We start from the raw sequence: 57,245 nt of genomic DNA, 5'->3' as shown, positions 1-57,245 counted from the left end.
TGCCCAAGTTCCCCGAGGTGCGCCGTGACCTGGCCCTGCTGCTGGACGAGAGTGTCAGCTATGCCGACCTGCGTGCTGCGGCGTTTAAGCAAGCGGGCAAGCTTCTCAGACAGGTCGGCCTGTTCGATGTGTACCGGGGCGACAAAATCCCTGCCGGCAAGAAGCAGTATGCCCTCAGCTTTGTCATTCGGAGCGAAGACCGTACCCTTACCGACCAGGATACGGAGCGTCTGATGGACAAACTTCTGCAAATGTTCCAGAAGGATTTCGGTGCAGTATTGAGATAATGATGCGTTTTCGTCATATAGTGCTTGCGTGCCTGGCGGTGCTGCTCCTCTCCTCTTGTGCGGGGCGGCCGCGCATCATACCGCGCGGTACTCTGACGGATATTTATGCCGATTTCTTCCTTGCGGACCAGTGGCTTGCAGATCACAAGGAAGAGCGCTCGCGGGCGGACACGATGTTGTTCTATGACCCGATTCTTTCCCGCTACGGCTACACTTTCGAGGATTACGACGCCAGCGTACGCCACTACCTCAAGGACCCGGAAAAGTTCGCCAAGGTGTTCCGTGACGCGGCTAACAAGCTGAAAGACAAGCGCGATGAGTACCGCCGCAAGGTGGAACATCTTGAGAAAATCAAGGAGTTCAACGCCTCGATAAAGGGCTATTCGCAGAAAGATTTCTACAAGGACACCCTTATCTGGCGCACACGCTACAAGGATTCCCTTGCCGCGGCCCGTGCTGACTCCTCGCTCAGAGACTCTCTGTTGCGGGATTCCTTGCGGCTGGATTCGCTGCGTCTGGACTCCCTGCGCCTCGATTCCCTCAGGCGCGATTCCATCCGGGTGCACGGGCGCAAGCTTCGCATCAGGGAACGCAAAGCTTTGAATGTAAAACCAATAAATTAAGAATCAATATGGAATATTTGGAGAAATACGGGTACACTCCCGATGAAGAGAAGATTTCGGCCGCCATCCAGGCGATTGCCGGCAATCTTGACGGCCTTTGCACCCCTCAAGTGCTGAAAAGCTGCTTCTCGATGATGGATTTGACCACCCTCCATAGCAACGACACGCCTGCATCTGTGGCCAAGTTGGTGGAAAAGGTCAATAAACTGCCGGATTCTTATCCTGACTATCCGGCTCCTGCTTCTATCTGCGTCTATCCGAATTTTGCGTCAGTTGTACGCGAACTCAAGACGGACCCCGAGGTCCACGTGACCACGGTGGCAAGTTGTTTCCCTTCCGCCCAGAGTTTCCTGGAAGTTAAGGTCAGGGAGTGTGAGATAGCTGTGGAGCAGGGCGCGGACGAGATTGATATCGTGCTGGCTCTCAACGCTTTCCTCGCCGGAGACAAGGCCCGTGCCTACGAGGAGATTGTGGCGATGAAAAATGCCATCGACAAGGCGGCTGCCGCTCAGCAGCGCAGGGTGGTGCTCAAGGTGATTCTTGAGACCGGTCTGCTCGTGACCCCTGCCGCTATCGCAGAGGCTTCTTTCCTTGCGATGGAAGCGGGCGCCGACTTCATCAAGACTTCTACCGGCAAGGTTGACGTCAACGCTACTCCCGTCGCGGCATATGTGATGTGCGAGGCTATCAGGCGTTACTATGAGGTCAGCGGCAGAAAGGTGGGATTCAAGGCCGCCGGCGGCATTTCCACTGCCAAGGATGCTCTGTGTTACTACCTTATCGTTTCGAATATTCTCGGACACGAGTGGCTTTGCAGGGAGAAGTTCCGCTTCGGCGTGAGCCGCCTGGGCAACAGCCTGATGAGTGCAATCGAGCAGAAGACGGTATCTTACTTCTAGTAGGATTAAGCCGAAACGAAAAACCCTGCGCCTTTCGACGCAGGGTTTTCGTATATTCAGGAAAAATTATTTCTTGAGTTTGCCGAGACGGGCGGTAACCTTGATTTCAGTCCTGGTGTAGATTCCGGGGAAACCGGTGGTGTAGTCGGTAACCTGGGGATACATCACGAAATCGTAACCGGGGTTCTTCTCGAGGAGGTCGTAGATAGCATAGTACTGGCTGCTGCTGACGGGGATGCCGATGATAGGAGCCATAACGGTACCTGCCTTCACGTTGAAGAGACGGGCCCAGTCGATACCGAGTACGCGGACGACGGTAGCTTCGCCCGTTACCTGCTCGGAGAGGACGTAATCGTGGGAATTCAGCTCAAAATAAGCGAGGGGCTCTTTCATACTCTTGATGGTGGAAGAGCAGCTGGTGGCGCCGAATGCGAGGACCGCCAGAAGGATGACAAATAATGACTTTTTCATTTTACAAATATATTTGTTGCGCAAATGTACTATTTTTTTGTTAAAAAAACTTACATTTACCGATAGATTATGGATAGACGACATTTTTTTAAGGTTTCTGCGGCCGGAATAGCCGGCCTTTCCTTATCCGGCGGGTTCTCGCCGCTTCTTGCGCGGAAGTCCGCTGACGGGAGGTATTCGATTGTCATTTTGGGAGATACGCATTATGATGCTGCGGATCCCGAGAAGTATCACGCCGGCTACACGGACCCCAACCCCAAGCGCGAAGCCCTGCACCGCAAGGAATTCACGCGCAACGGCAATATGTGGGCCGGGCGTTGCAGGCAGCTGGTGAAACGCGCCGCCTGCCTCGTGGATGAGGAGACCAAGATGGTGTTTCAGATGGGCGACCTCATCCAGGGGGATACCGCAAGTGCCGCCATCCATACGCAGTTCCTTTCCGATGCGATGGACCTTTTCAAGTCCGACCTTGCTCCGGACCTGCCGTTCGTGACCGTGGCAGGCAACCACGACCTGCGCGGCAACGACGACGCCGTGGTCTCGAAAGCCTACGCCGACTATATGCCTGCGCGGCTTTCAAAGGAGCTGGGGCAGGAAATCAGCGGTACCAATTTCCAGTTCCGCTGCGGCCCGGACGCCTTCGTGTTCATCAACTTCTCCAAGCCGGACGTGCCTGAAATCAAGCGCCTGCTTGCGGAGACTGACGGAGCGCGTCATACGTTCGTGGTGGTGCACAGCCCAGTGTTCCCGTTCGACGATGCTAAGTACTTCTGGTGGTTCCTGCTCGGCGGCAGGAAGGACCCGAGGCCGGAGGAACGTCGGGAAATACGCGCCCTGCTTGCCAGGCACAATGCCATAGTGCTCTGCGGCCACACCCACAATACCGAGTTCCTCGACTGGAGGGGAGACGGCGGCCGGATCACCCAGATGACTATGAGCAGCGTGTGGGCTAAGCCTGAGCAGGGTTCATACACTGAACTTGCTTCCGGCCCCGAGGCTTATGGCACGCTTCTGTTCGAGAAGAATCCTGAGCTTCGCACGGAAGCCAACCTGGCTCTGTTTGACGAATATCGCAAGGGGCTTCAGGCCTACAGCACAGCCGATGCCGCAGGCTCCTACAAGCTCTTCGTCGATGGCAAACGTGTGTGGGTGGATTTCTACGCAGGCGATTCCCCGCGCCTCTCCAAGCGCTTCCAGTTGCGGTAGCAGCCCTGTTGCGTTGTCGCGTTGCCCGGCAGGCTTGCCTGTGCACCTGGGGCGGTATTGAGGATGTCAGTAATAATGTTTACATTTGTGCTGTTGACTTCGTAATACTGCATATGATTCTTTCAGATTTATCCTGGAGCATCCGCGGCACATTAGGGCGAAAACTCCTTGCACTTGCGCAGCAATATGATGACGTGGTGGACCTTACCCTTGGGGATCCCGATATTCCCACTCCGGACGGAATCTGCGAAGCTGCCCGCAATTGTATTCGTGAGCACCGTACCAGATACACGGCCAGTGCCGGCCTTCCTCAGCTGAGGGAGGCGATAGCGACCTATGAGTCGGGTAAAGCAGACATTGATATACACCCTGAAAACGTGGCGGTTACGGTAGGCGCGACGGAGGCAATTCATCTCGCTTTCCGTATGCTCCTGAATCCGGGCGACGAGGTGGTTATCATCGGTCCGAGTTGGGCACAGTGCCTGAACAACGTGCTTCTGTGCGGAGCTAAGCCGGTTCTTGCCGATAAATTCACGGAGGGATTTCTTCCCGACGTGGATTATCTGCGGACTCTCATAAACGACAGGACGAAGATAATCGTCGTCAATTCCCCTAACAATCCGACCGGTACCGTATATCCCCTTGAACTTCTGAGGGGTATTGCCAATCTGGCGAGAGAAAAGGGGCTGTATGTTTTCTCGGACGAGGTGTACTCCACCCTGGTCTATGACAGGCAGTATTATTCGATATCCAAGTTGTATCCCGCCGAGAACCTTGTCCTTTTCAATTCATTCTCGAAAGCGTTTTGTATGACCGGATGGAGGATTGGATATGTAATCGGAGAGCCTCATTTCATCAAGAGGCTGGTCAAGATGCAGGAGAACGTGGCGGTCTGCGTAAGTACTATTTCGCAGTGGGCCGCCCTGGAGGCTGTCTCCCACGCCGATATATATACCGCATCGCCACGAGACATATTCCGCGCCCGGAGGGATACGCTGGCAAGCTCGCTGGAAGGAGCGCCAGGCATCAAATACAGCATCCCTGATGCGACTTTTTATCTTTTTGCGGACATATCGGCCACCGGGATGGATTCGCGTTCCTTCTGTTTCTCCCTGCTGGAAAAGGAGCACGTTGCGCTAACTCCCGGGCTGTCGTTCGGTGACTCCTTCGACGGTTATGTGAGGCTTGCCTTCACGCTCGAAGTTCCAATGATTCTGGAAGGGGCAAGGAGAATAAGACATTTTCTTGAAAATCTTTGACGATGCGGACAAAAAAGCGGCTGCTTTTAAGCAACCGCTTCGTGCGCGAGATGAGACTCGAACTCACACAGGTTTTACCCCACTAGCTCCTGAAACTAGCGCGTCTACCATTTCGCCACCCGCGCTTTGGATTGGACTGCAAATATACAATTTTTTTAGAAAATGTACGATAAAGTGAGAAGAATATCGTTAGGGAGTACGAAAAATTTTTCTCCCCTGTCGATAATCCTGCCACATCTTAAGCACTCGTAGGCGGTGTATTTGTCCAGACCGCTCCACAGTCCAAGTCCGATATCAAGGTTCAGGTGTGTATTCAACATAAAGGTATAACCGGCCGCCAGACCGCCTCCGAAGCGGTCTCCCTCGCTTGCGAGGGGAGAGGTGATGCCGCCCTGGTTGTATTCCTGCCACTTCAGTTTCCCGGACATCCACCATCCGGAATAGATGTGCCAGGGCCAGAAGCGGGCGCCGGCTTCAAGGCTGCGCTGCTTGTCGGCCTTTTCCGTCCGGCCTTCACCCCAGCTGAAGGGGTTGTATTTCACTCCGGCCGAAAGGGTCCACTGTCGGGCAATGCCGCAGGACGCTTCCAGATTCAACGTCCCAAAATCTACATAGTCCAGCACATTTGTAGTCAGTGAGTAATTCTGTGCGCAGACTGTCGCCCACAGGAAAAGTCCCACGGCTGCCGACACGAAGTTTTTCATAGTTGAAGTTTTATCTCCCATATCTTGCAAATGCTTCATTTATAGTGCTTTTGAATGAAGGATAGTAGCTCAGCAACTTATTCTTGAGCCCTTCCAGGTCCACGACGTCGGCCGTGAACACCGGCGCAATCTTTTCCAGCCCCAGCCCCCTTTCGTCCAGATACATCAGGATTTGCGGTGAAAACCACTCCGAGGTGCCGAACACGGTGGTGCTGTCTTTGTAGCGCCTTTTGAAGAGTATGCTCTGGCAGTAGTATGCATACATATTGGCCGCCTCGCAGTAGCCGCTGTCATCATCGTCAGGCGCCCCGTAAGGGCTGACGAGTCCGGAGCCAAGCAGCGACAGGGCGGTGTATTCCACCAGCTTGCTCCACCAGCTCTTGCCGACCTGGGCGAAGTGGCCCGCCTTCGCGAATACGTGGAGCGCCCTTGCGTAGATTTCCGAATAGCTGCTCGTCTCGTGCAGGCCGAGGTAAATATCGGGATGCAGCAGCTTGATAAGCGGGGTGTACTCTCCGAGCAATGAGGAGATCGGCTCAAAAGTGTCCACTATCGTGCCGTGGTGCATCATAAGCTCGAAACTGCAGTCCAGTACCGGGATGTCCCATATCCTGAGGTCCTTGGGAGGCAGCGGTAAGGTCTTCCCGGATGCTTCACATTCCGCGCAGTAGTCGAAGCCGGCGTTGTTGACGACGCAGCGGGTGAAGAGTTTGCGGTCGGAGTTAAAGTCGATTTCGCAGTCGAAGCCTTCGGCCGGGTGCTTGCCCAGCGTGGATACGGATGCCGGGATGAGCACCAGGTTGATGCCCTGCTTGAAGCCGTTCACGTTCTGGAACACCAGCCTGTAACGCGGCTCCGAATTGAACCGGCGGGCTATTGTGTAGTAGCCTTCATCGTCGGTGTAGGTCACGGCAAACTTGACGAACGAGTTCACGAAAACCTTCACTCCTTTAACTCCTTCAGGCTCGTCGTCAAGCGCCGGGTCCACTATTGCTATTCGTCCTTTCGGGCTGCCGCTTTCGCCGGCTTTAGACAGCGGCGAGAGCAGATTCTCGTTCCCGCTCAGGCGGAATGCTTCCCGCTCCACTGCGTCCCAGTCGATGCCCGAGCCCTTGGTAGCAGGGTCGTGCTCGGCAATGTAGCAGTCGTCAAGCCGCTCGTAGCGCACGTCGGAAGGGAAGGGGAAGTCGACCGGCACGACCGCGTACTGCCAGGTGATGTTGCCTTCGGGCACATCCGGGTCGTGATACCAGTCCCCGTCGCGAATGATTCTGTAGTCCATAGGGTGGTCGATAAGTTCCAGGCCGGCGTCCAGCAGCTTCTGCAACTGGGCGTCGTCTTTCGGCAGGAAGCGCACGTAGAAATCGGTAGGCTCCAGCGCCGTTCTTCCGTTGGGCTGTATGTTTTGCAGCGCCTTTGTCATATATGAGACCGAATAGGGGTCCTCGAGTTGCTCTCCGAGGACTATCATTTCGTGTGAGAGTCCCTCTTCTTCCTGCCTTTCGGCGTCCGGCCCGCCCAGCCATCCCTGATTGCAGGACAGCAGTATGAATGGGACCGCCGTGAGTGTAAGCATAATCTTTTTCATAGTCTTTCGTTTTGTTACGGTGCAAAGGTGGAAGTATTTATCCGTTTAATAAGCGTTTACAACACTTATTTTCAAAATCGGCCCCAGACGGCGTTCAGACAGGGGTGGGGGAGAGAGGCGTATGAAAAAATACTGTTTTTTCCTGCCGCGTTGTGGCATAAAGAGAGCAAAATTGCTATATTTACGGAAAATAGCTAAGACAATGTACCAATACAAAGAAGTCTCTCCCCACCTTTATGTCCTCAGTCTGGACAACCACGTGGAGATAGTGGAGGCCCTCACGGCATTCTGCAAAGAAGTGAATATCCTCGCCGGCGAAATACGCGGAATCGGCGCTATTTCCGAGGCGACATTCCGTTTCCTGGATCCCGCGACAAAGCAATATGTCGATAAGACTTTCACGGAACAGATGGAGATAACCAACCTTACCGGCAACGTCTCCGGCCGGCCCGACGATCCGACCTTGCCTTACCTCCATATACATATTACTGCCAGCCGCAGGGACTATACCTGTGTCGGCGGGCATCTTCTGAGCGCGCGCATCAATGGAGCCTGCGAGCTTGTAGTGGAGGATTTCGAAGATGCGTGGCTCGGCCGCCGCAAAGATGAAGAGACAGGACTTAATCTATATAAATTCTGACAAGTATGAGTTTCGTGATGATAATCGAGCTTCTGATAGTGCTCGCCGCATTGTATGTGGGTTCGCGCTACGGCAGCCTTGCACTCGGCGCTATTTCTGGCATCGGACTTGCCATTCTCGTGTTCGGTTTCGGCCTCACTCCGGGTACTCCTCCTACTGACGTTATTTATATTATCATAGCTGCCGTAACCTGCGCAGGTACGCTGCAGGCTTCCGGCGGTATGGACTGGATGATTCAGATTGCCGAGAAGATGCTTCGCAAGCACCCTGAGCACATCACCTTCCTCGGCCCTCTCGTGACCTTCTTCCTGACTGTGCTCGTGGGTACCGGCCACGTGGTGTACACCATTATGCCGATTATCTGTGATATCGCGCTCAAGAAGAATATTCGTCCCGAGCGTCCTTGCGGCGTGGCTTCCATCGCATCACAGGTGGGTATCACCTGCTCGCCGATTGCGGCCGCCGTCGTGGCGTTCGTGACGATTTCCAATGCCAACGGCTATATGGTATCCATTCCGCAGGTGCTTATGGTCACCATCCCTGCCTGCGTGCTCGGACTTATGTGCGCCGCCATCGCGTCATACAAGCGCGGCAAGGACCTGGACAAGGATCCGGAGTTCCTCAAGCGCAAGTCGGACCCTGAGATGTATGCTTATATGTACGGCAGTTCCGCCACTACCCTGGACAAGGTAATCACTCCTCAGGCCAAGGCTTCGGTGTTCATCTTTCTGGGCTCGCTGCTTATCATAGTCTGCTTTGCGTTCTTCCAGATGATTCATACCTCTTCCGGCGAGACTCTTGCCAAGGCCGTGAACCTGCCGAAGATGAATATCTGCATCCAGATTATTATGCTGATGGCCGCCGCCGCGAATATAATGTTCTGCAAGGCTTCACCGAAGAAGGCCGTGGCCGGGGCGGTATGGCAGTCGGGAATGGTGGCCGTGGTGGCGATCTACGGCATTGCGTGGCTTGCGGATACGTATTTCGGCAACTATATGGAGGAAATGAAGCAGATGCTGACCGGACTGGTTACGAACTACCCGTGGAGCATCGCGTTCGTGTTCTTCCTGGTGTCGGTGCTAATCAACTCACAGGGAGCCGTGGTGGTGGCTATGCTGCCTCTTGCGTATGAGCTCGGCATCGCCGGTCCCGTGCTGCTCGGAGTCCTGCCCAGCGTGTACGGCTACTTTTTCATTCCGAATTATCCTTCGGATATCGCTACGGTCAACTTCGACCGTTCTGGAACTACGGTCATCGGCAAGTACCTGCTGAACCACAGCTTCATGCGGCCGGGCATGGTGAGCGTCATCGTCTCGACTATCGTCGGGACCGTGCTCGTGAAACTGCTCTACTAGGCTATTCTTCTTCGGACACGCCCATGAGTTTCATGGCGGCCTTCCAGGTTTCCCTGTTTTCGAAACCGTCTCGCTGGCCGCCACCGTAGCGGGCATGCGCAAATTCTTCTACGAGGGATTCCCAGCCTTCGAGCTTGCCGTCTTTCACAAGCGTTTCCAGGTTCACGCCGGCACCATTGTCCTCGGCGCCGAGCCCGAAACGTCGGGCGACATATTCCTTGCAGATTCCTTCCAGCTCCAGGAGCCATTCACGGCTGTCGGCGGAATTCACCCTCTGCTTTAGGACCATCATCTTTTCGCGCAGGGCGTTTTCTGCGGCGTTCCTGGCCGCCACGGCTTCGCGTGCGGCAGCACGACGGCGAGCCCGCCAAAGCCCGGCACAGAGCACGCAAACGGCAACAACGGCCCCCACGGCAAGAGGCAGCGGGTTGAACGGTTCGACCACGCGAACATCGACACTTTCGCTCCGCAAGTCCAGCGGCATCCCTGCCTGCGTCGGGATTTCGAACCGCAGCGCCGGAATATGAAGGTTGCCCGTATCCTGCGCCACGATCTTGTAGGTAAACGTAATGGACGCTACTTCCTTGCCGTCTTTTACCGACCGCGAAGATTCCTGAGACAGGCCCACCTGCATAAGCCCTTTCGCGTTCGCGGAGCCCGAAGGCACCACCAGAAGGGCACTGCCCTGAACGCTCCACGACACCGTTACCGGGAAATCAAAGGAATCCCCCACGGTTACCGATTTCATTCCGCCCTCGGGACCCGACGTTATAGAAATCCCGAGCTGTTCCGGAGTCGGCATCTGCAAAGCCGGTGCGGAATCCTGTACAACCGCACCCGAATCCGGCACGGCAACACCGACGGAATCCTCCGCCATATTCAAAGAATCATTTTCCATATGCGCGTAATATACAAAAACTGCAAAGCCGAGAGTCGCGGGCAAGTTTACTTGCACATGACCGAGGCGTACAGTTTAGAATCTGCGAAGCAAATACAAAACTGCAAAGCCGAGAGTCGCAGGAAATGGCCACATTTCCTATGACCGAGGCGCACTGTTTAGAATCTGCGAAGCAGAAAAAAAGCCCCGGCGAAGCCGGGACTAAAAATAGTGGAGAGCAGTCCTTTACTAGAACGGTCTTACGTACTTGCCGTTCAGCAGCTGGCTGTACATCATCAGGAGGATATCCGGGAAGTAGCTGCTCGCGGTGTTGCTCAGCTGCTTAGCGTTCACCAAAGTAGTGCACTTGTTCAACCAGTCCGCATTCGTTCCGATACCGGTCGCGCACCAGGCAGAAAGCCACTGAGAAGAAACGGCCGTGTTCCTGGTATCGTCTGCACCGAGAGCCGTATTCCAGGTGTAGTTCACGGAAAGCGCCTTCGAACCCGGATCGCCGGCGGCCTTGGTAGAAATGAAGTTATTCAACTTTTGCAGTACGGCAAGAGCGCGTTCATCCTGGTACCAGTAGTAGTCCCAAGCGATACGCCACGGAATACGGACGGATTCCTTGTTGAACGTGTAGTAGGTGAATCCGGTCTTGGCGTTTCCGGCGGCATCGTTCGGCGGGTTGACGGCAGTCGTCGCGTCGCTCCAGTCGGGGAACACGCCGGTTCCGGCAGCCTGGATATTGGCCATGTAGGTGTACATGGTGTTGAGCACGGAGGTCCAGTCATGGGCAGGATTGTTGTCATACTGTGCAAAGAGCTTCAGTGCCACCGGAGAGAAGTAGCTCAGGTTGTAGACGATAGTCTTGCCACCTGTTCCGTTCCACATCGGCGTATCGCCCGAAAGCAGCATGTTCGCCTTGACTTCCTTGTCCCAGATACCGGCCATGATGACACGGGCGTCCGCAAGGTAACCTTCGATATTGGTCTTCAGGTACATGATGATAAGCGACGTGGCAATATCCAAGTCGGCATCGGTAGCGCTACCGAGGTCAACTTCGTCATAATGGAACGTGAAGGTAATCCACGGCGTCAACGGCTGGTTTCCGTTATAGGCACGCATAGCCCTGGAATAGTTCCACAGGCTGTTGAAAGCTACCGCATCGTCCTGGAAGGCGGTAATAAGCATGCCGTAGCCAATGCCTTCCGACACGGTACAGGCGCGGGCCTTCATGGCGGGAACAGCGGAATCGTCGACAGTGCACTTCAGCTTATATGCGGACGAGCCGGCACTCTGCCAAATCACGCGTGCCGCAGGGAGGAATTCTGCACTGAACACGTAATGGTATCCGGCAGCCGGAGTCGTATAGTAAAGGGCTTCCGCATCGAGCGTCACGTAATGGTAGCCTTTCCAGCTATCGTACATCGTCGCAGGCGTGGTCAAGTTCGCCGAAGTACCAAGAGAGACTTTGCCCGAAGGAGGCGGCACGACAGAAGACGAACTGACGAGAATATCGCCACCCTGGCTCAAGGGAACCGTACTCTGGCTGCTCTGAGCAAAAGGATTGTTGTTCGGGTCAGCCTCGGCAGCAGAATCACCGCCGCACGCAGCAAGGCCAAAAGCCAAGCTACAGGCCATGGGAATCAATAGTTTTGTCGCTTTCATAATAACCTCTTTTTCCATGCTCTAATATACATTCATTTTCCGAAACTGAAAATAGGGCCGTTGAGCAAAATCACTTTTTTCAGCAAAAAAAGAAGGGAACTGCCCAAAAGCAGTCCCTTCCAAAATGTTTGTCAAGAATGATTACTTAACGATGATCTTCTGGCTGAAGTCGATGGACTTACCAGCAACGCGGACCATGTAGACACCGGCGTCGATGGAAGAGAGATCGAGAGAAGCAGAAGAGCTAACAGCACCCTTGAGCATCACCTGACCCTGGAGGTTCATCACTTCGGCGGTAGCAACGGACTTGATGCCGGCGAAGGAGAGGGTACGACCAGCGAGAGTAGCCTTGACAGCGGAAGCCGCTGCGACAGCCTTGATACCCGGAGCGTCATTCTGAGAAGACACGGCAGAGATGTTGAAGGAACCGGTGGTACCATCAGCAGCCTGGATCTTGAACTTCACAGAAGCGAGGGATGCAGAAGCTTCGTCACCAGTGACCTTGCCCTTGCCCCAGCCAGCCTGCTTGAATCCAGACCATGCAGTGCAGACCTGGTTCGGAGAAGCGGACTTCGGGAGAGCGACGAACGGGTTATCGTAACCGATAGCGGCGTCCTTTTCGTCACCAAGACCGAGTTCGAGGCTAGCAGCAACATCGACCGTATAGGTAATGCAGATGCCACCCCAAGCAGAAGCGTCAGCCGGAGTTGCGGCGCCACCAGTAGCGGTAGCAGTACCAGCAACGTTGAAGCCGATACCAACGAACGGCTTATAGGTCAGAGTACCGGCGTTGAGGGTGAACGTACCGCAGACACCACCGCAGTTGTCGATAACCGGGTCAAGAGCGTCTGTGGAATATTCGTTACCGAGCGGAACCGGCCATTCGATAGCAGACTGACCGCCATCAGCGTCGTCAGCGTAGCTATACCAATAACCAGCAGTTTCGGTACCATTATCAAGGCCAGTAGCAACAAAGTATTCACTGGCAGAGCCGTCCCAGCTAAAAGCCGATGCGACACTTGCGGCAGCCAATACAGCAGCGGCAGTAAGGAATTTGTTTTTCATAAGTCTCTCTCTTTGTTAATGGTTTATGCCCAAGAAGGGCGGTTTGGTACTAATATATCTTTTTTTCGGGCGTTTTTTCAAGTTTTTTTTCCAGAAAGTCAAAAAAGTGTAACGAAAATCTCATCAGAAAGTCAGGAAAAGGCGATTTTAGTGAAATTTCGGCAGTATGTTCAGCTTTTTTTACATCAGTCCGACACAAAAGTGTGACGTAACTCATTGTTTACAATTTTTAAACGTGTGTCTGATGTCACAAACACAACCTTTATAACTTTTTTATTACTTTCACCCGGTCCCAACTCCTTGTACCGAAATCTATTTTTCCTTATTATGGCTATATTCCACAACAAGTTAATTGCATCCATCTTCGCTGTCGGCGCCCTGTCTGCATCCATTGCAATCGCCGCACCGAAATACCCGTTCCCCCAACAGATTACGTACAAATTCGGCCACACGGCGACGTACGTCGACCCCTCCGTTATCCAGAGCCATTTCAACGACTGGAAAGGCGCCTGGTACAAGGATATGGGCGACGGAACGGCCCGCATTATCAGTCCCAACGACAGTGCCGAAATGACCGTGTCCGAAGGTGTCGCCTACGGCATGCTCATCATGGTATACATGTCGAGCACGCAAGCCGACTACCAGAGTGAATTCGATAAGTTGTACGCATTCTGGAACAAGTACGCGAAAAGCGGCGGCGGAATGAACTGGCACATCAACACCCAGAACGGCAAAGTGGACGACGGTACGGCAACCGACGCCGACCTCGACGTGGCTGTCGCCCTGATCATGGCCGCCAAGCAATGGGGCAACGACCAGTACATGACCAAGGCCAAGTCCCTCATTTCCTGGATCAAGTCCAACGACATGGAAAGCGACGGCCGCGTGAAGGCGGGCAGCAACTGGAACCCGGCACTGAACGCGAGCTACGTGTTCCCGGCGGCATTCCAGCTGTTCTACGACGTCACGAACGATTCCTTCTGGAAAACGGCCATCACCACCAACCTCGACCACATTTCCAAATGCCAAAACTCGACTACGGGACTCATGCCCGACTGGTGCAGTTGGAGCGACCACAAGCCAACCAACGCAGGCCAGGTAAGCGGCGGTTCGGGCGGATTCTACGACGACGCGACGAGAACACCGTGGCGCATGGCATGGGGCTACTACTGGTACGGCATCAAGGAAGCGAAAAGCGTTAACGACAAGATTCTCCCCTGGCTCGAAAAGTCCACCTTCGGCAACGCGAACCTCATCTGGCCGGGCTACTCCCTTACCGGGAGCTCCCCGTACAACATGTTCGTGACCTCGACCTATGCCGGCGGCCTCGGACTCGCCATGGCATCGGCCGACAATCCGGGCTACTACCTGGAAACCGTCTACGACGCGCTTGCAAACACAGTCGGCAAGAAGACTCCCACAAGCGGCAAGGGCGAACACTACTACCCGGCAACGCTGAACATCCTTTACCTGTTGACGATGAGCGGCAACCTCCCCAACTTCAACAGCATGGACGGCCTGACCAAGTACACGAAAACTTCCGTACGCATGCCCGCCATGCCGCAGGGTGAACTGCAGCCCGTCAACAACGGGATGAACATTTCGGGCTATACCGAATGGGGCGCCTATGCCGACAAGTTCGGCGTGACCAAGATGTATCCGGATTCCGGAAGCTCGGGCATCTTCAAGCTCACCGACGGCTCCGTCGCCGCAGCAATCGAGTTCCGCATCGCGCCGGAACCGACCTACGAAGAAGGCGTGACGCTCAAGTACCCGTTTGCCGGCATCGCCGTTTCGCTCGACAAGGACAACGGCTACCACGACCTGAGCAAGCTCGCCAAGATCCGCATCAACTACAAGAGCCAGGGCGTCATCCGTTTCGCCATCCTGGACAAGCAGACTCTTGACAACCAGAACGAAGGTGGCGAACCCGGCATCTACCTGCACCCCACCGACGAATACGTGGACCTCGATATCGACGTGACCTCCAAGAACTTCGGCACGACCTACGACGCCTTTGTCGACGACAAGTTCGTAGTGCCGTCCTGGGTGACCGACGTCCTCAGCAGGGACGACGTCATGAAGGCTGTCCGCGGCTTCAAATTCGAGCCGAAAATGCAGAAAAGCGGCTATGGTTCCATCTACCTGCGCAAATTCGAGCTCTATGACAGCGACGGCAAGCTCATTACGGACTTTATCGACCCGAACGCGGTGGGCATCAAGCCGGTCGTATTGCAGGACCGCGGCATGAACGTCAGCGGAAAAACCGTCTACTACACGGGACTCGGCCCCAACGCCCGCATTTCCGCTTTCGACCTGAACGGAAACCTCGTCAAGACCGTCCATGTGAGCGGTTCCGGGGCAATCTCCATGGAAGCGATTTTCGGGACAAAAGGTACCTATATCCTACGTTTGAGCGATAAAAACCTCAACAGGACGGTGCGTATTCAGCGGTAAACAGATTTAAGGGATTGTGTGGAATAATTTCATATATGTATAATTACTTTTAGAAAGAGAAAATTATCCAGGATAAGCTTATGAAACTCAAAAAACTGATTCCCTGCCTTCTGGCCTTTGCGACCCTGCCGGCATTCGCCGGGGCCGTCGATGCCGTACCCAAGAAAATCGGTCCGGTCAGCTATTACGGCGCCATCCATACGAGTGGCGGCAAGATTATCGGCGCCAAGAACAACCAGGAAGCGATGCTCCGCGGCATGAGCCTGTTCTGGTCCGACGCCACGGGTCTTCCGTATTACAAGAAGGACGTCATTTCCTGGGCAGTCGACAACCTGAAAATCGACGTGTTCCGCTTTGCCATGGGCATCACCTGCTATTCCAGCACGAGCCAGAAATCCAACGGTTGCGTTGATTCCGCCGACTCCCTGTTCCATGGTTACTCCTACGCGACCGCTCCCGAGAGCTACATGGCCATCGTCGACAAGATGGTCGAGGCAGCCATCGAGAACGACGTCTACATCATCATCGACTGGCACAGCCACCGCGCCGAATACGAGCAGTCGATGGCCAAGACTTTCTTCTCGACCGTTTCTGCCAAGTACAAGGACGTCCCGAACGTCATCTACGAAATCTACAACGAGCCCGTCAATACCGGCTGGGGCACCATCCAGAGCTACGCAAACGCCATTACGGGCGAAATCCGCAAGAACACGCAGAACCTGGTGCTCGTGGGTACGCCGAGCTGGTCGCAGCTTACCCAATATGGCGGCGTGAACGGGACGAATATCGGTTACGTATTCCACTTCTATGCAGGCACGCATAAGGTGGGTAGTTTTGGCAGCCGCATCACGGCGGCCAAGAACAGCGGCAGCCCGGTGTTCATCACCGAATGGGGTACCGTCAATGCCGACGGCGCCGGTAGCGCCGACCAGGGCGCCACGAGCGACTGGATGAATTTCATGGAGCAGAACAAGATCAGCAACTGCAACTGGAGCTTGCGCCAGACGAACGGCAAGGAAACCTCCGGCATGTTCGAAGGCAGCGAAGAACTTTCTTCCCAGGGCCTGCTTGCCAATGCGAAATACAGCACCTCCGGCAGCCTGGTCAAGAGCTACCTTACCAAGTACGCCCATTCCTGGCCGGATTCCCTCACCAAGGGCAAGAACACCGGCAACTGCGCCTTCAAGCCCGCCTACGCCAAGGAAACTGACGGCCAGGTGAGCAACGTCCTCAAGTCCGGTTGTACCTATACCTCCAGCAACGAAAACGTCGTCACCGTATCCGGCGGGACTCTCACCATCAAGGGTGCCGGTTTCTCCATCCTCACGGGCAGCGACGGAAGCCAGAGCGTCGTGACCATCCAGGGCGTCGCCGGCCAGACCATCACGAACTTCGTCGACATGTACTGCCGTTACAACGATGCGGAGACCCACCCCTGCTCTATCGGCCGCGGTGCGGACTTCTCCAAGACGAACTCCTCCACCAAGACGTTCGAATGGACTCTCGGCACGGAAAAGAAAACTCTCGAAGGTTCGACCTACACCATCAAGTCCCTCAACCCGGACATCGTCGACGTGAAGACGGTCGCCTGCAAGAACACTACCTACTGCTCCACCTCGCAGAGGGAAGCGAGCACTACCATCATGTACCACTTCAAGTCCTTCGGTGACGCAAAGATCGTGGCTACGGCCCCCGCAGTTACCGGCTACAGGGCCATGAACGACACCATCACGGTGACCTACCGCAAGGGCGAGAACAAGATTACCAACAAGTTTACGAACCAGTACCTGACCGGAGGCGGCACCTCTGCAACGGGAACCGCTCCCGAAAAGACCCTGCTCGGCACTCCGATTACGTACACCTTCAATACCGACGGAAAGAATTACGAAGCCTCCACCCCCTACCTCAGCGTTTCGGGAACGAGCTTCGTTGGCGGCTACCAGAACGCCATCATTTACGTCAAGGCCACTGCCGAAGAAACTGACGTGCTGGACGCCCTGACAAAGACCATCCAGGTCATCGTGGGCGATAGCGCCCAGGCCGTCAACGTGAAGGAAATGGACATCCCCGTCATGAAGACTGTCGCTAACGGCATCACCCTCAAGTTCGTCAAGGACGGGCTCTCGATTGTCTCTGGCATGAAGGGCACGGCCAGCGTCTCCGTCTTCGACGTGAACGGCAAGGAAATACTTTCCAAGTCCGTGAACGTGAACGCGGGTTCCAGCTGGGTCTCGCTCCAGGGCCTCAAGGCCGGCAGCTACATCGCCATGATGAACATGGGCAGCCAGAAGGCTACGATAAAGTTCAACAAATAAGCGACAAAGCATTATAAAAACGCCGGCGTACAGCCGGCTTTTTTTTATTATTCGTTATACCAACAGAAGGAGACTCTATATGACAAAGAAAATAATTATGCTAGCAGCCATGATAGTCTGCACTTCAGCAATGGTTGCCTGCAGTGACGACAATTCATCAACAAAGGCCGACAGTGGATCCTGTCAGTGCACATCCAAATCCCCTTACGTAAATGTCAGCGACATGAATTCCACAGCAAGTTCAATACGCAACGAGGAAGGCTGCCAAAAGTACGACCACGGTTCCGCCGGCTATTTCTCCTGCGAATGGGTTCGATATTAGCCCAAGGTCCTCAAGAATGACAAAAAGCCCCGAGCACGGCTCGGGGCAATTCTTTTAAGCTAAAGAAGAAGGTTTACTTCTTCTTGGAAGCCTTGTAGTTCACTTCCGGGCGGAGCTGCAGGCCGATGGTCACCAGCAGGGAGACGATCGGTTCGTGGAAGTCCTGGGAGAGGTCATAGACGGCCACGCCGGACATTCCTTCGCCCTTCACGTATTCGGCGACAGCCTTCACGGAAGGAATACCCATGAACACGATGGTTTCGGCATCGCTCACGGCCACTTCGGACTTGGAAGCTTCATCGAACGTCACCGTGTATTCGGGAGAATCGAACTTGCCCATGAGTTCCGCATAGGAAAGGTAGCCTTCGTTACCGCTGCCGGTTCCCTGATGGGCAGAGCCGAGGCCCTTGGCGCCCATCCAGGACTTGCCGTAGAGGAACACCACCGGCACCAGGAGATCTTTCTGGACACCGGCCGCAGCGACCTGTTCCAGCGTTTCCTGGACAGAGACGGCGCCCTGGTTCGGGACGACCGTAGAAGATTCTTCCGTCATGAGGTCCGTCATGAACACGTCCACATAGGCGGCGCGGTTGAGCGCTTCGGCCTTGTAGGCGTCCATGCCGACCGCCGGGTAGATTACCGCGGTCACCGTGTAGTTGGAAAGGCCGTCAATGAGGGCATTGAGCATCTTCGCATAGAGCTCGGCGTCTTCGGCAGTAAGGTTCTGCCAGTCGAGTTCAATGCCGTCGCCGCCATTGGCCGAAAGCCAGTTAGAAACGTTCGAGACAAACGTGGGGAGCAGTTCGTCAGAAGAGGCGATCGCCTTGAGGGCTCCCTCGTTTTCCATACCGCCGACACCCACGATCAGCTTGACCCCGTTTTCCTTGGTCAAGTCGACAAGCGTCTTGAAATTCGTCGCATCGTTTTCGTCGGCAAAGGCAAGCGAGCCGTCTTCAGCGGGGGCGATGAACGAATAGTGAACATTGGTCACCATATTGTAGCGGATATCCTTCGGATAGAACTGGGAATACTGGCTCCAATAGGGATAATAACCGACAACCTTGTCGGCCGCAGCCTGGGCGGCGACAAAGCTCAGCGTCAAGGACAATGCAATTGATTTGATATTCATAAAATCCTCGCCTTACTTAATTTCACGGGCATTGCCGGCAGCATCGGCACAATAGCGTTTCGACACGGGATATTCCTCGGTAATCACAGGATTATCCATTTCGGAATCCTTGCACTTGCGGTAGGCCCATCCGTTTGCTTCGCCAAAGACTACATACTGGAGACTAATGGCGAAAGTGTCTAAAGGAATGCTCTCGATCTTGGCCAAGTCGTTCTTGGTGTCCACGATATTGAAGTTCTTCAGGTAGTTCACGTCAAGAGTCTTGAGGGCACCCGGCTTTTCACCGTGTGTCGTATCACAGCTCACGGTATCCGTCTTCGAAGTACCCATGTTCTTTCCGCTGAGGAGGAACAGAGTGTCGTTCAGCTCGAATGTTTCGGGTTCGGTTGCCGCCGAATCCGTCATACCGGTCACCTTGACAATCTTGTTCGTGTCGTCAGCATCCTTCACGACAGTAATCGGGGCGATGACCTTGATGTCGGTCGTGTCTTCACCGGAAACCTGCTTCATGTTCAACTGGGTGAACACGTTTGCCGTCTTGCACGTCACCGCGATGGTGTCTATCGGCTTGAACGCCTCAACCCAGCGATCATCACCAAATCCGCCATAATAGGGATTTGCATAGATCTTGCGCAACTGGACGGTATCGTCGACAAAAGCCTGGGCGTCTTCGGCAATGGCTTCTGCCGAGAGGGAGGCCTTCACTTCGTCATTGTAGCCCGCAATGTAATTGCGGATCTGCAAGCTGACCAGCTCCGGGTGGAGCTCCATATACTCGGCGCCGCTAAAATCATCCGGGAAGTTTTCTGCGATAGCTTCGGAATCTTCGACATCCATCGAAGAGCAGGCGACAAGCGACACGGCAGCGATTGAAATCAGGAATTTATTAAGAAGTTTCATTTTGCGCACCTCTTAGAAATTTACCGTTACGTCGGCAACAATAACGTTCTTATTGATAGAAAGTTCATCCGGCTGGGCAGAATAGACAGCGTTGCCTTCTACATCCACTGCCGGAGTGCCATCGGCATTGAGGGACGGAACCTTGGTATTCAGGGACATCTTGTCGTTCAGCATGCCGTACTGCACCGTCAGGTAAGAATTCGGGGCGATACGGACCTTGGGACCGGCCAGCAGGAACATTTCGTCGACCTTGGTAATAGAGGCGAACTCGGTAATCCAGAGTTCGTTGTCGAACTTCTTGTTGGCCATCTGGATGCCGGCCTGGAAGGCAATCGGACCCCAGACGTCGGCAGAGAGACCGGCCATGATGCGGTCGCCGGAGCGCTTCAGGAAGTTGTCTTCGGAGGAGTGGTCATAAGAACCCTGGAGAAGGATCTTGCGGCCGATATTGACAAAGCGGCCAATATCCACGCTACCGCCCACGGCGAATTCCGTATAGGTATTTGCGATTTCGTTGCCGTCGGCATCGATACCGGCAGCTTCCTGCTTGATCTGAGCAAAGTAGGCATCCACGGTAACGGCGTCGTTCCAGGTAGCAGTGAGCGAGGCGTTGAAGCCCTTGCGGTCAGGCGTGGCCAGGCCGAACGGGAGAGCCATGTTCACGGACGGATCGAGAGTGTACACGGCTTCTTCCAGCTCCAGGCGCTTGATAGTACCGGCATCGTAACCGTTGCGGTAGAAGTGGGCGTTCTTGTAGTTGTTGTAGAGCTTGGAGTAGAGGTACTGGGATTCGTCCTGGTTAGAAAGCGCGTTCACCAAGGACTGCGAAGTCATGATGTTCGTAATGTTGAGCGGATTGGAGTTGTATACCGCCATGTAGAGATTTTCAAGACTGGACATGCCGAACGCGGCGATGGCAGAGGAGTAAATCTCGTTGCTGTAAAGGGCGTTCGAGTTCAAGATGACAGAGCCGCCACGGAAGTTCGGGGCAGACGCCATTTCGGACCAGAATTCCTTTTCGGTCTGGAGGTAGGTGGCCTTCAATTCGGCATCGATGTTCGCAAGAGAGACCTTGACGTACGGAGTCACGTAGAAGCTCTTGCCCTTGTCTTCGCCGACATCTTCCTTGTATTCGGTGTCTCCCGGCTGCGGAGCCGTGCTCACGTAGACAGTCGTGGCCTGGTTGCCATCGGCATCGATATAGGAACCTTCCGCGATAGTGTACATGTTCTTCTTGTTCGCGGCGTAGTATTCCATCTCGGCGGTCCACTTGGACATGGCGAATTCACCGTTCAAGCCGAAGGTGAGCGGCAAGGTGGGCAAGACGCTCCTGGAATCGAAACCGAGTTCAAAAGACAGGATGGAGTTGTCTTCGTAGTAAACCGTGTCGCCGTTTTCGAGCTTGTGCGATTCGCGGCTAAGCGTACGGTCGAAAACATCCGTATAGTTCACGCCGACATTGGCTCCGAAGAGGCCGACTCCCAGGCGGGCGCCATAGAAGTAGCGGTCAGACCAGTCGAAATCGAAGAACAGCTGGTCGGTCTTCTTCGCGGTATTGCGGAGACGAGCGCCCGTCAACTGGGCATGGATATCGCTGACCATACCAAGCTTGCCACTATGGTAGTCGGCATTGATACCCTGCAGCAAACGGCGGGAAGTCGTATCAAGGTTACGCTGGGCAAGGGCCTCTACGCGTTCCTGGGCGAAGATTTCCGGTTCCTGCAACAGGAACGGCTGCGGGGCGAAAAGGGTGAGCGGAGTGAACCCGACACGCATGTAACCCAAGTTGAAGTCGAGATGCTTGTTCAGGATCGTTCCGTCGTAGCTGAACCAGTGGCCGATGACCGGGTTGTTGTTCTCGTCAAAGCCACTCTGCCAGTCCTTGTGCAGACGGAGCTGCAAGGAAACCATGGTCTCGCTGCTCGGGCGAGCGGTCAAGAGCAGGTTCACGTCGGTGTAGGCCTGAGTTTCGTGCGTCGGGGAATCATCGCTGAACTGGTCGGACTTGGCCAGGGAAGCGACGGCGCCCGCCTTGGCGGTACCGTTCAGCTTGAGGCCGAGCACGGCGGCATTCAGGGAATCCAACTTTTCCAAAAGCGATTTCTGTTCCTGGACAACGGAATCCTGCGCGGCAAAAGCCGAGGCCGCAGAGAACAGGAGGGCAGAAGCGAGAGCGATTGTGCGATTTTTCATATTGAAATTCATGCTAGCATCCTCCCATTAAAATTCCACATTAAGGGAAGCTTCGATAATGGTCTGGGTAAATTCATTCTTGTATTTCCCAGATTTATCCTTACTCACATCGTAGTAGTCGGGGATGTTATAGACACCTCCTGCCACCGTTCCGGTCTGAACCGGTTCGCCAGCGGCGGCGGCAGCCACCAGGGCGCTGGAATTGTATTCGTTAGTCACCGAGATGATACCGAAGTTAATGGCGAGCCAGGCATTCTTTTCGATGGCGTAGTCGAGACCGACCATCCACTGCATCTGCTTGCTCTTGAGCATCGGAACGACAAGGCCGCTCAAAGCCGCCTGGACATCGTTATATTCCGTATTCACCATCTGCAGGCCGGCGGTAACACCGAGACGCGGCAGGTACTGGGCATAGAAACCGGCATTGATGAAGTCGCTCTTCAGTTCGCCAGTCCCGGCACCGCCTTCCAGTTCGGCCTTACGTTCGGAATGCTTGTAAGAACCGGAGAGTTCGAGCGGCTTGGAGAATCCGATCGCCTTGAAGATGTCGGCCTTCGCGCCGCCACCGTATTCCATGAACTTCACGGAGGAGAATCCCAGCACAGGAGAAACCTGCGACAGGACCGTCACGAGGCCCTGGACTTCGGCAAACTCCTTGAAGTTCGCCGTGAGGGTTCCCTGTCCACCGACGCGGTTGCTCGTGGCAAGGCCGTTCGGGAGGGCCATCTGGAGAGACGGATCCATGAGCTTTTCGAGCAGGACCAACTGGCTTCTGCCGTAAACGTTCGTGGTCCAGGAATTCTTGTTGTAGTTTGCAATGTTGTAGCTTTCCGACTGGCCGACACCATCGAAGGCGCCGTCATCGGTACCGAGCAGGCGGGACACCGGAGAGAACTTCGGAGCAAAGCTGTAGAGAGCGCCGAACGTGCTGTAGAGCGGAGAATTCACGCCGAACTTCACAGTGTTACCGTCCAGGTCGCTATTGAGAATACGCTGAGCGAAGAAGCTCGGGGACTGGGCGGCGTTGTTGAACCAGGCGCTGTCGTTACGGATGACATTAGCGACGAGATTCACGCCCCAGGAGTTCGCCTTGTAGCCGGCGTTGACGGTAGCCAAGATGGCAATGCCCGCATCCTTGGAGTCTTCGACAATGTCTTCGCCACGGACCGGAGCGCCTTCGGCGTCAAGTACGACGTTTCCGGCTTCATCCGTCTGATAGGTCGGCGTATGCGTGTAGACCTTGTCGTTGGACATCGCGATTTCGGCAACGGCATCGAGCGTGAGGTTCTTGTTACCCAGGAACCCGGCAATGTCGCCACCGACGCGGCCGCTCACGACCATCGTCTGCTGGGCATCCATGTCGTAGGGGTTGATCGGTTCACGGACGTAGTCTTCCAGACGGTTTCCACCCGGGTGACGTTCCGTGTAAGAGAAAGATTCCTCGTCGTCGAAGATGAACATTCCCGTAGCGCCCGCGTAGAGGTTGCGGTTCATGGGAAGGATTTCGAAGTTACCGGCGGCGAGCCACTTGTCCATGTTCGAAGCCTGCGAGGCGCCGGACACGGGCGTGTTCGTCATGATGTTGCCTTCGGCACCGGAGAAGTCGAGCACGGCGGTGCGGTTCAGGCGGGCCATCAAGGCTTCGGCACGGATTTCTCCGATGTTCGCGTTCGGCATCGTGCGGAACTGGAGGTTCACACCCTGAAGGTTCCTCTGGTTACCTTCGATGAACTGGGACTTCTGGGCCATGTGACGCTGACGTTCGAATACCAGCGGTTCGTACATGATGTCGACCGAGGGCAGGAACAACGTGAGCGGCGTGTACTGCTGGCGGAAGTCACCGACAATCCAGTAGAAGGACTTGCCGATGTTGCCCTCGACATTGATCCAGGCGACCGAGATGCTCTTCGCCGCAGAGGCGAAGTATTCCTGCATGCCGGCTTCGAGGCGCAACGTCGCGTTGGCGCGGACAGATTCGTACGGGCGGAAATGGAAGTCCAGGTCGGCGGTGACAAACTCGTCCTTCTCGACATCGGGCATCATCTTAGCCACGTGCGCATCCTGGTCCGTATCGAAATAGGACGCTTCGGCAACACCACGGATAGAACCGCCGATTTCAACGCCGCGCTTGGCGTTAATGGAATCCACCTTGCTTTCCAACAAGTTCTGGTTGTCAACTACCGGGGAAGCTGCACTAGCTACCGTCGCTGCAAGGAGGGCAAACAAAGATCTTTTCATTTTCATATTCATTTCTAGCTACCCCCTCTTAGAACCAAACCTTGGTTTCTGCTGCAATGTAGTGGGAATGCCAATCATTTTCAGAAATCAATTCGTCAGAATGGGTCATGAACTTGTAACGGACGTGGAGACCGGCGCGTTCAGCGAAGTCCCAGTCAAAGCCGAGACCGAAGGCCGTCTCGAGATAGTTGATCGGAGCCTTCTGGTAGTATTCCGTCGTGAACCTGGCCGGGTGGGCGGCAGTCTTCGCGTAATCAGAAGTCTTGGCGATGGTCGAGGTGGAACTGACCGTACGGTAGGCGTATTCGGAACGGAACGTTTCCATACCGATGATGCCCACCACGTGGAATTTCGGATGCACGGCAATAGCCGGTTCAAACTGCGTGAAGAAGCTCCACAGGAGCATGTCGCTCTGCGACTCGCTGTAGGCGATAGGCGCAAACGAAGTCGAAAGTCCGGACAATGCCGCATAGAGGGTCATCATGATGGTGCGGTCCGTACCGAACCAGCCACCGATATCGTAACCACCCATGAAGGAGAGGAACGAAGACCACTTGGCATGGGAAGGAACTTCCTGTTCTTCGATCTGTTCCGCATTTTCGTAAGCGACAAAGGATTCCCAGAGTTCCCAGGTTCCACCGTAGAGACCGCCCTGCTGGCGATACTGCTTGACGCCTTCGTTGGAACCGACCTGCACGCCGGAGCGGGCGAGGTAGGCGGCACCGTCGGCATTACCCGAGTCCGCGATGAACAGCGGCTTGTGCTTAGTCCAGGAGTTGGAAGATTCCCACATGTTGCGGCCGTTCAGGCGGTAGTTGAACCACACGACGTCCTGGCCGTCTTCGATCTGGCGGTGCTGGCCGTACTGGAGGTCGAAGTAACCGCGGTTGAAGGTCGGTTCCAACTTGAAGTTGATACCGGCCATGTTCGGCGTATAGCGGAGAGAACCGCCATTCAAGAAAGCTTCATCCCTGCGCCAGGTGGCGAAGCGGGACGGGTTGCTCAAAGAATACGGAGAGTAGAAGTCCTTCTGGAGGAAAATACCTTCCACAGTCATCGGCCAGCCCTCGACGTACTTGCTCTGGGCCTTTACATAGACACCGACCTGCGGGGTGTTGATCTTGGATTCGTAAGCGTCTTCGGAGTAGCCGGAGCTGGAGTTGTTCTTGTTGTAGCCGTCCACATCAGGAGACTGGTAGTACAGGATGGAGTCGGTGATGCTCACGCCCACATCGGCCATCAAGTACAGCTTCGGAGTGATGTTGCCCTTCAAGTCCAAGGAAATCACGTGGGTGTTGAGTTCCTTCGGAGTAGAGTCGGCACCATAGGTAATCCACTGGTTGCGGAATTCGGGTTCGTAGATGATACCCTTGTCGAAGACCACGCCCATGTAGTTCACGCCGACGGTCAGGTTGTCAGCAATCTTTTCCTTGGCGAGGCGGCCGTGGTACACGGAACCGCGCATATCGTAGCCACCGGACATTTCGAGTTCGCCCGGCTGGCCGCCGTACATGCGGAGACCGTCGCGGGTACCGATATCGGCATCGGCCGGCTGGGACACCAAGAACTGGGCCTTCATGTTGAACGGAAGCTGGTAGAAGTTCGCGAACACGCCGCCGAAGCTACGGTTCGTCCAGAAGGCACGGCCGCCTTCCTTCACCGGCTTGAAGACCTTTTCCTTATAGTAGGTGCTCACCGTCTTTTCGTCTTCGAACAGTTCGTACTGCCAGGCGAAGCGCGGTGCGGTTTCACGTTCCCACATGGTCAAGGGAGAAGCGTTCGCCCAGATAACGCCGCCGGCGGTCACGTAGGCGCCAAAGACGCCTGCGCGGATATCCACGCCGAAGTTCATTTCTTCGTTGATGGTCGAAGAGTAGAAGTCCGTGGAGTGATCGTACAAGACTCTCTCGTCGTTGGTCGACACGCCCGTCGGCTGCGATCCAAGGTAGTTGGAGTACAGGCCGGAGAGGTCGAACGGGAAGCTCATGGAAGACCACAGGGTCATGTAGGAGTTCGGCATCGCCACGACGTTCATGTTGAGAACGGCGTCCACGGCGGTACGGGCCATGTCGTTACGGACCCACGGGCTCCTTTCGGAGTAGTGGAAATTCTTCAAACGGAACGCCATGTAACCGGAGACCGCGAGCGGCAGATCGTCCTTGCCCATGATGGTGGATTCCATATTTCCGGAAAGGGTATCCAGGGAGGCGTTGATGGAGTCCAGCTGCATCTGGGGCGTTATGGCCCAGGCGGCTCCAACGCAAGATGCAAGAAGAAGCGAAGTTATTGTTTTTTGCATAAAATCCTCTTATACCCTCTTAAATCTCGTTGCGGAACGGATAGTTGGACGGGCCTTCGTACGGCTTGCCGTGCTTCTTGATGACGACATCGTCAATCCAGACCTTGAAGGACTCGTTCTCGTCCTTACGAACTTCCAGACGGAAGCCCTTGAAGTTGCTCCAGCTGAAGGGAAGCATCACTTCGCGGGTGTTCTTGGCATCCCAGTACACACCGGTCATGCCGAACAGCTTGAGGGGAATGCTGAAGTGTTTCCATTCGGTGGTAATTTCGCCGAGGCTCTTGGAACGGAGCTTGACCTGCAGGGATTCGCCGCCGCTCTTCACGCCGTCGTCCACGAGCACGAACAAGGCATTTTCGCCGCCCTTGGCACCCTTGATCCAGAACTCGAGGACACCCTCTTCCAGGTACGGGGTCAGGTCGACGGAACCGGCGATACAGATGGCCACACCGGAATAGTCGCTCGCGATAAGTTCGATTTCCATGGAAAGGGCTCCTTCCATGGCGTACTTGTCCGTAAGTACCGGTTCGGGGTTTTCACGCGGATACTGGTAGGTATATCCACCGCCTCGCGGGATGGCTTCGCGCATCACGACGCTGACCACATCCTTGTCGGGACGGAAAGGTTTACCTTCTTTGGTGATAAAACGGGCCTGGTCACGGTCGCGATAATCGCTGAATCCGTAGCCGGCAAAAGACGATGAAGCAAGAAGCAGTGCGGCTAGGGCACACTTCCAAATGGCTTTTTTGAGATTTCCATTCATAATAGGTAAAATTCTCCAAATTCGGATAGGGTATAATATAACTTGTTTTCGAAAGCCCGTTCCCCGTTCCATGACAAAAAAAAGACCCAAACATGAAAAAACGTGTTTTTTCATGTTTTTTTGTGTAATTTTGAGTTTTCTTTTGTAAACACTTTATTTTTTTTAAATCGCTGTATACGGACAAAAAAGAGTATGTTTGTAAAAGGAAACAAACTATGAGGAAAATCATGAAGTTCACCAAACTTTTGCCACTCGCCCTTTGCGCCTGTTTCTTCGCCTGCGACAACGGCGGCAAGCCGACTTCGGCCGAAACCGATGATCCCGAAGAACAGAATGAGCAAGCCAAGGTCGTCGCCGTGGACTATTCCAAGGGCCGCGCCATGAACAAGAGGCTCGGCAAGGGAATCAATTTGGGCAACGCCTGGGACGGAGCATCGTACTGGACGTGCGGGACACTCAAGGACGCCTACGACAATGGCGACGAAGCATACATCCCTTTGGTAGAAGCGGACGTGTCGGAATATGCGAACCTTCCCTTCAAGCGCTACAACTACGGCTGCAATGACCGTCTGGATTCCAGCTGGAGCAACCCCATCAGCGACAGCTATTTCAAGCTAGTGAAAGATGCCGGATTCAACTCCGTGCGCATTCCCGTAAGATGGCAGCACAACTCCAACCCCGAAACCCACGAAGCCAGCCCGAGCCGCATTGCCGGAGTCAAGGAAGACGTGAAGCTCGCCATCGAGGCAGGCCTTGCCGTAGTCATCAGTTTCCACTGGTACCATGAACTCATGTTTGCAGGCAACCATATAGCAACGCTTCCTGACTTCTACGCCGAAGAAAAGGCCCATTTCGCCGCCATCTGGAAACAGGTCGCCTCGGAATTCAAGGAATTTCCCGACACCATGCTGGTCTGGGATATCTTGAACGAGCCCACGTTCAAGGATGCGAGCGTCCTGAACGAAATCATGACCCTCGGCTATGAAGCGATTAGATCGGTAGACAAGAACAAGACCATCATGTTCGAAAGCTACCATGCAGCCAAGTTCGCCGACATCGCCGCGCTCAAGCTACCCGAAGACGGCAACATCATCTTCAGCGGCCACTACTACGAACCCTACGGTTACAGCCACCAAGGTCACGGCTATACCTGCAAGGGCGACGACGCCTATGCCATGACGGCAAGTTCCGATTTCAAGTCGTATATCTCCGCAACCCAGAAGCTGTACCCCGACAAGAACGGCGGACACGTCCCCATGAACATGGGCGAATTCGGCGTCACCAGCAAGAGCGGGAGCTGCGGCGACAAGGGTCCTTCTGACAAGTACAGGTCCATGTGGACAAAGGAAGTCATCAAAGTCGCCGAGAAGTACGATATTTCATGGCACTACTGGGGCCTGGCGGGTGTAGGCGGATTCGAAGCCTATGACAAGTTTAACGGGCTGTGGTTCCCCGGCATGCTGGACGCATTCGGGCTTACGGCCGAATAAGGCTACCGCCCCAACGATCGTCAAAGAAGGCTTGGAACAGAGGTTCCGGGCCTTTTTTCAGTTCCTCAACGACTTCGGCGACGGGGCGACCGCTACGGTACAGTTCGCGGTAAGCACGCGAAAGCGCCTCGACGCGCTCCTCGGGGAACAGGTCCGGATGAAGCCGGAGCGCATGCAGGTTGAGACCGCCGAAGCGGACGGGATTTCCCGACGCCTTCGCGCAGGGGGGTACATCGCGGTCCACCTTGTGAGTCCCGCCCACGAAAGCGTAGGCGCCCACCTGGTTTCTCTGCTGGATTCCGGAGACCCCGCCGATAGTCGCATACTCCCCGATCCGCACATGGCCCCCCAGCTGGCAACTGTTCGCGATGACAGCGCCCAGCCCGATTTGACAGTCATGGGCGATGTGCGAGTAAGCCATAACCAATACTTTGTCTGCAATCCGCGTACAACCGCCCCCCTGGACAGTCCCGCGGTTGAGCGTCACGTATTCGCGGAAGGTACACCCCTCGCCTATCTCAAGGCGCGTCGGTTCGCCACCGTACTTGAGGTCTTGCGGAGGTCCGCCGAGGATGGCGCCGTCGTAAACATGCGTCCCCTTCCCGATAGAAACACCCCCGTACACGTGCACACGCGATTCCAGGACAACGCCCTCGCCTATTTCGGCACCGGCGTCCACGATGCTCCACGGGCCAATGACGGCTGTTTCGTGGACTTTTGCCTGTGGGCTTACGAATGCGGACGGATGGACCATAGTATGAAGTAGACAGTGGTTAGTGATTAGTGGTTCGTATATTAGGGTGCGTTACAAAATAGAATTTTCTCGTTTACAAAGTACTATTTACTGCCTACTAACCACTGTTTACTATATTTCCGCGCATGGGTGGCATCATCGTTGCAAGCCTGACCACGCTCTACGCGCTCCTGTTCCTGTTCTTCATAATAGGACTTGTCCGTACGCATCGCTACAAAGGCCCCAAGGCGACCCCGAGTGTCTCAGTAGTGGTGCCGATGCGGAACGAAGAGGAATTCGCACAACGTACGCTCGAAGCGCTCGCCGAACAGGATTACGCCGGAGAATGGGAAGTCATCTGCGTGGACGACCGCTCCACGGACTCCACCCGTGAAATTCTCGAAAGATTCGCCGCCACCCATCCGAAATTCCGCGTGCTTTCGCTGCCGCAAGACCTGCCTGTAATCGCGAGCCCCAAGAAGCGCGCCCTCGAAAGCGCATTCAAGATTGCAAGGAACGAAGTGCTTTTGACGATGGACGCCGACTGCATACCGCGCAAGAGCTGGATTACCGCGATGGCGGGCCGTTTCGTAGACGGCATATGCATCGTGCAGGGGCCCAAGCAGAACAACGGTAGCCGCACCATGCCGCACCTGTACCAGAAACTCGAGACGCTCGGCTACACCGCGATGGAAGCCGCCGGATTCAGCTGGGGACACCCGATTGTCGCCTCCGCCGCATGCCTCGCCTACAAGAAGGACCTATTCTTCAAGGTGGGCGGCTTCGGCGACCTCATCAACCTCTCGAGCGGCGACGACGACATGCTCATCCACAAGATGATGAAAATCCCGGGCACCAAGGTCTGCTACAACCTGGACAGGGACGCCGTGATAGAGACCGCGCCGGTACATACCTGGAAGCAGCTCTTTAACCAGCGCGCCCGCTGGAGCAGCAACGGCACGAACTACGAGAGCAAAGCGTATATCCTGCTCCTGACTCTCATCTACACGTACTACATCTGGATGTTCATCAGCCCGTGGTGCGTCGCGTTCCTGGATTGCCCGTGGCAGTGGTGCGCATTCAGCATCGGGCCAAAGATTGTCGTGGACTTCGTGTTCCTCATGATAGCCTCCTGGAAGCTACACGCCAAGCGCAAGATGCTCGCCTTCTTGCCGGTGGAACTCATCCAGATCCCGATGATCGTGTTCTGCGTCCCCGCAGGCATCACGGGCCTGTTCAGGTGGAAATAGCGGCGCGGGCCCACGCGAGGGCTTCTTCGACACTACAAATTTTCCCGTCGAGCTGCAGTTCGAAACTCGCCTTGATAATCTCGCCCATCTGCTTGCCGGGTCTTACGCCCAGCTCCATGAGCTTCTTGCCCGTGAGGTAGGGCTGTGGAGCCGCTTCGAGCAGGCCAAGCCTCGAGGAGGCCGCATACAGCCTTTCCGCAAAGTCGTCATTGCCGTCCGCACAGGCAAAGAATCCGTGCGGAGCGCATTGCACGAGCAGGCACAGGAGCTTGAGGCCACCGATTTTCACCGCAAGGCGGCGCAAAGCCGGGTCGCTGTCGACAACCGATACGTCCAGGTCATGGAACGCCCCGAGCACCAGCGGCACGACCTTCAGCAAGTGCGTCTCGTTGGTTATGCGCTCCAGGAACTTGAGTGCCGTATCCGCGCCCCCCGCGAGCAGCGCCGCAAACGCAAATTCCATCTTCTGCGCATCGGTAAGCGCGCTCCGGTCTCGCAGTTCCGCCATGCAGTCCAGAACTGCGCCCAGCGTTTCCCAAGAATTTTCGAACGGACGGATTTCCGGGAAGTATCCGTCGAGCTTTATGTCCAAAAACGCGCGCAATCCCAAAGAGGGCTTGCCGGGTTTCAACAGCCACTTCTTGAATTCCTCGAAAAGGCGTTCCACGCTCAGGTCGTCTAGCGAAAGCGTACGGCAGATTTCCACCGTCTCGGGAGCGAGCGTGCACCCGAAACGACTCGCAAACTGCACGCCGCGCAAAATGCGCAGGGAATCTTCGGCAAAAGCGGGTCCCACATGGCGCAACGTATGCGCCTTCAGGTCGTCAATGCCGCCGTAGGGGTCGCACAGCGTAAGTTCGGGCAGTTCCATCCCCATCGCGTTGATAGTAAAATCGCGGCGCAGCGCCGCCTCCTTGAAACTCAGCTTTTCGTCGGTATGCACCACAAAACCGCGATGGCCGTAGCCGACCTTGCTTTCGGTACGCGGGAACGAGAAATCGAGCGAAAGTCCCTTCATGGCGAGATGGATTACGCCGAAAGCCTTCCCGACCAAGTTCGTGCGCCCGTACTTCGAAAGAATCGGCAACAGCGAATCCTGTGTCATGTCGTAGACTTCGATATCGTAGTCGCGGCAGGGCTTGCCCAAGAGAGCGTCACGGACCCAGCCGCCCACCAAGAAGGCGCGACCACCTGCCGCACGGATGTCGTCGGCAATGCCGAGCAGGCGTCCCGGCAATTCCGGTTCGAAAGACACGCCCGCAAGCGTCTGGATTGCCGGGGTCTTCATTTACGGAGCAGCCCCTGCGGAATCAGCACCGCCTGTTTCGCCACCCATGGCGCCGTAGCGGTCATAGATGCTCGTCGTCTGCTCGCCGCTGGAATCTTTCAGCGCTTTGGAAACGGAAACGTTTTCCGGTTCGGCAGAAGACACTATCGAACCGTCCTCGGCCGTTTTCAGGTTCGCCGTCTTGGACGAATCGCTCGATGCGAAACGGTCGTAAATGCTCTGGCGCTTGGCAGCCGCCTCGCCCTTTTTCCTGGCTTCTTCTTCACGGCAGGCACGCAGTTCGTCTTCTTCGAAGGCACGCTGGTCCGGCGAATACGTCAACGTGTTCAGGCGGTATTCAATTTCTTCGCACACGATTCCCTGGCGTTCGGCAGCACAGGACACCAGCAGCGGCACGACACTGGCCACCGTGGCAATCGCCATCCACCGAATCCATTTCATTCCGTTCCCCATGTGCACCTCCATCAATGGATGATGATAAACTTGCCCTTTTTCGTCTTCTTGGAATTTTTCACGACGTAGTAATACACGCCGGGCACGACCAGCTTTCCGTTCTTGTCCTTGCCGTCCCAGTCGACCCTGCCGCCGAACATGTCTCCGTTGCTGAAGAAACGGATGAGGGCGCCACCGCGGTTATAGATGCTCAACGTGGCGTCTTCGGCCAAAAAATCAAACGTGATATATCTGTGGATCTTGGGGCGGAACGGGTTCGGGTACGCAACGACTTCTGCCGCGGCGGAATCGGTCATGAACGATTCGTTCTCGCGCAAGTCATTCCTCTTGTACCAGCTCACTCCACGGCTATGCGCAATCCAGAGGACTCCCTTCACCGGATTCACCACGAGGTCGTCGACGGCATCGCTAAGCATCCCGTTCTTCGAAGTGATATGGAGCGTAGAAAGCGTATCGTACGAATTGCCCTTGCGCGACAGGCGGAATATGCCCTGCGCGGCAGTACCGACCCAGAGATTCCCATGGGGATCCAGCGACAGCGACGTATATTCCGCACCGAGAAGACCGCTTACAGATGACGGCGTCTGGATCGTATCCTGATCCAGGTTCATGTAACCCACCTTCGAAGGCGTCGCCACCCATAGAACTTCGTTCTTGGAATCCAGGGCGAGGTCTATCGGGGCAAAGCCGTCCAGGCCGTGAGCTGTCTTGCGGGATTTCTTGACTAGCCTGCCGCCGTTCTGCAAAGGAGGCGACACGACAAAGACATCCAGGTTACCCGTAGTGGCGGCGCTGGGAATCTTGCGCGTACCGACATAGACTTCCCAATCCACGCCATTCTTGGCATATCTCGCCACAATCGGTCCGGCCACGGCCGCGCTGCCGACATGGCCAAGACAGCTCACCTGGGCTTCCAGGGATATATAGGCCAGGCTATAGCCGTTCGTGTCCGCAGTCGCCACCAGGAAACCCGCAGAATCCGGAGCCACGGTCGTTCCCGAAGAAATCATGAAATTGGTCCCGTAGTTGTCAAGGCAAAGCCCTTCCTTGGGCGTAAAATGTCTAATACGTTCCTTTCCCCAATCGGAAAACAGGTAGAATCCCTCGCCCCAGATATGGTACAGCATGTGTCCGTCGTTCATCACGGAAAGCACTTTCATGCGGTGTCCATAGGCGTCATCGAGATTGCCGATACCCGTTTCGTCGTAATAGCGCAGTTCCGACCACTTTTCGCCGGCACTGTAGGCAAAGGCGCTGCGTGGCGATGCGGCGATGACCCCGCCATCGTAGGTCGCGGCAACTTCATAGACGCCCCCCAGTTCGTAGGGATGGTACACGCCCAGTTCGTCAAACTTCCCGTTCGTAAAGTGGTAAATCATTTCCGGACCGATCAGGTAATCCGTTCCGTCGTCGTAAGAGAAGATCCACTTGATAACGCTGCGGCCATTCTCGTACAGGAACGAATCTTCCACCTTTACCCCGTGAAGCTTTATCAGGGAGGAATCCTGTACCGAAGACGTTTCCACGTCGCCATCCCACCGCCATGTCCCTTCTACCGGGAACGTCTTCAGCGAGTCCCCTTTCCAGGCCATTCCGTTGACCAGGCCGTCCACCTTGACCTCGGTCCAAGTATCCGGATCGATCAGGCGCACGTCGTTCCACAGGCCATCCCACGCCATCTTGCGCTTGAACAGCCGCTTACCGATAGACACATAGAGTTCGTCGCCGTGTATCGAGATGAACTTGGGCGGATAGACGGCCAGGGAAATATCCGCAATACGCGAAATGGTGAGAATCGACTTTTCCTTGGCGACATCGAAGAAGGCTATCCTGTCTTCGAAAACCAGGACCAGGACATCGCCTACCAGCCGGGACGCATCGGCAATAATCTTACGGCCGTTCGCCACATAAGAACGGCTGATGACCATCCAGCCTTCCATATCGCCACGCAGGGAAGCGATCATTCCGTATTCCGACACGGCATAGACACCGCGAGGACCGGCAGCGACAGAAAGCAGGCTGGCCGTTTCCAGCCCGTTATTGGCTGTATAGACCCTGTCGAACGTGGGCGTCTTGATGCGTACGCCGCCACCGGTGGCATACACGACACCGTTGCCGTACTTCGCCGCCGAATAAATGGGGAACGGGGTCGAAAAGACCCTCCATCCATCTGCGGCAAAACACTGGACGACAAGAGACAGGCTTAAGAGGAAAGTCCGTAAAAATTTCACACCCTAAAATTACGAAATTATTCGATGTGAAACACAGCCTTTCTCATTTTCTGTATGGCAAAATGACGCCTCTTACGGACGGCATTATTCGAAAGGCCTATCACGGAACAGATTTCTTCGGTAGGGAACCCGCCGACATAGGTCATTTCCACGATCATCCGTTCCAAGGGCGAAAGCAGGGAAAACAGCGTCTCGTAATCTTCGACCGCATCCCGGTCTTCCTGAAAAAAGACAGATCGTTCCTCCGGCAAGTCATTGAGAAATTCCGCCTTACGGCCAAAGGCGGACATGGGATACGTGGAGCGCCTATCGGCGACCATATCGCAGTGGGCATTGTGCATTACGCGGACTAGCCAGGGGAAAAGGGCTTCGCGATTCCGGAGGAACTGCGCATTCTGGCAGAATTTTAGCGCAACAGTCTGAAAAAGGTCCTTTGCCTCTTCGACGGTATCACATTTCACTTCGCATAATTTGTAAATTGTATCCGAATTCCTTCGCCAGACGGATTCCATCCAATCCGAAGAGACTTCACCTGTTTTCGTCTTTGTTCTCATTCCTTTTTGCCATCCAAAGCAATCGAGCCTTAATTTATGTTTTTTCCTAACAAAGTACCACAGCGCAGATATTTTGCAAACAACTGTTGCAATTTTGCAACTATAGTTGTCCTATTGTTTTTATTTGTTAGCAATTCCGAGGCCCAGGAATTCAATATGAACGCCATGCCGCCTCCGGATGCGGCAATGCACTATTCCGTAGGGGCACTTTCCGAAAAATCGAACGTCACCATAGACATCGTCATTCCCGACAACTGGCACGTGAACGCGAACGTCGTCGCCGATGAATTCCTAAAGCCGTCTTCCGTAGAAATATCGGCACCGGGAATCGAATTCGGCGAAGTCGTATGGCCCGAACCTATCAAGGAATACAACGAAGTGCTCGAATTCGAGAATCTCGTGTTCAAGGGACATTTCCAGATAAAGATTCCCGTGAAGGCGGCCTCGAAGAATTGCGACAGCCTTTCGACCAAGGCCATATTCCACTACCAGGCCTGCGACAATTCCATCTGCCTCGCACCCGCACAAGTCGAAATCGCGCTTGGCGGCGCCACCGGTTTAAAAAAAAACGATGAAGGAAACGGGCCGCAGGGATTAAACGGTTCTGCAGGAGACGCGCCGGAATTAAACGGCGTCGCGGTCAATGACGGCTTTGCGGGCAAGGAAGGCGCCGCAGCCATCGCCCTGCTGCTGTTCTTCGCGTTCCTCGGAGGAATCATCCTGAACCTGATGCCGTGCGTGTTGCCGGTACTCTCGCTCAAGCTGTTCAGCCTTATCAAGGAAGCGGGCCAGTCGCGCGGCAGGCTCGCCGCCCTCGGCCTTTCGACCACCGCGGGCGTTCTCGTAAGCTTCTGGGTTCTCGCCGCCGTCATCGCGGCAATCAAGGCGGGAGGCGGTGCGGCAGGATGGGGAATGCAGTTCCAGAGCGCGGGATTCATCGCGTTCATGGTCGTAATCCTCTCCGCATTCGCGATGAGTTTCTTCGGCGTATTCGAAGTCTGGCTCCCGTGGGGGGCCACCACGAAGATGGACGAGGCCGGCCACAAGGCGGGGCTTGCCGGCGCCTTCTTTACCGGGGCGCTTCTCGTGCTGCTGAGCACGCCATGTTCGGCTCCCCTGCTCGGCACGGCAATGGGATTCGCGTTTACCGCATCCACTCCCGTACTCTTCCTGTTCTTTACCGCCGCAGGGCTCGGGCTTGCGCTCCCCTACCTCCTGGTAAGCGCCTTCCCCGCCATACTGAAGATTTTCCCGAAACCGGGTCCGTGGATGGTCACTCTGCAAAAGATCATGGGCGTACTGCTGCTCGGCACCGTCGCATGGCTCCTGTGGATCGTGAGCAAGCAAGCCGGCACGGCGGGCGTAACTATCTTCGCCATAGTCGCAGCGCTCGCCATTGCGTCCAGCTTCGCCGTCGGCAAATTCGCGCCTCCGGGAGTCGCCTTCAAGCGCGAAGTCATCGCCTTCAGCGCATCCGTCGCCGTTCTCGCCGCTGTCTGGTTCGCCGTACTCGCTCCCAGGTACGAAACCGTCGTCACCGAACGTTTCGAAGCCCGCATGGCCCAGCAAGTGCTCGAAGGCGGGTGGTACCGCTACTCGCCCGAAGCTGTCGCCGAATTTGCGAAAGCCGGCAAGACCATCTTTATCGACGCGACCGCCGACTGGTGCCTTACCTGCAAGACAAACGAGGCCGCCGTCCTCGACCGAGAAGACTTCATCCGTGCGATGGACAGCGCGGGAGTCGTGCGCATGAAGGCCGACTGGACCCGCGAAACGCCCGAGGTGAACGAGCTGTTGCGCAGCATGGGAAAATCCGGCGTGCCCGCCTATGCCATCTACCCGAAGGGAGACAAGAGCAAGCAAGTCGTATTGCCGGAACTGCTGACCACCGGGCTGATACTGGAAGCGATTCCGTAGTGCCCGCGAGCTTTACTTTTTGAGAATCTTCGCTCCGTTCGCCTTGTAGCGCTTTTCGCCGTCACGGACAATCACGCTGTTGCGCGCCCTTTGAACGAAGGGGGCGCTTTGCTTTTGATTGCTGGGTTGCAGGGGCCGCGGATTTATAGAAACAACACTCTCATCGAAAACAACTTTTCCGATGAAAACACCGTTGCTTATGCGGTTTCTCGATTCGTCGTTCGCAAAGTGGATGCATTCTTTGACCGGGTCGTCATTACAGACCTTCAAGTACACTTCCAACGGGATGCCCGTCCAATCTTCGGGAGATTGGTTTTTCAAGGAGCCCAATTTCGCTTCGATCAAAACTTCATTGTTGCCATCAAATGTCATCACGGTATCGGCACCCTTGATTTCAATTTTGCGGCTATGCACTTTCATAAAATCAATAGAATCAGGGAGAGGAACTTCATAGTAAATGTAAGCCAAAGTATCTAGCATACCCACTTGTTGTATCCCATTAACAACTAGTGAAGCCTTCACCTTATGAGTCAAGTTCCCAAAGCCCACGTTCTGGATGCGCAACTTCACACGTAAAATTCCGTCACTTCCCACCGTATCGCTCAGCCACGATTCGCGCAGCACGAAGCGGTAGCCCAGGTGGTCGTTGACGTACTTGAAACCTGTCAACGAATCTATTTTCGAACCATCATATTCAAAATCTTTCCCTTCAAACTGCGATTTTTTCCAGCCGTCAATCAGGTTGTTGTTCCACTGGACATTCAAATAGCTTGTATGCGTGCGGAAGCCCTCGTAAGAGAGAAACTCCGGCGTATTGATGACCTCGTAACCGCCTGCCGTCGTGAGCGCCTCGCCACCGTAGGGCGTGTTGATGCCGTACTTCTCGAGCCAGGCCACTCCCTCTTCGCGACAGATGGATGTAGCACAGTCCGCACCCCACGTGCCGTAATCGTATTGCGTTCCCAGATAGCCGTCGTTGAACATTCCCACACGGTACATGGTGTCGCCCTTCGCCTTCGCGATTTCTTTGAATTTATCGCCGTCGATATGGAAGTCTACACCCCAGTTGTCAAAGCCCAAGACCTTTGCCGAATAGTTTCCCGTACGCGTGAGGATTTTCAATTCGGGAGGCGTGTTACGCAGCATCAGGTTCGTCGCCTCGGCAATGCGGTCGTAGGTGATGTTCGTGTCGCTGTGCATCTCGCCGTAGGCACCGTGCATTCCCATCTCGAGCGCCACGATAACGTCGGTATTCTTCGAGAGCACGGGAGCAAGCTGTTCCACATGACGCATTACCCACTTGTGTTCGGGAGTCACATTACTGCGTCCGTTGTACCACGGATCGTAACAGATGCGCACAATCGCAAAGCCATTGTTCGCACGGATATTGTCAAACGTCGTCTGCAACACGTTTAACGCGTCTTCGGTCAAGTCCTGGCTCACGCCGCGCACCGTATCGCGCTTCCCGCCGGTAGTATCAATCGAAAGCCATGCGTTGCTACTGAATTCCGAAATTTCGGCACGCAGGTGGAGGAGTTTCGCCCATGGTTTTTCAATCGCCTTGCCGCCCGAAGGCTTTAAATGCAAAACCTGCGGCGTATAGAACCCGCGGTCGAAATTTTCGAGCGTCGCCATGGCATCCGTCGTGTCGATATCCTGCTTCACAAGGCCAGCAGCAAAAAGCGGGGTCTGCAAGAGTGCGACACCGATTATAAACAAAAGACGGATATGGATTCTAGCCATATCCGTAATATATATTTTTTTCTCGGCAAATAGATCCTTCGATTCCGTGCTTCGCACTTCACTCAGGATGACACGGAGCCTGCCCTGAGCATAGCGAATGGGTGTCACTTATTATAAATCGCCTCGAGAGCGGCCGCCAGGTACGCAAGCGGAGCATTCCAGTTGATGGCCACCTCGTTGGTCGCATAGCTGCAGCGGTTATCGATGTAGGCAAGCGCCGGCTTGTCGGCAGAGGCATAGTTCGGGCATTTCCAGCTTTCCTTGCCGTCCAGGTTGATGTCCTGCTTGCCCAAGTGCGGGCCGCCCACGAGCATGCCGGGCACCGGATCGTCCACCATGTCGGATTCGCTCGGGCGGTGGTGCGGATTGCGCGGGCTACGGTAACCGAATCCGGTCACGTAGGTAATGTCGTGCGGATTCTTGCCGAGCAGGTAATCGAGGCACTGCTGGGCGCCATCCACGTAGCTCTTGTCCTTGGTGAGCAAGTAGGCATGCACCAGCACGATGCCGTTGTTCGCCATCGCGCTATTGCTGCCCCAATTCCAGCTCCACGGGAAGGCAGGCAGGCGGTAGGCGCTCGTGTCGCCCACGGCGCGCAGGTTGTTCGCCTCGTTCATCACGACCTTCTTTGCGGCATCGACGAGTTCCTTTTCGAAGTCGGCGGAGTCGAGCGCCACGCGGAACGCGGCGAGCATGTTCACGTCGCCCCACCAAGCGCCATTCGCAGTAAAGGCATTCGCCTTCAAGTCTTCCTGGTATTCCTTCTTCTTGGTCGCGCGGTAAAGTTCCGCGGCGGCCCAGCGGAATTCGTCCTTGCCGTTTTCGTCACCGGGAGCATAGCTACCCGTCTGCACGTCATCGGGCTGCTTGTAGAAGACTTCCGGGTTCTTCTTCGCCCAGGCATAGGCCTTTTCTGCAGCCTTGAGCATCTTGTCGGCATACGCCTTGTCGATGCCCGCATAGACAACGCTCGCCTGCGCCATCACGGCGGCAAAATCGAGCGTCGCCGTCACGTTCTTGATAATGGCGTAACGCTGCGCCTTGTCGTTTTCGGGAAGCACGCTACCGCTGAACTTGAGCGTCGACACCTTGTGATAGACACCGCCGTCCTTGTCCTGCATGGTGAGCATCCAGTCCAGGTTATAGCGGACTTCTTCCAGAAGTTCCGGATACTTCGGGAACTCGCGCGGGATGTTCCAGGTAAGCGAATCCGCATACTTCGGGAAATGTTCGTAAATCTCGAGCAAGGTGAACACGGTAATGCCGGAGTTCACGATATACTTGCCGTAGTCGCCCGCATCGTACCAGCCGCGCTGGGACTTGATGGTAGTCCCCTTGCCCTTGCCGCCCGTCGCCTTGTCCGAACCGTAAATGACGACCTTGTCGTCCATATGGCCGGCAGCGCGAGCCCACTTGCCCGCATACTGCGGCGTGAGGGCAGTACTGGAACGCTGGTAGTAGAACCACTTGAGGCTAGCCTTGACCAGGTCCCCATAGACGTTCTTGTCCACCACGATAGGAGTGCCTACATATTCCCCGCCACGGAACAGGCGGTAGGTACCAGGTTTCTTGACGGCAGAGATGTCGAAAGTCTGTACTTCTTCGCCGCTGTAGTCCCACTCGTACACGTCGGGAGCCTTGAGCTTGAGCACCGTCTTCCCGGAAAGGTCGCGGACTTCGAGACCGTTCGCATCGTTGCCGGGAAAAACGACCGTCTTCTCGGCATCAGGAGCAAAGCCCAGCTGGTTCATCAGGGGGGCGGCAATAACGGAAGTCGAAACCGAGGCTGAAACAGCCAGAAACGCACAAAAAGCATATTTAGAGGTATTCATATCGAGAATATACCTAAAAACACCCCTACAGGAGAGCGGCACAACGCATTTTCCGTTTTCAGAAATAAACAGAAATCCCTTTTACAGCCAATTTCCGGCCTCCACGGAGCTGAAACAAAAAAAGCCCGGTTCGTCAGAACCGGGCTTCCGTCCATCCGCCTCCTCCTTTACAGAGCAGACAGACGGTTCCCCACCTATCGGAAAAACAGCTTCATCTTTCTACACATAAATTAAAAAACTTTCGCCCCGAAAATCAATCTTCGTCCTTTTTCATTTTCATTCTTTTCGCACGATGAAGCATTTTTTCCTTTCAAAAAAAATCATATGAAACGATTCGTTTCATATGATTTCCGCATAACATTTTTGTAAGCGTCATTACGTTGTTTTAATAAAAAGCAGACTTTCTTTTCTCTTTACATCTCCAAATCACGTTTTTAGATTGCGGGTCAGAAACAACTTAACACACACAAAGGACTACAACAATGAAAAAAATTATCCTCCTCGTGGCAGCCGTTCTCATGGCAGCAAGCACATCCTTCGCCCAGTTCGCCCTCGGCGGCCGTGGCGCCATCAACTTCGGTACGATCTATGGCGACGATACTAGCGATATTCCTTGGGGCTTCGGCTTTAATGCCGGCCTTGCCACCAAGATCGCCATCAACGACATGTTCGCCATCGCTCCCGAAGCCACCATCGACCTGCGCCGCGCTTCCGATGCAATCATCTCCTGGTCTACCTGGGCCATCGACATTCCGGTGCTCGCCCGCATCAACGTGATGCCGCAGCTCTTCCTCGAAGTCGGTCCGCAGATTTCTATCCTCCTGAGCTCCGAAGAAGAAACCGACCTGTTCGGCATCAGCAAGGAAACCATCAACTTCGGCGACGCCGAAATGCTCAACACCATCGAATTCAGCGTCGCTGCCGGCGTCGGCTACGCTGTCGCCGAGAATCTCGATGTCAACTTCCGCATGGTTCTCGGCCTGACCTCCATGCTCGACGACGGCGAAGACGTGAAAGTCGAAACCGAAGGACTGGCCGCACTCCAGGAGCCCGAAGATTCCATGAGCATGGAAACCGGTTCCGTCAAGACTCTCCAGTTCCAGGTGGGCGTGACCTACTGGTTCATGTAATGCAGCCTGTTTTAGCATGATCCTTTTCCCCGTCGCAAGGCGGGGATTTTTTCCTGATAATCCGACTCCAGATAAAGAAGCCCCGGACTAACAAGTCCGGGGCTTTCTTCGCAATATTCTTCGGCCCGGTCATGAAAACAAGCAACCTTGTTTTCACGACTCACGCATTGCAATTACTTCTTGCTGCGGTGGCTGTTCTTGATCCATTCGGTCTTGTGGACTTCCGGGATATCGTCGAGCAGGCGGAGCGTATGCGGTTCGTTCGTGTTGTCGAGCACCTCGGCAGGGGTACCCTGGTTCACGATCTTGCCGTCATGCATGATGAAGATACGGTCCGAAACGTAGTTGGCGAGGCCGATGTCGTGAGTCACGAACACCACGGTCATCTTCAGCTCGTCTTTCAACTTGCGGAGGTAATCGAGGATGTTGGCGCGCACGCAGGCGTCCACCATGGAGGTGGCTTCGTCGGCGATCAGGACCTTCGGACGGAGCGCGAAGATTCGAGCCAGGAGCATACGCTGCATCTGGCCGCCAGAAAGTTCGAACGGGTACTTGCCTTCGATATCGGCAGGGGTCACGTTCACGGCCAGCAGGCCTTCGTCCACGCGGCGGCGGACTTCTTCCTTGCTGGGCTTGTTCTTCAGGATGTTCAGGGAATCTTCCAGTTGGCTACGGATAGTAAAGAACTGGTTGAAGCATCCGAACGGGTCCTGGAACACGGACTGCACTTCGTTCCAGTGGTCCTTCAGGTTCGTGATCCTGTGATCGCGATAGAGGAACTGGCCACGGGTAGGCTTGTACAGGCCGAGCATGATCTTGGCGAGCACGGACTTGCCGCAACCGGAGCCGCCCACGATAGAAATGAACTCTTCGTCATAAATATCGAAAGAAACGTCCTTCACGGCAGTCTTCAATGTCTTGCCGGCACCGAAGTCCTTGCTGATACGCTTGGCAGAAAAAACAACAGGCTTATTACTGAGCATAATCGCACCTCACGTCACGACCGCCGACAACGCGGAGGTTCTGGGTATTCTTCTTGCAGTCAGGGCAGGCCTTGCTGCAACGCGCCGCAAAACGGCATCCGACAATTTTCTTCTTGAGGCTCGGAGGAGCGCCTTCGATAGCCACCGGATGACGGCCACGCTGGCTCGCCTCGGTACTGAGCATGGCGCCCATGAGGGCCTGGGTGTACGGGTGGCGCGGATCCTTGACGACCTGTTCCGCCGTACCCTTTTCCACGAATTCGCCGGCGTACATGATGGCGATGTTGTCGGCCACGTGGTACAGGAGCGGAAGTTCGTGGGTAATGAAGATCATCGTGCTGAAGATGCCCTTGTCCAGAAGGTCGAAGATCATCTTGATCACTTCTTTCTGGGTGGAAACGTCCAGAGCGGAAGTCGGTTCGTCGGCGATCACCATCTGCGGGTTGAGCAGGGTGGAAATACCGATAACCGAACGCTGGCGTTCACCGGCTGTCAGCTGGATGGGATAAGAGTCGAGAACGCGCTTCGTATCCATTCCGAACAGGTCGAAACGTTCGCAAAGGCGGTCGTAGATTTCCTTGTGATCGAGCTTCTTGCCCGGCTGCTGGTGGGCAGCGATCACGTCGGCGGCGATGTCCTTGATTTTACGGACCGGGTTCAGGGCGTTGAACGCACCCTGCGGAATCATGGAAACCTTCTGGGCCAAGACGTTCGCGCGGACGTCTTCGATCTTGCGGTTCATGAGGGATTCCATCTTGTCGCCATTGCGGACGCGCACATCACTCTTGCCTTCGGGGTAGAGCGGCGGGATGCACATGCCCATAAGGCCGGACACGAGCGTGGACTTACCGCAACCGGATTCACCGGCGATGCCGAGGATTTCGCCCTGCTTCATGGAGAAGCTGACGTTCGTAACGGCATGCGTCTTGTCGCCGAAGCGGCCCAAGTAATAGAGGCTGAGATTATCTACTTCAAAAACATTTTCAGACATTTCGTTACCTCTTACTTGCGGAGCCTGGGGTTAAACACACCTTCCATCGACGTGTTGATCAGATAGAGGGCGAACACCGTAAGGGTGATGATGATAGTTGCCGGCAAGAAGGCGATCCAGATGCCACCCGAGAGGGCGCCATTGTCCTTGGCCTGGTTCAGGATGATGCCGAGGCTCGTGGAATCCAGAGGACCGAGGCCAATCATGGAGATGGAGGCTTCGGAAAGGATACCGGAAGAGACCTGCATGATGAACACCATGAACACGTAAGAAAGCAGGTACGGAAGCACATGCTTCAGGACGATGGTGAGCGTAGAAGCTCCGTTGATGCGGGCCAATGCGATATGATCGCGGCTACGCAGCGAAGAAGCCTGGGCACGCACGGCACGGGCAGACCAGCTCCACGCGGTAAGGCCAATGATAAGGCCAATCAGCGTAAGAGAACGTCCGTCCTTCACGGCAGAGCTGATGAGCACGAGAATCACGAACTGCGGAATCACGATAAAGATATTCGTGAGCATGTTCAGCACTTCGTCGATCCAGCCGCCACGGAAACCGCCGAACAGACCGATGAGCACACCGATCGTCGTCGCGATTACGCCGGCCACAAGGCCCACATACAGAGAAGAACGGAGACCTTCGATCAGCAGGGACACGTAGTCGCGGCCGAGGTGGTCGGTACCGAGGAGGTGATCGGCGCTGGAGCCCGCGTACGGGCCGGCCATCATGTCACGGGCATTGATATCCACGTGATAGAACAGCGGTCCGAAAACTGCGATCAACAGCGTGATGATGAAAATAGACACACCGATAACGAACATCGGGGACTTGAGAAGATTTCTTAAAAGCTTACCCATGATTACTTACCTCCCATCTGGAGACCGGCCTTGACACGCGGGTCAAAGACGGCAATCAAAACGTCAACGGCGAAGTTAGCGACGAGCACGCAGGTCGAAATCATGAGCGTGCAGCCCTGAATCGTAGCGTAGTCGTTCTGCTGGATGGCAGTGAGCATCGCCATACCGAGGCCGGGGTAAGAGAAAATCATTTCGGTAATGAGGGCACCACCCACCATCGCACCGAGGCTCTGGGCGAGACCGGTGAGCTGCGGGAGCATGGCGTTACGGAACACGTAGCTGATGATCTTGCCTTCGCGAAGACCGAGCCACTTGGCGTACTTCATGTAGTCGGTACCGAGTTCATAGATAGACATGGAACGCATACCCGTCGCCTGGCCCGAAAGAAGAATCGGGAACACAGAGAAGAACGGGAGCACGTAGTAGTACCCGACGCTCTTGATGCAGTTCCAGTTGAACTGGAGTTCCGGAATATCCGGGCTGTAGGCGCCCATGGCCGGGAACCAGCCAAGCGTGATGGAGAAGAGCGCCACGAGCAGCATACCGAACACGAAGAACGGCACACCGTTCAGGAACATGGCGCACGGGAAGAAGACCTTGTCGAAGATACCGCGCTTGTATGCAGCGAAGGCACCGAGAAGGTTACCGACAATCCAGCCGAGGATAATGGTCGGGGCCTGGATGGCAAGGGTCCACGGGAGGGATTCCTTGATGATTTCGATAACCGGCTTCGGATACTGGCTGTAAGACAGGCCGAGGTCTCCCTTGAACACGTTACCGATGTAGGTAAAGAACTGGGAGAGGCCCGAAGCGAGCTTCGGATCGGACTTGAGGACTTCCTGGTCCACCATGACAGTATCCTGGTGTTCGGCCTGAACCTGTTCCATGACAGGAACCTGTTCAACCTTGGCGACCTTCTTCTTGGTCACAGGGTCTTTTTCCATGACCGGCTTGCCCTTTTCGTCGAGGACCGGCTTTTCTTCGAATACCGGGTTACCGGCTTCGTCGACCTTCTGGCGTTCGATCATCTTCGGCGAACCATCTTCGTTCACCTCGAGAACGGTCTTGAGCACCGGGGCGCCGTTTTCCATTTTCGGGACCTTGATGGTCTTCATCTGACCATTGTCGTCAATTTCCCTTTCATAGACAACGTTGCCCTGATCGTCGAGTTCGGCCATGCCGAATGCCTTGAGCAAGGTTTCCTTCTTGAGCTTCGCCTGTTCGGGAGAAAGGCCTTGGGCGGCCTTACCCATGATGATGTCCACGGGGTTGTTTTCACCCATACGAGGCAGCGTGAAGTTGATTGCGACAGCTACGACAAACGTCAGGAGGTACCAGAACGCCTTCTGCAGGACATAGCGTAGCATAGGATACTGTTTTAGCATTTATAGTCCTTTTATTTCTTTTATTACTTGGCGAGCTTCAGGCTCCAGAGAACCTTCGTGCCCGAAGCGATCCACGGCAGCTGGGCCGGAGCGTAGGCATTTTCAGCAGACGGCCAGTTGGTCCACACGCGGTCGCTGAATTCGTAGTACTGTTCCGGGAGGTAAGCGAGCGGAATCGCCGGCTGATCTTCCATGAAGATCTTGTTGAGTTCACGGTAGGCTTCGGCCTTCTGGGCTTCGTCAGTCATGAGCGGGATTTCGGCGAGAAGCTTGTCGACTTCAGGACGGAATTCCTTGGTGCCCGGCTGGTTGTAACGGCCGATGTTGGTACCGGCCCAGTCACCGAGCTTCTGCCAGTCGCGGCTGGACATGACTTCGTTGAAGCGGCTCCACGGGAGAGACGGAGACACGTCGGCAGTCGGCTTGTGCATGATGAGGTCGAAGTTGCCGGTGCCCATGGCAGGCCAGTACTGACCGCCATCCACGAAACCTTCACGAACGTCGATACCGGCCTTGCGCATGCCTTCGACGGCGATGTTCACGATGGATTCCCAGTCGGTCCAGCCGGCCGGAGAAGTGATGAAGAGGGTCGGGATCTTTTCGCCCTTGGCATTTTCCATGTGGTCGAGAGAACCGTCATCCTTGAACACGGACTTGTAACCGGCTTCGGTAAGCATGGCCTTCACCGTGTTGAGGCGTTCGGCTTCGTCGGTAATGTCGAGCTTCACGCCGACCTTCTGGTCTTCGGCGTTGATGTACTTGCCTTCGAGGTTCGTCGGCATGATGAGGCCCGGCTGCAGCTGAGAGGTGTAACCGGAAAGAGCGAACTGACGGATGGCGTTGTAGTCGATGGCCGTAGCGAGGGCACGACGGAAGCGCTTGTCGTTGAGGGGCTCCTTCATGGTGTTGATCATGAGCATCGGCATAGCGCCCGGAGTGAAGAACGGAGCGTCGTTCAACCAGGTGTGCACGCCGGCGCTCTTGAGGTCGCCGATACGCGGAATGAAGGACATGGAAGCATCGAGTTCGCCCTTGCGGAGAGCGATGGTGTTGTGTTCGTTGCTCTTGTAGATCGGGTGAACGATGTACTTCGGAGCCGGGAGCTTGCCTTCGTGGAGAGCGGCATTGCCCCAGTAGTCGTCACGACGTTCGAGGATAATCTTGTTCGCAGAGTAGTCCTTGATGGTATACGGACCGGAAACGACCGGGTTCTTGTCGAACATCATCTTCTTGACTTCGTCGAGGCCCTTTTCGGCAACGAGCGGTTCAAACACGTGGGCCGGCACGATACGGATGGCCTGGAGGAGGTCCATCACAGAAAGCGGGTTGTTGCGCTTGTCCTTAGCCACAATGAAAGAAATGCGTTCGACAACGGGAGCGTCCTCTGCTGCCGGTTCGGCCTTGACGGTATCCACGTGAATTGCAGAAATCTGTTCCGTCGTGTTGATGGAACCGTTGGCGAAGATGAACTTCACGTCGTTGGAGTTCACCTGCTTGCCGTCGCTCCACTTGGCGGCGGGGTTCAGGTCGACAACGATGCTGTCGTTGTTGGAAAGTTCGGAAACGACGGAACCGAGAAGGGATTCCACCTGACCGTTCAAGGTATTATAGGTGACGAGCGGTTCGTACACCAGGTTGAAACGGCCACCCACCGGCCATGCAGCCATCCAGCTTTCGGCAAGCGGGTTGAACGTAGCGGGAGCACCCCACTGCTGGCCAGAGAGATATAGTGTTTCCTGGCGGGGCAGAGCGCCTTCGGCAGCCTGCTGTTGCTGTTCTCCGCCACACCCAAAAAGGGCTCCCGTAGCCGAAACGGCAACGACAGTCTTGAGAATAGATTTCATTCCAATCATGTGTATCCTCTTGTATAAAGGTATATCAAGCCTTTGTTTAAAAAAATCATTCGTAATATAGATTTAATTAAAAAATTTGGTTTTTACGTTTCAAAAAAAACTGTTTACAAAGCAGCACAAGCCCCGAAACGTTTACAAAAGTTTACTGCAAGCGAAGGCTCCCCCCGTAACAACGGGGTTTCCAGGCAGAATCGCTTACGATTATACGTCATAAATCTTCCGTAAATGTTTTCATTTATTATCTTTGCCATAAACCTAATTAGGAGCAAAAATGAAAAAATCTCTCTTTGTCGGCGCAGCCGCCTCTTTGTCGGTTGCCGCCATTCTCGTCGCCTGTGGCGATGATGACAGTTCCAGCAGTTTTACCCCGACTGCCTCTAAGCTTTCAGGCCTCGTCGTTTCCGCAGACGATCTTCCCAAGTGCACTAGCGCCAAGGATGGCAAGATTCTAGTCGCTGATGAAGAAATCGCCATCTGTGACGAAAGGGCCTGGACCGCATTCGTCTGCGGCGAGAAGGACGGCGACGAAGTCAACGCCGCAGCCGAACTGGTTGGCGATTCCGCCCTGGTCATCACCTGCGACGGCGATTCTATCGGCGCGATCACCAAGGCCGACGTCGAAGGCTGCGAAATCGTGAAGGACGACGAACAGGTCTCCCTGGTTTGCGACGAAGACACGCTCGCCACCGTGGCCGTCAAGAAAGAAACCGAAAGCAGTTCTTCCAAGGCCAAGAGCAGCGAATCCAAGGACGAAAGCAGCTCTTCCAAGGCAAAGAGCAGCGAATCCAAGGACGAAAGCAGTTCTTCCAAGGCAAAGAGCAGCGAGTCCAAGGACGAAAGCAGTTCCTCCAAGGCAAAGAGCAGCGAGTCCAAGGACGAAAGCAGCTCCTCCAAGGCAAAGAGCAGTGAATCCAAGGAAAGCAGCTCCTCCGAAACCCCGGTAAGCTCTACCGTGCCCGCATCCAGCTCTTCCGCTGAACCGACTTCCTCTTCCGAAGCCCCGGCAAGTTCCGCCACCGAACCGGAAAGTTCCGCCACTGAACCGGAAAGCTCCGCCGTCGAGCCGGAAAGTTCCAGCGAAAAAGAATCTTCCAGCAGCGCCGTATTGCTTCGCGATGAACGTTGGGCATTCCTGGATCCCTTTGTCGAATGGACCACTGCCAAAAAAGGTACCGTCATTGAAAACAAAGCTTTCGTAGCTGTCCTAAAAAAAGAAGAATTCATCGAGGTGGAAAGCTCTTCTTCGACTAAAAGTTATGAAGCTTACAAAGTAGTCAGGCTTTCTAAAACAGAAGCCTACACCATGGCGATCAAGGTAACAGCCACGGGCGTATTCACCGTCGTCATTAAGGATGGTATAGATATCCCGGGCTCTTCCTCTTCCATAACCGGAAAATCCTCCCCGTTTTTGCACTCATCTTCCTCGTTCGGTAGAACGCTCAACTAGCGGTCACAATAAAGCTTTTTAAACGGGCTTCCTCTCCGGAAGCCCGTTTTTATTTTATCCATAAATTTTCGCATAACGCAGAAAAGCCGCCCCAAACGGGACGGCTTTTCTTAGTAATTCTAATAGTTTAGAAAATTACTTGGCCTTCTTGCAGCACTTCTTGCAAGCCTTGGCAGCCGGAGCAGCTTTGCAAGCCTTGCGCGGGTCACCGGCATAGACAGCGGCCTTGCCCAGTTCTTCTTCGATGCGGAGGAGGCGGTTGTACTTGCAAACGCGGTCCGTACGGGAGAGAGAACCAGTCTTGATCTGGCCAGCGGCAGTACCGACGGCGAGGTCAGCAATGAAGGTGTCTTCGGTTTCGCCAGAGCGATGAGAAACGATCGGAGCATAGCCTTCGTTCTGAGCGCGCTTGATGGCGGCGAGAGTTTCGGACACAGAACCCACCTGGTTCACCTTGATGAGGATGGCGTTAGCGATACCGGCCTTGATGCCTTCGTCGAAGATGGTCGGGTTGGTAACGAACAGGTCGTCACCCACGAGGTTGATCTTGCCGCCGAGCTTGTCGGTCATGACCTTCCAGCCAGCCCAGTCAGCTTCGTCGAGACCGTCTTCAATGGAGAAGATGGAGTACTTGTCGATGAGCTTTTCGTAGAGCTTCACCATGTCGGCAGACTTGACAGTCTTCTTGGTGCTCTTCTTGAAGGTGTAGGTTTCCGGCTTGCCAGCCTTGGTGTTCTTGTCGCAGAATTCAGAGGAAGCAACGTCAAGAGCGATCTTGATGTCAGTGCCGAACTTGTAACCGGCATTGGTGGTTGCAGCCTTGAGGGCGTCGAGAGCCTTTTCGAGGGTCATCACGCCAGTGATTTCGTAACCGAACTTGTTCTTGGCGGGCTTGATACTCACGCCCGGAGCGAAGCCACCTTCGTCACCAACGGTGGTGTCGAAGCCACCCTTCTTCAGCACAGCCTTGAGGGCGTGGAAGATTTCGGTGACCATCTGGAGGCCCTTGGAGAAAGTCTTGGCGCCAACCGGAGCAATCATGAATTCCTGGAAGTCAATCGGAGCGGAGGAGTGTGCACCGCCGTTGATCACGTTGCACATCGGGCACGGGAGCGTGAGCTTCTTGGTGCCATGGAGCTTGGCGATGTACTGGTAGAGAGGCATCTTGGCGTCGTTAGCAGCGGCGCAGCAAACAGCCATGGAAACGCCGAGGATGGCGTTTGCACCGAGGGTGTTCTTGAGCATGCGGTTGCCGTCGAGAGCGATCATGGCGTCGTCGACTTCGGTCTGCTTGGCCGGGTCCATGCCGATGATCTTCTTGGCGATCTTGGTGTTCACGTTCTTCACAGCAGTGAGCGTGCCCTTGCCGCAATAGGTCTTCTTGTCGCCGTCGCGGAGTTCGCAAGCTTCGCGTTCGCCGGTAGAAGCACCGCTCGGGACAGCAGCGTGACCCTTCACGCCGTTTTCGAGGGTAACATCAACTTCGAGAGTGGGATTGCCGCGAGAGTCGAGGATCTGGCGGGCAACAACGGATTTGATTTTAGAAGCCATTTTTTAGCCTTTTGTTTAGTGTGAAAAATTTTTCGCGGTTAAAATATAGAATTAAAAAAAGGCGCGGCAACACCCCCAAAAAAAAGATTATCCCTTTTGAGGGATAATCTTAAAACCCATCCGCAGAAAACCGATTACTTCACCAGGACCTTTCTGCCGTAGTAGGCACCGCGGGCCCTGTTCGAGCTGTTGACCTTGCAGCCTTTCAGGTCGTAATCACGCTGCATGCGGAACTGGGCTTCACGCGTAACCATCGGGCGAATCGCAACCGTCGAATCCGTAGAATCCTGCGGCGGCTCGGCGGCGGCCTTGAAGGTCACCTTGTAAAGTTCGCAGTCCTCGAACCAGTCGATGGAATCGCCTTCCTTGTAGGCAACGCCGTTGATTTCCTGCGCTTCCATTTCCTTTTCCTTGACAACCTTCGGCTTCGGCTTCCAAATCTTGAAGTTGCCGGTCAGATGGAGCATGGCGAGGTAATGCACCAGGCCGTCGTAGTAGCGCTGGCTACCCACGATCGGCTTGGAATCCCAGGCCTTCTGCAAAACCTTCTTGACCAGGTCCTTATAGCTGTCTTCTTTCAGCAGGGCGTAGGTCGCCACGGCGTTCGCACCGGCCTGGCCGATGGTGAAATCGCCGTATCCGCTGGTGCCGTCCCAGTTAAAGTGTCCGTGCTTGTAGCCGTCTTTCTCGAAAAAGTCGGTGATGACCTTCGCAATCTTCGTCTGGCGTTCCGCATCGGCACCGAACAGGTAGTAGTCCATGCCGTAGTTCATGGGGCAGCGGATGGCGTCGAATGCGTACTTGGTGGAGTTGTCGCTGAATGCGTAATGCGGCGTTCCGTCGAAGTTGCTGTAGTCGCTGCACAGGCCCGACTGCGGATTGGCGGAATTGTAGATGTGGTCGCGGGTAGCCTTGGTGGCCTTCTGCCACTTGTCCTTGTTGGTGTCGGACCAGCGGCTGAACAAATCAACAAATGCGGGCAGGCTGTAGGAGGCGTCGCCCCAGGTGTTGTTGCCGTCGGACGGCTGGAAGGTCGCGATATAGGACTGTTCGCTGTACAGGGATTGGCCGTTTCCTTTCCAGCAGGCCTTCAAGATGCTCTGTGCATCCTTCATGTATTGGGCGTCGTCCCAGCGGTGTGCCGCGAACAAAAGCGACATCATGAAGTAGATTTCGCCGTCGGGAGCGTTACCCCAGTCTCGCACGGAACCGTCGCGGTTCGCCTGCCAGGCAAAATAGCCGCTTCCACCCGTAGCGGGATCCTTCCACATGTGCTTCTTGGCCCAGTTCCAGAGCTTGCCGAACTGTTCCTTGTGGTTGGTCTGCACGGCAATCATCATGCCGTAGCTCATGCCTTCGGAACGGATGTCGTTGTTGTTGATGTCGACGATGTAGCCGCCGTCATTGTCTTCGTAATACACCGTCTTGTCGTTCTGGCCGCCGAAGTAGTGGTTCCAGAGTTCATCAAGCTTATTCTTGATGTCCTCGTCGGTCTTGCCCAGGATGGTCTTGAACGGGCTCGTGTAATCGCCGGTGTAGTAGGCGCCCATGTAATTCTTCTCGTCGCAATCCGGGCCATAGTAGGCGCCGTTCTCGTCAAAGAACTTTACGGGCGTGACCTTGTCTTGCGCGAAACAAGTCACGGCGGCGAAGCCACACAGGCATAACGCCGCCGAAAGCGGAAAAAGTTTTGTTCTCCTCATGTTACTCCTTTGTGTACAGAAAAAGATAATCGGCAATTCCCCCAAATTGCCTTTACGCGACTTTTTTTTGTTGTACTACTTTAAACGTCCAAATTTTGCCAAAAAAACAAATTTTCGGTAAAAAATGGCAAAACTTATCCATAATGGACAAGCAAAAAAATTTTTCACATTTCGGTAAACCGACTATTTCTCTACCACACGCCCGGAAAGTTCACGAAAATCATCATTTTTGTACAAAGTAATTCCCGGAGAAACCAGGTGGAATATGGACTGTTCCGCGAGAGCGTCCAGGCTAAACCCGAAAGAATCCAGGCGATTGCGGTAGCTATCGACAGAATTGTCGAAAGACACCATGTAGGGCGGGCGCCGGAGCAAGCCCTGTTCCACAAGCGAGAGCAGCTCCACCCCTACCCTGTCGTTCGACACCACCCAGGCGTCCACGGGCGGGATATCCGCAACGAGCGAAAGCAGAATGCGCCGGAAGTTCGCGCGGTAGCGGGATTCCTGCATAAAGTCGTACGGACTCGCATGGGACGCGTCCGTCGCTTCGAACACCTCGAGTCCCACCTTCTTGAGTCCTTTCAGGCGGTCCCTCGACCACATGCTCATGTGATACGGCGAGACAAAGGCAATGCGGGACATTCCCTTCTCTTTCAGGAACCGCCCCACGGCGCGCCCCGGGAATTCACCGAAGGCGAGGTTAAAGAACGCAAATCGCTTTTCCTTTTTCAGAGCTCGCGGGATATCGTACAGCGGATGTTCCCACCACACAGCCACAGGGAACCGCGTACACGCCAATTCAGCAAACAGACGGTTCACGTTGAACACCAGCATCGTCGAGACGACCGCGCCAAAGCACCCGCGGCAACTTTCCATATCTACGCGGTTGCCTCCCGCATCCAGGAACACGCCGCCGTCCTCGAAATACCCGAGCGCCTTGACCTTGAGGTTGTTGCGGCGAGCCTCCGCATACACCTTCTGCATGAACGTGAGTTCGCGTTCACCGAGGCAGTTGAAGTCGCCGTTTTGATTGCATCGCATTATCAGGAGGATTTCCTTGAGCCTCGCCGCCGACACGCGGTGCACATTCACGAACCTGTACCTCCCCCTCCCCTTGCGCTCGAGTACGCCTTTTCTGCACAGGGCCTCGAGCGTGCGACGCATCGTTGGCGGAGTCGTCCCGAATTCCGAACAAAGGTCCTTGATGGAAGGCAGCGGAGCGTCTGCAGAGATTTTCCCGGAGTTCCATCCGTCTAGCAGAAGTCTTTCCAGGCGGTCGCCTTCTCGTTCGTGTACGGAGACAGCCAATTCCGGCTTCCGTCCCCAAAAATAGCCGTTACCGTGTTCGGCATAAATTTTTCCCTGATCCACCATCTTCTTGTATGCACGAAAAACGGTATACGTGGACGCTCCCGAAGACGAGGCGACATCGCGCACGGAAGGGAGCCTGTCCCCGGCCTTGAATCCCGACGATTCAATCCACCTGCAAAAATCCGCGACTGTCACTGGGGCCCCCTTGTTGAGAACAGTAGATACACTTTGTAATAAATATAGATAAGTTTACGGCATCGTGGAATTCCCTGAACCTATTTTTCTGATGTAAAGCAAAAAATTATTCCTCCGCACAAAAAAGAGGCCTACATGTTCAAGAAACTCCTTTTATCATTGGGAATCCTGCCTATGACTACTCTCGCATTCCAAATCGGCGCCTGGGTCGGCGGACCCGGGCAGTACCCGCAACCCACACAGCAGAACGTGCAGGCATTCCAAGATTTGCAGGGCACGCACCTCGACCTCATCAGCTACTTCGCGCTCTTCGACATCAACGACTGGAACGCGACCAGGGAATACGCCGACGTCGCGAAGAACAACGGCTCCACGCTGGTGGTGACCTGGATGGCGAACGGCTACAATGCGCAGGAACTGGTGAACGGCAAGGCCGACTCCTACATCCGCGAATATGCAAAGGGAGTCAAGGCCTACGGCGAAGAAATCTGGCTCAGGCCGCTCCACGAAGCGAACGGCGACTGGTACGACTGGGGCGTGGGCAAGGCTGGCGCAGGCAATACCGACGCGAACGTCGCCGAGGCCTTCCGCCACATCGTGAAAATCTTCAAGGAAGAAAACGTCACGAACGTCAAGTGGGTATGGACTACCAACGCCTCGAACCAGGGCAACGGCACCACGCTCACGGGCAACTACCCCGGTGACGAGTACGTGGACTACATCTCCATCGACGGCTACAACTGGGGCAAATGCCAGAGCTGGTCCAGCTGGCAGACGTTCTCGCAGGTGTTCAAGAAGGCGTACAACGCGCTCGCGAACATCGACAAGCCTCTCTTCATCGCCGAAATTTCCAGTTCCGAACTGGGAGGAAACAAGGCCGAATGGATTACCGACATGTTCGAGCACTTCGCCACGGACTTCTCGCGCGTTTTCGCGGTGATGTGGTTCAGCCAGAGCAAGGAAGCGAACGAGGGCGACTGGGCGCTCAACACATCGCAGGCTGCCGTTGACGCGTGGAAGGCGGGCATCGCGAAGATGAAGGCGATGCAGCCCGGCTCTTCGAGCAGCCAGGGCGTCAGTTCATCTTCGAACGGCACCGACATCGTGCCTAACGGGAGGGCAGCCAGCAGTTCCTTTCGCCTGCAAGACGGCAAGCTCTACATGCAAACAAGCAAAGCGTTAAAGGCAAGCGTCGTACAGTTCGACTACCAGGGCCGTGTCCTGTGGCAAAGCGCCGTGCAGCACTTTACCCCGGGCGAGCACGCGCTGGACGTTTCCGAGGCGAGCACGCGCAGCATCTACAGGCTAAACGTACTGCGATAAGGGAATCACTTCCTCACGAACCGCAACCCCGCCCAGATGGTGTGAAGGTTGAACATGCTGTATTCCTTTTCCGATTCGACCGGATTTTCAAACGCGGCGGTCAGGGCGACACCCATGTTCCACCTTTCGTTAAAGGCCCACGTGTGACCGACATCGAAGACGATGCTCTGGGTCAACGTCGAAATTTCCATAGCACCGTGATTACGGTCCCTTATGGCGTTCTTTTCCTCATCTACCTGGGTTTCGATAATGGAGAAGCCGAACGACGCGCCGGCATGGAATCCCGTCAGGGGCGATTCCTTTTTAGCAAAGGGGTAGAACGTAAAGCCGCCACCAAGGAACAGCCGCGTTGAAAGGGAATGGAGTTCACTGTAACGAATATACTCCTCATGCTCGACCCAATGATTGTGGAATGCATAGCCGTCATCGTCGCCAGCGTATTCCACGGGCTCCTTCACCACATAACAGTCAAAATTATGGAACCCTTCGGTGTAAGTCCCCTGAATGACGCCAAATACGGCCAGCTTTTCCCAACCATAGCCTACCTTCAGGTCAAGCACGGGGCCATAGCCCACGTACTCCACCTTGTCGCGTGGCGCATATTCCCCGCTGGGACCCGTATCCTCGCACCCCTCAATGCCGAGGCATTCCCCCACATGGTCATCGGCCTGCTGCAACCTGCGGGGGCGTTCCTGCTCAACATAGTCCGCCTTGGCAATGCCCAAGGATCCCTCCAGATAAAGCCCTTCGGCCGAAGCGCCCGCTGCAACAACACAAGCCGCCAAGATGCAATTCTTAAAAACGTTTCCCATAAATCCTCCTAATGCAATACAAGTAAAGTAAATCTACAAAAAAGAAAAGGCTCCGCAAAAGCGGAGCCCTTCCTCTAGGATATTCTGTGCTAATGCAAGAATTAGAAACGGAAGTGGGCGAAAGCCTTGTTGGCTTCGGCCATCTTGTGCGTGTCGTTCTTCTTGCGGACAGCGTTGCCTTCACCGTTCTTGGCGGCAACGAGTTCGGCAGCAAGGCGGTCGGCCATGTTGGCTTCGTTACGGCTACGGGCGGCATCGAGAAGCCAGCGGAGAGCGAGAGCCTTGGCGCGGTCCGGTGCAACTTCCATAGGAACCTGGTAGTTGGCACCACCGATACGGCGGGACTTCACTTCGAGGCGCGGCTTGATGTTTTCGAGGCATGCTTCGAACTTTTCGAGCGGAGTTTCCTTGCCTTCGACCTTCTTGTCAAGCTGATCAAGAGCGGTGTAGACAATCTGTTCGGCGATGGTCTTCTTGCCCTGCTTCAAAACAACACCGACGAGTTCGGTAACGAGGGTGGAGTGGAAACGCGGATCCGGGAGGATGGAGCGATGGAGAGCCTTTCTTCTTCTAGACATATACTACTTCCTTACTTCTTGGCCGGAGCGGCACCTTTCTTCTTGACACCATACTTGGAACGGCCGTTCTGACGGCCATTGACGGCCTGGGTATCCAGGGCGCCACGGATGATGTGGTAACGCACACCCGGAACATCCTTGACACGACCACCGCGGATGAGCACGATGGAGTGTTCCTGGAGGTTGTGGCCTTCGCCCGGGATGTAAGCGGTAACTTCCATCTTGTTGGAAAGGCGCACACGAGCAATCTTACGAAGAGCGGAGTTCGGCTTCTTCGGGGTGCTGGTGTAGACACGGGTGCAAACGCCACGCTTCTGCGGGCAGGACTTCAAGGCCACGGAAGCGGTCTTGTTGCTGATCTGTTCACGTCCGTT

General features: G+C 55.1%; 44 protein-coding genes, 1 tRNA gene and 1 pseudogene. 15 read left to right on the top strand and 31 right to left on the bottom strand.

Annotation, left to right across the window (positions count from 1 at the left end):
- The 3 genes and pseudogenes from B3M32_RS00725 to deoC all read left to right on the top strand — a co-directional run.
- Positions 1 to 287 (top strand): annotated as a pseudogene (locus B3M32_RS00725) (phenylalanine--tRNA ligase subunit beta); the annotation flags it as partial.
- Positions 287 to 910: a DUF4296 domain-containing protein gene (locus tag B3M32_RS00720; RefSeq protein ID WP_290742389.1), complete on the top strand. Its 624-nt coding sequence runs from the start codon at positions 287 to 289 to the stop codon at positions 908 to 910. The pseudogene B3M32_RS00725 and the gene B3M32_RS00720, both read left to right, overlap by 1 nt.
- A gap of 8 nt (positions 911 to 918) precedes the next feature.
- The gene (gene deoC, locus B3M32_RS00715; RefSeq protein WP_290742386.1) at positions 919 to 1,809 is read left to right on the top strand and encodes a deoxyribose-phosphate aldolase; all 891 of its coding nucleotides are present in this window, start codon (positions 919 to 921) and stop codon (positions 1,807 to 1,809) included.
- Between the two features lie 66 nt (positions 1,810 to 1,875).
- Here the strand turns inward: deoC and B3M32_RS00710 are convergent, their stop codons facing one another.
- Positions 1,876 to 2,280 carry a hypothetical protein gene (locus tag B3M32_RS00710; RefSeq protein ID WP_290742383.1) on the bottom strand — a complete coding sequence of 135 codons (405 nt, stop codon included), beginning with the start codon at positions 2,278 to 2,280 and terminating at the stop codon, positions 1,876 to 1,878.
- Positions 2,281 to 2,349: 69 nt separating this feature from the next.
- On the opposite strand from B3M32_RS00710, the gene B3M32_RS00705 reads away from it, so the two are divergent.
- Both B3M32_RS00705 and B3M32_RS00700 read left to right on the top strand, forming a co-directional pair.
- Positions 2,350 to 3,486 (top strand): metallophosphoesterase family protein, encoded by a 1,137-nt coding sequence (locus B3M32_RS00705; protein WP_290742379.1) that lies wholly within the window; start codon positions 2,350 to 2,352, stop codon positions 3,484 to 3,486.
- Positions 3,487 to 3,599: 113 nt separating this feature from the next.
- Positions 3,600 to 4,745: a pyridoxal phosphate-dependent aminotransferase gene (locus B3M32_RS00700; protein ID WP_290742376.1), complete on the top strand. Its 1,146-nt coding sequence runs from the start codon at positions 3,600 to 3,602 to the stop codon at positions 4,743 to 4,745.
- 42 nt (positions 4,746 to 4,787) lie between these two features.
- On the opposite strand, the gene B3M32_RS00695 is transcribed toward B3M32_RS00700, so the two are convergent.
- The 3 genes from B3M32_RS00695 to B3M32_RS00685 all read right to left on the bottom strand — a co-directional run bounded on the left by B3M32_RS00695 (position 4,788) and on the right by B3M32_RS00685 (position 6,806).
- A tRNA-Leu gene (locus B3M32_RS00695) sits at positions 4,788 to 4,870 on the bottom strand.
- A gap of 30 nt (positions 4,871 to 4,900) precedes the next feature.
- A complete protein-coding gene (locus B3M32_RS00690) occupies positions 4,901 to 5,449 on the bottom strand; it encodes a DUF3575 domain-containing protein (RefSeq protein ID WP_290742373.1) in 549 nt (182 codons plus the stop codon).
- Positions 5,450 to 5,459: 10 nt separating this feature from the next.
- Positions 5,460 to 6,806 (bottom strand): hypothetical protein, encoded by a 1,347-nt coding sequence (locus tag B3M32_RS00685; protein ID WP_290742370.1) that lies wholly within the window; start codon positions 6,804 to 6,806, stop codon positions 5,460 to 5,462.
- A 352-nt stretch (positions 6,807 to 7,158) separates the two neighbouring features.
- On the opposite strand from B3M32_RS00685, the gene B3M32_RS00680 reads away from it, so the two are divergent.
- Both B3M32_RS00680 and B3M32_RS00675 read left to right on the top strand, forming a co-directional pair.
- Entirely contained in the window at positions 7,159 to 7,677 is a 519-nt protein-coding gene (locus B3M32_RS00680; RefSeq protein ID WP_290742368.1) for a PPC domain-containing DNA-binding protein, read from the top strand.
- A gap of 5 nt (positions 7,678 to 7,682) precedes the next feature.
- Positions 7,683 to 9,032: an anaerobic C4-dicarboxylate transporter gene (locus B3M32_RS00675; protein ID WP_290742365.1), complete on the top strand. Its 1,350-nt coding sequence runs from the start codon at positions 7,683 to 7,685 to the stop codon at positions 9,030 to 9,032.
- Position 9,033: 1 nt separating this feature from the next.
- On the opposite strand, the gene B3M32_RS00670 is transcribed toward B3M32_RS00675, so the two are convergent.
- The 3 genes from B3M32_RS00670 to B3M32_RS00660 all read right to left on the bottom strand — a co-directional run bounded on the left by B3M32_RS00670 (position 9,034) and on the right by B3M32_RS00660 (position 12,645).
- Positions 9,034 to 9,930 (bottom strand): BatD family protein, encoded by an 897-nt coding sequence (locus B3M32_RS00670; RefSeq protein WP_290742362.1) that lies wholly within the window; start codon positions 9,928 to 9,930, stop codon positions 9,034 to 9,036.
- 228 nt (positions 9,931 to 10,158) lie between these two features.
- Positions 10,159 to 11,580: a glycosyl hydrolase family 8 gene (locus tag B3M32_RS00665; protein ID WP_290742359.1), complete on the bottom strand. Its 1,422-nt coding sequence runs from the start codon at positions 11,578 to 11,580 to the stop codon at positions 10,159 to 10,161.
- A 141-nt stretch (positions 11,581 to 11,721) separates the two neighbouring features.
- Positions 11,722 to 12,645, bottom strand: coding sequence for a T9SS type A sorting domain-containing protein (locus B3M32_RS00660; RefSeq protein WP_290742356.1), 924 nt, complete (start codon positions 12,643 to 12,645; stop codon positions 11,722 to 11,724).
- A 327-nt stretch (positions 12,646 to 12,972) separates the two neighbouring features.
- Here B3M32_RS00660 and B3M32_RS00655 point away from each other — a divergent pair, with 327 nt between their 5' ends.
- Positions 12,973 to 15,102, top strand: coding sequence for a glycosyl hydrolase family 8 (locus B3M32_RS00655; RefSeq protein WP_290742353.1), 2,130 nt, complete (start codon positions 12,973 to 12,975; stop codon positions 15,100 to 15,102).
- 80 nt (positions 15,103 to 15,182) lie between these two features.
- A complete protein-coding gene (locus B3M32_RS00650) occupies positions 15,183 to 17,417 on the top strand; it encodes a cellulase family glycosylhydrolase (RefSeq protein ID WP_290742350.1) in 2,235 nt (744 codons plus the stop codon).
- 395 nt (positions 17,418 to 17,812) lie between these two features.
- On the opposite strand, the gene B3M32_RS00645 is transcribed toward B3M32_RS00650, so the two are convergent.
- Genes B3M32_RS00645 through B3M32_RS00620 form a run of 6 tightly spaced genes read right to left on the bottom strand, consistent with a single transcriptional unit; the run spans position 17,813 to position 27,261 of the window.
- Complete coding sequence (locus B3M32_RS00645) at positions 17,813 to 18,868, bottom strand: glycoside hydrolase family 18 protein (RefSeq protein WP_290742347.1); 1,056 nt, start codon at positions 18,866 to 18,868, stop codon at positions 17,813 to 17,815.
- 12 nt (positions 18,869 to 18,880) lie between these two features.
- Positions 18,881 to 19,768 carry a hypothetical protein gene (locus tag B3M32_RS00640; RefSeq protein WP_290742344.1) on the bottom strand — a complete coding sequence of 296 codons (888 nt, stop codon included), beginning with the start codon at positions 19,766 to 19,768 and terminating at the stop codon, positions 18,881 to 18,883.
- Positions 19,769 to 19,780: 12 nt separating this feature from the next.
- Entirely contained in the window at positions 19,781 to 21,961 is a 2,181-nt protein-coding gene (locus B3M32_RS00635; protein ID WP_290742341.1) for a hypothetical protein, read from the bottom strand.
- A gap of 27 nt (positions 21,962 to 21,988) precedes the next feature.
- Entirely contained in the window at positions 21,989 to 24,199 is a 2,211-nt protein-coding gene (locus B3M32_RS00630) for a hypothetical protein (protein ID WP_290742339.1), read from the bottom strand.
- A gap of 28 nt (positions 24,200 to 24,227) precedes the next feature.
- Positions 24,228 to 26,498, bottom strand: a complete 2,271-nt coding sequence (locus tag B3M32_RS00625) for a hypothetical protein (protein WP_290742336.1) — start codon at positions 26,496 to 26,498, stop codon at positions 24,228 to 24,230.
- A gap of 19 nt (positions 26,499 to 26,517) precedes the next feature.
- Positions 26,518 to 27,261, bottom strand: coding sequence for a carbohydrate binding domain-containing protein (locus tag B3M32_RS00620; RefSeq protein ID WP_290742334.1), 744 nt, complete (start codon positions 27,259 to 27,261; stop codon positions 26,518 to 26,520).
- 227 nt (positions 27,262 to 27,488) lie between these two features.
- On the opposite strand from B3M32_RS00620, the gene B3M32_RS00615 reads away from it, so the two are divergent.
- A complete protein-coding gene (locus B3M32_RS00615) occupies positions 27,489 to 28,751 on the top strand; it encodes a glycoside hydrolase family 5 protein (protein ID WP_290742329.1) in 1,263 nt (420 codons plus the stop codon).
- On the opposite strand, the gene lpxA is transcribed toward B3M32_RS00615, so the two are convergent.
- Positions 28,738 to 29,505 (bottom strand): acyl-ACP--UDP-N-acetylglucosamine O-acyltransferase, encoded by a 768-nt coding sequence (gene lpxA, locus B3M32_RS00610; RefSeq protein WP_290742326.1) that lies wholly within the window; start codon positions 29,503 to 29,505, stop codon positions 28,738 to 28,740. The two genes, B3M32_RS00615 and lpxA, sit on opposite strands and share 14 nt — an antisense overlap.
- 125 nt (positions 29,506 to 29,630) lie before the next feature.
- Between lpxA and B3M32_RS00605 the strand changes: the two genes are divergently transcribed.
- Complete coding sequence (locus tag B3M32_RS00605) at positions 29,631 to 30,734, top strand: glycosyltransferase (protein WP_290742323.1); 1,104 nt, start codon at positions 29,631 to 29,633, stop codon at positions 30,732 to 30,734.
- Here B3M32_RS00605 and B3M32_RS00600 read toward each other — a convergent pair.
- From B3M32_RS00600 to B3M32_RS00585, 4 genes are read right to left on the bottom strand one after another with little or no spacing between them, the layout of a single operon-like run.
- Entirely contained in the window at positions 30,721 to 32,022 is a 1,302-nt protein-coding gene (locus tag B3M32_RS00600) for a CCA tRNA nucleotidyltransferase (protein ID WP_290742320.1), read from the bottom strand. The two genes, B3M32_RS00605 and B3M32_RS00600, sit on opposite strands and share 14 nt — an antisense overlap.
- On the bottom strand, positions 32,023 to 32,463 hold the full coding sequence (locus B3M32_RS00595; protein ID WP_290742317.1) for a hypothetical protein: 441 nt from the start codon (positions 32,461 to 32,463) through the stop codon (positions 32,023 to 32,025).
- Between the two features lie 23 nt (positions 32,464 to 32,486).
- Positions 32,487 to 34,706 carry a gliding motility-associated C-terminal domain-containing protein gene (locus B3M32_RS00590; protein WP_290742315.1) on the bottom strand — a complete coding sequence of 740 codons (2,220 nt, stop codon included), beginning with the start codon at positions 34,704 to 34,706 and terminating at the stop codon, positions 32,487 to 32,489.
- A 17-nt stretch (positions 34,707 to 34,723) separates the two neighbouring features.
- Positions 34,724 to 35,218 carry an RNA polymerase sigma factor gene (locus tag B3M32_RS00585; protein WP_290742394.1) on the bottom strand — a complete coding sequence of 165 codons (495 nt, stop codon included), beginning with the start codon at positions 35,216 to 35,218 and terminating at the stop codon, positions 34,724 to 34,726.
- A 156-nt stretch (positions 35,219 to 35,374) separates the two neighbouring features.
- On the opposite strand from B3M32_RS00585, the gene B3M32_RS00580 reads away from it, so the two are divergent.
- Positions 35,375 to 37,177 carry a protein-disulfide reductase DsbD family protein gene (locus B3M32_RS00580; protein WP_290742312.1) on the top strand — a complete coding sequence of 601 codons (1,803 nt, stop codon included), beginning with the start codon at positions 35,375 to 35,377 and terminating at the stop codon, positions 37,175 to 37,177.
- Positions 37,178 to 37,189: 12 nt separating this feature from the next.
- Here B3M32_RS00580 and B3M32_RS00575 read toward each other — a convergent pair whose 3' ends face one another.
- Together B3M32_RS00575 and B3M32_RS00570 are read right to left on the bottom strand one after the other, a co-directional pair.
- A complete protein-coding gene (locus B3M32_RS00575) occupies positions 37,190 to 38,920 on the bottom strand; it encodes a DUF4832 domain-containing protein (RefSeq protein WP_290742309.1) in 1,731 nt (576 codons plus the stop codon).
- A 104-nt stretch (positions 38,921 to 39,024) separates the two neighbouring features.
- The gene (locus tag B3M32_RS00570; RefSeq protein WP_290742306.1) at positions 39,025 to 40,752 is read right to left on the bottom strand and encodes a glycoside hydrolase family 9 protein; all 1,728 of its coding nucleotides are present in this window, start codon (positions 40,750 to 40,752) and stop codon (positions 39,025 to 39,027) included.
- Between the two features lie 482 nt (positions 40,753 to 41,234).
- Here B3M32_RS00570 and B3M32_RS00565 point away from each other — a divergent pair, with 482 nt between their 5' ends.
- Positions 41,235 to 41,882, top strand: coding sequence for a porin family protein (locus B3M32_RS00565; protein WP_290742303.1), 648 nt, complete (start codon positions 41,235 to 41,237; stop codon positions 41,880 to 41,882).
- A 173-nt stretch (positions 41,883 to 42,055) separates the two neighbouring features.
- Here B3M32_RS00565 and B3M32_RS00560 read toward each other — a convergent pair whose 3' ends face one another.
- From B3M32_RS00560 to B3M32_RS00540, 5 genes are read right to left on the bottom strand one after another with little or no spacing between them, the layout of a single operon-like run.
- Positions 42,056 to 42,865: an ABC transporter ATP-binding protein gene (locus B3M32_RS00560; RefSeq protein ID WP_290742300.1), complete on the bottom strand. Its 810-nt coding sequence runs from the start codon at positions 42,863 to 42,865 to the stop codon at positions 42,056 to 42,058.
- On the bottom strand, positions 42,855 to 43,856 hold the full coding sequence (locus tag B3M32_RS00555; RefSeq protein ID WP_290742297.1) for an ABC transporter ATP-binding protein: 1,002 nt from the start codon (positions 43,854 to 43,856) through the stop codon (positions 42,855 to 42,857). Before B3M32_RS00555 ends, B3M32_RS00560 begins: the two co-directional genes overlap by 11 nt.
- 11 nt (positions 43,857 to 43,867) lie before the next feature.
- Complete coding sequence (locus B3M32_RS00550; protein ID WP_290742294.1) at positions 43,868 to 44,713, bottom strand: ABC transporter permease; 846 nt, start codon at positions 44,711 to 44,713, stop codon at positions 43,868 to 43,870.
- A 2-nt stretch (positions 44,714 to 44,715) separates the two neighbouring features.
- Positions 44,716 to 46,080, bottom strand: coding sequence for an ABC transporter permease (locus tag B3M32_RS00545; RefSeq protein WP_290742292.1), 1,365 nt, complete (start codon positions 46,078 to 46,080; stop codon positions 44,716 to 44,718).
- Positions 46,081 to 46,121: 41 nt separating this feature from the next.
- Positions 46,122 to 47,951, bottom strand: coding sequence for an ABC transporter substrate-binding protein (locus B3M32_RS00540; protein WP_290742289.1), 1,830 nt, complete (start codon positions 47,949 to 47,951; stop codon positions 46,122 to 46,124).
- Positions 47,952 to 48,222: 271 nt separating this feature from the next.
- On the opposite strand from B3M32_RS00540, the gene B3M32_RS00535 reads away from it, so the two are divergent.
- On the top strand, positions 48,223 to 49,398 hold the full coding sequence (locus tag B3M32_RS00535; protein ID WP_290742286.1) for a hypothetical protein: 1,176 nt from the start codon (positions 48,223 to 48,225) through the stop codon (positions 49,396 to 49,398).
- Positions 49,399 to 49,533: 135 nt separating this feature from the next.
- Here the strand turns inward: B3M32_RS00535 and eno are convergent, their stop codons facing one another.
- The 3 genes from eno to B3M32_RS00520 form a co-directional block, all read right to left on the bottom strand.
- A complete protein-coding gene (gene eno / locus B3M32_RS00530) occupies positions 49,534 to 50,949 on the bottom strand; it encodes a phosphopyruvate hydratase (RefSeq protein ID WP_290742283.1) in 1,416 nt (471 codons plus the stop codon).
- 134 nt (positions 50,950 to 51,083) lie between these two features.
- Positions 51,084 to 52,652 carry a glycosyl hydrolase family 8 gene (locus tag B3M32_RS00525; RefSeq protein WP_290742280.1) on the bottom strand — a complete coding sequence of 523 codons (1,569 nt, stop codon included), beginning with the start codon at positions 52,650 to 52,652 and terminating at the stop codon, positions 51,084 to 51,086.
- A gap of 183 nt (positions 52,653 to 52,835) precedes the next feature.
- On the bottom strand, positions 52,836 to 54,158 hold the full coding sequence (locus tag B3M32_RS00520; protein WP_290742277.1) for a GntR family transcriptional regulator: 1,323 nt from the start codon (positions 54,156 to 54,158) through the stop codon (positions 52,836 to 52,838).
- Positions 54,159 to 54,293: 135 nt separating this feature from the next.
- Between B3M32_RS00520 and B3M32_RS00515 the strand changes: the two genes are divergently transcribed.
- Positions 54,294 to 55,481, top strand: coding sequence for a glycoside hydrolase family 26 protein (locus B3M32_RS00515; RefSeq protein ID WP_290742274.1), 1,188 nt, complete (start codon positions 54,294 to 54,296; stop codon positions 55,479 to 55,481).
- 5 nt (positions 55,482 to 55,486) lie between these two features.
- Here the strand turns inward: B3M32_RS00515 and B3M32_RS00510 are convergent, their stop codons facing one another.
- From B3M32_RS00510 to rpsL, 3 genes are all read right to left on the bottom strand, one after another.
- Positions 55,487 to 56,293 carry a hypothetical protein gene (locus B3M32_RS00510; RefSeq protein ID WP_290742271.1) on the bottom strand — a complete coding sequence of 269 codons (807 nt, stop codon included), beginning with the start codon at positions 56,291 to 56,293 and terminating at the stop codon, positions 55,487 to 55,489.
- Positions 56,294 to 56,394: 101 nt separating this feature from the next.
- On the bottom strand, positions 56,395 to 56,871 hold the full coding sequence (rpsG, locus tag B3M32_RS00505; protein WP_290742269.1) for a 30S ribosomal protein S7: 477 nt from the start codon (positions 56,869 to 56,871) through the stop codon (positions 56,395 to 56,397).
- Positions 56,872 to 56,882: 11 nt separating this feature from the next.
- On the bottom strand, positions 56,883 to 57,245 hold a 363-nt coding region (rpsL, locus tag B3M32_RS00500; protein ID WP_290742266.1), incomplete at its 5' end, for a 30S ribosomal protein S12.

Origin of the sequence: Fibrobacter sp. UBA4309, assembly GCF_002395745.1 — a bacterium.
In the GTDB taxonomy this organism is placed as follows: Bacteria; Fibrobacterota; Fibrobacteria; order Fibrobacterales; family Fibrobacteraceae; genus Fibrobacter.
This window is presented reverse-complemented; position numbering and strand designations above follow the sequence as displayed.

What these genes read in the sequence shown, in the direction of transcription:
- B3M32_RS00655 (WP_290742353.1), top strand. Translation starts at nt 12,973, where the DNA reads ATGGCTATATTCCACAACAAGTTAATTGCATCCATCTTCGCTGTCGGC.
- B3M32_RS00720 (WP_290742389.1), top strand. Translation starts at nt 287, where the DNA reads ATGATGCGTTTTCGTCATATAGTGCTTGCGTGCCTGGCGGTGCTGCTC.
- B3M32_RS00640 (WP_290742344.1), bottom strand. Translation starts at nt 19,768, where the DNA reads ATGAAACTTCTTAATAAATTCCTGATTTCAATCGCTGCCGTGTCGCTT.
- B3M32_RS00550 (WP_290742294.1), bottom strand. Translation starts at nt 44,713, where the DNA reads ATGGGTAAGCTTTTAAGAAATCTTCTCAAGTCCCCGATGTTCGTTATC.
- B3M32_RS00645 (WP_290742347.1), bottom strand. Translation starts at nt 18,868, where the DNA reads ATGAATATCAAATCAATTGCATTGTCCTTGACGCTGAGCTTTGTCGCC.
- B3M32_RS00605 (WP_290742323.1), top strand. Translation starts at nt 29,631, where the DNA reads ATGGGTGGCATCATCGTTGCAAGCCTGACCACGCTCTACGCGCTCCTG.
- B3M32_RS00515 (WP_290742274.1), top strand. Translation starts at nt 54,294, where the DNA reads ATGTTCAAGAAACTCCTTTTATCATTGGGAATCCTGCCTATGACTACT.
- B3M32_RS00665 (WP_290742359.1), bottom strand. Translation starts at nt 11,580, where the DNA reads ATGAAAGCGACAAAACTATTGATTCCCATGGCCTGTAGCTTGGCTTTT.
- B3M32_RS00535 (WP_290742286.1), top strand. Translation starts at nt 48,223, where the DNA reads ATGAAAAAATCTCTCTTTGTCGGCGCAGCCGCCTCTTTGTCGGTTGCC.
- eno (WP_290742283.1), bottom strand. Translation starts at nt 50,949, where the DNA reads ATGGCTTCTAAAATCAAATCCGTTGTTGCCCGCCAGATCCTCGACTCT.
- B3M32_RS00630 (WP_290742339.1), bottom strand. Translation starts at nt 24,199, where the DNA reads ATGAAAAGATCTTTGTTTGCCCTCCTTGCAGCGACGGTAGCTAGTGCA.
- B3M32_RS00705 (WP_290742379.1), top strand. Translation starts at nt 2,350, where the DNA reads ATGGATAGACGACATTTTTTTAAGGTTTCTGCGGCCGGAATAGCCGGC.
- B3M32_RS00525 (WP_290742280.1), bottom strand. Translation starts at nt 52,652, where the DNA reads ATGAGGAGAACAAAACTTTTTCCGCTTTCGGCGGCGTTATGCCTGTGT.
- deoC (WP_290742386.1), top strand. Translation starts at nt 919, where the DNA reads ATGGAATATTTGGAGAAATACGGGTACACTCCCGATGAAGAGAAGATT.
- B3M32_RS00565 (WP_290742303.1), top strand. Translation starts at nt 41,235, where the DNA reads ATGAAAAAAATTATCCTCCTCGTGGCAGCCGTTCTCATGGCAGCAAGC.
- B3M32_RS00670 (WP_290742362.1), bottom strand. Translation starts at nt 9,930, where the DNA reads ATGGAAAATGATTCTTTGAATATGGCGGAGGATTCCGTCGGTGTTGCC.
- B3M32_RS00650 (WP_290742350.1), top strand. Translation starts at nt 15,183, where the DNA reads ATGAAACTCAAAAAACTGATTCCCTGCCTTCTGGCCTTTGCGACCCTG.
- B3M32_RS00675 (WP_290742365.1), top strand. Translation starts at nt 7,683, where the DNA reads ATGAGTTTCGTGATGATAATCGAGCTTCTGATAGTGCTCGCCGCATTG.
- rpsG (WP_290742269.1), bottom strand. Translation starts at nt 56,871, where the DNA reads ATGTCTAGAAGAAGAAAGGCTCTCCATCGCTCCATCCTCCCGGATCCG.
- B3M32_RS00635 (WP_290742341.1), bottom strand. Translation starts at nt 21,961, where the DNA reads ATGAAAAATCGCACAATCGCTCTCGCTTCTGCCCTCCTGTTCTCTGCG.
- B3M32_RS00600 (WP_290742320.1), bottom strand. Translation starts at nt 32,022, where the DNA reads ATGAAGACCCCGGCAATCCAGACGCTTGCGGGCGTGTCTTTCGAACCG.
- B3M32_RS00700 (WP_290742376.1), top strand. Translation starts at nt 3,600, where the DNA reads ATGATTCTTTCAGATTTATCCTGGAGCATCCGCGGCACATTAGGGCGA.
- B3M32_RS00560 (WP_290742300.1), bottom strand. Translation starts at nt 42,865, where the DNA reads ATGCTCAGTAATAAGCCTGTTGTTTTTTCTGCCAAGCGTATCAGCAAG.
- lpxA (WP_290742326.1), bottom strand. Translation starts at nt 29,505, where the DNA reads ATGGTCCATCCGTCCGCATTCGTAAGCCCACAGGCAAAAGTCCACGAA.
- B3M32_RS00510 (WP_290742271.1), bottom strand. Translation starts at nt 56,293, where the DNA reads ATGGGAAACGTTTTTAAGAATTGCATCTTGGCGGCTTGTGTTGTTGCA.
- B3M32_RS00575 (WP_290742309.1), bottom strand. Translation starts at nt 38,920, where the DNA reads ATGGCTAGAATCCATATCCGTCTTTTGTTTATAATCGGTGTCGCACTC.
- B3M32_RS00680 (WP_290742368.1), top strand. Translation starts at nt 7,159, where the DNA reads ATGAAAAAATACTGTTTTTTCCTGCCGCGTTGTGGCATAAAGAGAGCA.
- B3M32_RS00690 (WP_290742373.1), bottom strand. Translation starts at nt 5,449, where the DNA reads ATGAAAAACTTCGTGTCGGCAGCCGTGGGACTTTTCCTGTGGGCGACA.
- B3M32_RS00540 (WP_290742289.1), bottom strand. Translation starts at nt 47,951, where the DNA reads ATGATTGGAATGAAATCTATTCTCAAGACTGTCGTTGCCGTTTCGGCT.
- B3M32_RS00710 (WP_290742383.1), bottom strand. Translation starts at nt 2,280, where the DNA reads ATGAAAAAGTCATTATTTGTCATCCTTCTGGCGGTCCTCGCATTCGGC.
- B3M32_RS00585 (WP_290742394.1), bottom strand. Translation starts at nt 35,218, where the DNA reads ATGGAATCCGTCTGGCGAAGGAATTCGGATACAATTTACAAATTATGC.
- B3M32_RS00570 (WP_290742306.1), bottom strand. Translation starts at nt 40,752, where the DNA reads ATGAATACCTCTAAATATGCTTTTTGTGCGTTTCTGGCTGTTTCAGCC.
- B3M32_RS00620 (WP_290742334.1), bottom strand. Translation starts at nt 27,261, where the DNA reads ATGAATGGAAATCTCAAAAAAGCCATTTGGAAGTGTGCCCTAGCCGCA.
- B3M32_RS00545 (WP_290742292.1), bottom strand. Translation starts at nt 46,080, where the DNA reads ATGCTACGCTATGTCCTGCAGAAGGCGTTCTGGTACCTCCTGACGTTT.
- B3M32_RS00615 (WP_290742329.1), top strand. Translation starts at nt 27,489, where the DNA reads ATGAAGTTCACCAAACTTTTGCCACTCGCCCTTTGCGCCTGTTTCTTC.
- B3M32_RS00660 (WP_290742356.1), bottom strand. Translation starts at nt 12,645, where the DNA reads ATGAAAAACAAATTCCTTACTGCCGCTGCTGTATTGGCTGCCGCAAGT.
- B3M32_RS00595 (WP_290742317.1), bottom strand. Translation starts at nt 32,463, where the DNA reads ATGAAATGGATTCGGTGGATGGCGATTGCCACGGTGGCCAGTGTCGTG.
- B3M32_RS00625 (WP_290742336.1), bottom strand. Translation starts at nt 26,498, where the DNA reads ATGCAAAAAACAATAACTTCGCTTCTTCTTGCATCTTGCGTTGGAGCC.
- B3M32_RS00555 (WP_290742297.1), bottom strand. Translation starts at nt 43,856, where the DNA reads ATGTCTGAAAATGTTTTTGAAGTAGATAATCTCAGCCTCTATTACTTG.